At 74.7% G+C, this 42,815-nt stretch carries 38 protein-coding genes; 16 read left to right on the top strand and 22 right to left on the bottom strand.

The genetic code is table 11. The features are described from left to right. Positions 1-204: 204 nt before the first annotated feature. From ACLFMI_RS25830 to ACLFMI_RS25795, 8 genes are all read right to left on the bottom strand, one after another. Positions 205-1,281, bottom strand: coding sequence for a uroporphyrinogen decarboxylase/cobalamine-independent methonine synthase family protein (locus tag ACLFMI_RS25830; protein ID WP_410950566.1), 1,077 nt, complete (start codon positions 1,279-1,281; stop codon positions 205-207). Positions 1,282-1,399: 118 nt separating this feature from the next. Beyond that, positions 1,400-1,867 carry a nitroreductase/quinone reductase family protein gene (locus ACLFMI_RS25825; RefSeq protein ID WP_410950565.1) on the bottom strand — a complete coding sequence of 156 codons (468 nt, stop codon included), beginning with the start codon at positions 1,865-1,867 and terminating at the stop codon, positions 1,400-1,402. Between the two features lie 207 nt (positions 1,868-2,074). Then, positions 2,075-3,163: a tRNA 2-thiouridine(34) synthase MnmA gene (gene mnmA / locus ACLFMI_RS25820; RefSeq protein ID WP_410950563.1), complete on the bottom strand. Its 1,089-nt coding sequence runs from the start codon at positions 3,161-3,163 to the stop codon at positions 2,075-2,077. 3 nt (positions 3,164-3,166) lie between these two features. Then, positions 3,167-4,372: a cysteine desulfurase family protein gene (locus ACLFMI_RS25815; protein ID WP_410950562.1), complete on the bottom strand. Its 1,206-nt coding sequence runs from the start codon at positions 4,370-4,372 to the stop codon at positions 3,167-3,169. A gap of 40 nt (positions 4,373-4,412) precedes the next feature. Next, on the bottom strand, positions 4,413-5,513 hold the full coding sequence (locus ACLFMI_RS25810; protein WP_410950561.1) for a lysophospholipid acyltransferase family protein: 1,101 nt from the start codon (positions 5,511-5,513) through the stop codon (positions 4,413-4,415). Further along, positions 5,510-6,310, bottom strand: a complete 801-nt coding sequence (locus tag ACLFMI_RS25805) for a GNAT family N-acetyltransferase (protein ID WP_410950560.1) — start codon at positions 6,308-6,310, stop codon at positions 5,510-5,512. The genes ACLFMI_RS25810 and ACLFMI_RS25805 overlap by 4 nt, the downstream gene beginning before the upstream one ends. A 196-nt stretch (positions 6,311-6,506) precedes the next feature. Further along, positions 6,507-7,454 carry an electron transfer flavoprotein subunit alpha/FixB family protein gene (locus ACLFMI_RS25800; protein WP_410950559.1) on the bottom strand — a complete coding sequence of 316 codons (948 nt, stop codon included), beginning with the start codon at positions 7,452-7,454 and terminating at the stop codon, positions 6,507-6,509. 51 nt (positions 7,455-7,505) lie between these two features. Next, positions 7,506-8,291, bottom strand: coding sequence for an electron transfer flavoprotein subunit beta/FixA family protein (locus tag ACLFMI_RS25795; protein ID WP_410950558.1), 786 nt, complete (start codon positions 8,289-8,291; stop codon positions 7,506-7,508). Positions 8,292-8,695: 404 nt separating this feature from the next. On the opposite strand from ACLFMI_RS25795, the gene ACLFMI_RS25790 reads away from it, so the two are divergent. Genes ACLFMI_RS25790 through ACLFMI_RS25775 form a run of 4 tightly spaced genes read left to right on the top strand, consistent with a single transcriptional unit; the run spans position 8,696 to position 12,605 of the window. Further along, entirely contained in the window at positions 8,696-8,986 is a 291-nt protein-coding gene (locus ACLFMI_RS25790; RefSeq protein WP_410950557.1) for a hypothetical protein, read from the top strand. Positions 8,987-9,030: 44 nt separating this feature from the next. Then, positions 9,031-9,771 carry a class I SAM-dependent methyltransferase gene (locus ACLFMI_RS25785; protein WP_410950556.1) on the top strand — a complete coding sequence of 247 codons (741 nt, stop codon included), beginning with the start codon at positions 9,031-9,033 and terminating at the stop codon, positions 9,769-9,771. Further along, on the top strand, positions 9,768-11,288 hold the full coding sequence (locus tag ACLFMI_RS25780; RefSeq protein WP_410950555.1) for a 1,4-alpha-glucan branching protein domain-containing protein: 1,521 nt from the start codon (positions 9,768-9,770) through the stop codon (positions 11,286-11,288). Before ACLFMI_RS25785 ends, ACLFMI_RS25780 begins: the two co-directional genes overlap by 4 nt. 57 nt (positions 11,289-11,345) lie before the next feature. Then, entirely contained in the window at positions 11,346-12,605 is a 1,260-nt protein-coding gene (locus ACLFMI_RS25775) for a glycosyltransferase family 4 protein (protein WP_410950554.1), read from the top strand. Positions 12,606-12,660: 55 nt separating this feature from the next. Here the strand turns inward: ACLFMI_RS25775 and ACLFMI_RS25770 are convergent, their stop codons facing one another. Further along, entirely contained in the window at positions 12,661-13,374 is a 714-nt protein-coding gene (locus ACLFMI_RS25770; RefSeq protein ID WP_410950553.1) for an acyltransferase, read from the bottom strand. Positions 13,375-13,488: 114 nt separating this feature from the next. Between ACLFMI_RS25770 and ACLFMI_RS25765 the strand changes: the two genes are divergently transcribed. After that, positions 13,489-13,698 carry a hypothetical protein gene (locus ACLFMI_RS25765; RefSeq protein WP_410950552.1) on the top strand — a complete coding sequence of 70 codons (210 nt, stop codon included), beginning with the start codon at positions 13,489-13,491 and terminating at the stop codon, positions 13,696-13,698. 18 nt (positions 13,699-13,716) lie between these two features. Further along, positions 13,717-14,652 (top strand): nucleoside hydrolase, encoded by a 936-nt coding sequence (locus ACLFMI_RS25760; RefSeq protein ID WP_410950551.1) that lies wholly within the window; start codon positions 13,717-13,719, stop codon positions 14,650-14,652. A 35-nt stretch (positions 14,653-14,687) separates the two neighbouring features. Here ACLFMI_RS25760 and ACLFMI_RS25755 read toward each other — a convergent pair whose 3' ends face one another. The 7 genes from ACLFMI_RS25755 to ACLFMI_RS25725 all read right to left on the bottom strand — a co-directional run bounded on the left by ACLFMI_RS25755 (position 14,688) and on the right by ACLFMI_RS25725 (position 20,616). Next, a complete protein-coding gene (locus ACLFMI_RS25755) occupies positions 14,688-15,311 on the bottom strand; it encodes a response regulator transcription factor (RefSeq protein ID WP_410950550.1) in 624 nt (207 codons plus the stop codon). A gap of 105 nt (positions 15,312-15,416) precedes the next feature. After that, positions 15,417-16,040: a DedA family protein gene (locus ACLFMI_RS25750; protein WP_410950549.1), complete on the bottom strand. Its 624-nt coding sequence runs from the start codon at positions 16,038-16,040 to the stop codon at positions 15,417-15,419. Between the two features lie 92 nt (positions 16,041-16,132). Then, a complete protein-coding gene (locus tag ACLFMI_RS25745) occupies positions 16,133-16,816 on the bottom strand; it encodes a response regulator (RefSeq protein ID WP_410950548.1) in 684 nt (227 codons plus the stop codon). A gap of 21 nt (positions 16,817-16,837) precedes the next feature. Continuing rightward, entirely contained in the window at positions 16,838-18,025 is a 1,188-nt protein-coding gene (macS, locus tag ACLFMI_RS25740) for a MacS family sensor histidine kinase (RefSeq protein WP_410950547.1), read from the bottom strand. Continuing rightward, positions 18,022-18,978 carry a class I SAM-dependent methyltransferase gene (locus ACLFMI_RS25735; RefSeq protein WP_410950546.1) on the bottom strand — a complete coding sequence of 319 codons (957 nt, stop codon included), beginning with the start codon at positions 18,976-18,978 and terminating at the stop codon, positions 18,022-18,024. Before ACLFMI_RS25735 ends, macS begins: the two co-directional genes overlap by 4 nt. Before the next feature lie 70 nt (positions 18,979-19,048). After that, the gene (locus ACLFMI_RS25730; protein WP_410950545.1) at positions 19,049-19,828 is read right to left on the bottom strand and encodes an enoyl-CoA hydratase/isomerase family protein; all 780 of its coding nucleotides are present in this window, start codon (positions 19,826-19,828) and stop codon (positions 19,049-19,051) included. A 20-nt stretch (positions 19,829-19,848) separates the two neighbouring features. Then, on the bottom strand, positions 19,849-20,616 hold the full coding sequence (locus ACLFMI_RS25725; protein ID WP_410950564.1) for an ABC transporter ATP-binding protein: 768 nt from the start codon (positions 20,614-20,616) through the stop codon (positions 19,849-19,851). A gap of 220 nt (positions 20,617-20,836) precedes the next feature. Here ACLFMI_RS25725 and glgX point away from each other — a divergent pair, with 220 nt between their 5' ends. Then, complete coding sequence (gene glgX, locus ACLFMI_RS25720) at positions 20,837-22,846, top strand: glycogen debranching protein GlgX (RefSeq protein WP_410950544.1); 2,010 nt, start codon at positions 20,837-20,839, stop codon at positions 22,844-22,846. A 247-nt stretch (positions 22,847-23,093) separates the two neighbouring features. After that, positions 23,094-23,339, top strand: a complete 246-nt coding sequence (locus ACLFMI_RS25715) for an FmdB family zinc ribbon protein (RefSeq protein ID WP_410950543.1) — start codon at positions 23,094-23,096, stop codon at positions 23,337-23,339. Positions 23,340-23,660: 321 nt separating this feature from the next. Here the strand turns inward: ACLFMI_RS25715 and ACLFMI_RS25710 are convergent, their stop codons facing one another. Next, positions 23,661-24,266 (bottom strand): DedA family protein, encoded by a 606-nt coding sequence (locus tag ACLFMI_RS25710; protein ID WP_410950542.1) that lies wholly within the window; start codon positions 24,264-24,266, stop codon positions 23,661-23,663. A 154-nt stretch (positions 24,267-24,420) separates the two neighbouring features. Then, the gene (gene glgP, locus ACLFMI_RS25705) at positions 24,421-27,018 is read right to left on the bottom strand and encodes an alpha-glucan family phosphorylase (RefSeq protein WP_410950541.1); all 2,598 of its coding nucleotides are present in this window, start codon (positions 27,016-27,018) and stop codon (positions 24,421-24,423) included. 186 nt (positions 27,019-27,204) lie between these two features. Here glgP and ACLFMI_RS25700 point away from each other — a divergent pair, with 186 nt between their 5' ends. Beyond that, positions 27,205-29,196, top strand: coding sequence for an alpha-1,4-glucan--maltose-1-phosphate maltosyltransferase (locus ACLFMI_RS25700; protein ID WP_410950540.1), 1,992 nt, complete (start codon positions 27,205-27,207; stop codon positions 29,194-29,196). 289 nt (positions 29,197-29,485) lie between these two features. On the opposite strand, the gene ACLFMI_RS25695 is transcribed toward ACLFMI_RS25700, so the two are convergent. Further along, the gene (locus tag ACLFMI_RS25695; RefSeq protein ID WP_410950539.1) at positions 29,486-30,112 is read right to left on the bottom strand and encodes a TetR/AcrR family transcriptional regulator; all 627 of its coding nucleotides are present in this window, start codon (positions 30,110-30,112) and stop codon (positions 29,486-29,488) included. Between the two features lie 114 nt (positions 30,113-30,226). On the opposite strand from ACLFMI_RS25695, the gene ACLFMI_RS25690 reads away from it, so the two are divergent. Both ACLFMI_RS25690 and ACLFMI_RS25685 read left to right on the top strand, forming a co-directional pair. Beyond that, positions 30,227-32,611, top strand: coding sequence for a PEP/pyruvate-binding domain-containing protein (locus tag ACLFMI_RS25690; protein WP_410950538.1), 2,385 nt, complete (start codon positions 30,227-30,229; stop codon positions 32,609-32,611). Continuing rightward, positions 32,608-33,942, top strand: coding sequence for an MFS transporter (locus ACLFMI_RS25685; RefSeq protein WP_410950537.1), 1,335 nt, complete (start codon positions 32,608-32,610; stop codon positions 33,940-33,942). Before ACLFMI_RS25690 ends, ACLFMI_RS25685 begins: the two co-directional genes overlap by 4 nt. Positions 33,943-33,959: 17 nt before the next feature. Here the strand turns inward: ACLFMI_RS25685 and treS are convergent, their stop codons facing one another. Continuing rightward, complete coding sequence (gene treS / locus ACLFMI_RS25680) at positions 33,960-36,287, bottom strand: maltose alpha-D-glucosyltransferase (protein WP_410950536.1); 2,328 nt, start codon at positions 36,285-36,287, stop codon at positions 33,960-33,962. 351 nt (positions 36,288-36,638) lie between these two features. Between treS and ACLFMI_RS25675 the strand changes: the two genes are divergently transcribed. The 5 genes from ACLFMI_RS25675 to ACLFMI_RS25655 all read left to right on the top strand — a co-directional run bounded on the left by ACLFMI_RS25675 (position 36,639) and on the right by ACLFMI_RS25655 (position 42,030). Then, positions 36,639-38,048 (top strand): maltokinase N-terminal cap-like domain-containing protein, encoded by a 1,410-nt coding sequence (locus ACLFMI_RS25675; RefSeq protein WP_410950535.1) that lies wholly within the window; start codon positions 36,639-36,641, stop codon positions 38,046-38,048. 130 nt (positions 38,049-38,178) lie between these two features. Next, entirely contained in the window at positions 38,179-38,829 is a 651-nt protein-coding gene (locus ACLFMI_RS25670) for a hypothetical protein (RefSeq protein WP_410950534.1), read from the top strand. Then, entirely contained in the window at positions 38,817-40,064 is a 1,248-nt protein-coding gene (locus ACLFMI_RS25665; protein ID WP_410950533.1) for a glycosyltransferase, read from the top strand. Before ACLFMI_RS25670 ends, ACLFMI_RS25665 begins: the two co-directional genes overlap by 13 nt. Positions 40,065-40,102: 38 nt before the next feature. Next, complete coding sequence (locus ACLFMI_RS25660; RefSeq protein WP_410950532.1) at positions 40,103-40,942, top strand: alpha/beta fold hydrolase; 840 nt, start codon at positions 40,103-40,105, stop codon at positions 40,940-40,942. Next, positions 40,939-42,030, top strand: coding sequence for a glycosyltransferase family 4 protein (locus tag ACLFMI_RS25655; protein ID WP_410950531.1), 1,092 nt, complete (start codon positions 40,939-40,941; stop codon positions 42,028-42,030). Before ACLFMI_RS25660 ends, ACLFMI_RS25655 begins: the two co-directional genes overlap by 4 nt. Before the next feature lies 1 nt (position 42,031). Here the strand turns inward: ACLFMI_RS25655 and ACLFMI_RS25650 are convergent, their stop codons facing one another. Both ACLFMI_RS25650 and ACLFMI_RS25645 read right to left on the bottom strand, forming a co-directional pair. Next, entirely contained in the window at positions 42,032-42,415 is a 384-nt protein-coding gene (locus tag ACLFMI_RS25650) for a DUF86 domain-containing protein (RefSeq protein ID WP_410950530.1), read from the bottom strand. Between the two features lie 63 nt (positions 42,416-42,478). Continuing rightward, a partial coding sequence (locus ACLFMI_RS25645; RefSeq protein ID WP_410950529.1) for a transposase occupies positions 42,479-42,815 on the bottom strand: 337 nt, incomplete at its 5' end.

Raw genomic sequence — 42,815 nt, 5'->3', positions numbered from 1 at the left:
CCGGCCGACGAGAACGCGATCGCGTTCTCCCGGACCCCGGGCCAGGTGCTCAACATCGCCTACCTGAACCCGGCCGCCGTCACCTCCGGCGGGTTCTTCCCCGCCGGCGTGAACGGCGAGGTCAACACCTCGGACGCGAACGGCTGAGGCGCTTCGCGCCCGTGAGTGGTTATCGCGGTCAGGACCGCGATAACCACTCACGGGTCACATGTCGGGGTCGGCGAAGGCGTGGCCCAGGTCGCGGGACAGCCCCAGGGCCCGGCGGGCCCAGGCCGGCGTCGCGCCGGCGAGGCCGCAGGCGGGTGTCGGGACGGCGAGGCGGGCCAGCCGCTGCCGGTCGAACCCGAGCCGGTCGGCCAGCTCGAAGCCGGCCCGGGCCAGCTCGCCGATCTCCGGCTCGGGCCGGGGTTCGGTACCCGGCAGCAGGCCGAGCAGCAGCGGGGTGCCGGCATCCCAGGTCTCGCCGATCGCGTCCAGCGCGGCCGGCTCGGCGCCGCTCGCGAAGCTCGCGGCGCGACCGTCCGGCACCGTGCCGGTGAAGGCGGGCCGGGTCGCGTCGATCCCGACGGCGGCCGCACCGGTACCGGCCAGCAGCCGGATCGGCGGCACGTCCGCGCAGCAGTGCACGACGACCGGCGCCCCGATCCCGTCGATCAGCTCGCGCAGCGCCTCCTGCGCGTCCGGCGCACGGACGGCGCGGACCGTGCCGTAGCCGGACGCGGTCGGCAGCGACCCGGCGATCACGGCCGGCAGCGTGGGCTCGTCGAGCTGCACGACGACCGCCGCACCGGTCCGTGCCGCGACCTCGGCGACATGGGTGCGCAGCCCCTCGCCCAGGCTGGTGGCGAACTCGCGGGCCGCGCCCCGATCGGTGAGCACCCGGTGCCCGGACGCCAGCTCCACCGACGCCGCGAGCGTCCACGGGCCGGTGACCTGCACCTTCACCCAGGACGGACGGGTGCGGTCGCAGGCGTCGCCGAACGCGTCCAGGTCGGCGGCCATCAGGTCGCGGGCGCGCTGCAGGTCCCGGCCGCGCCGTGCGGTGACCCGCCAGCCGGTGGGCACGACCTCGACGGCGAGGTCCACCAGCAGCCCGGTGGCACGCCCGATCATGTCCGCACCGACCCCCCGATCGGGCAGCTCGGGGAACGCGGGCAGCTCCGGGGTCTCCCCCGTGACCAGCGCGGACGCCTCCACCGGGTCGGTCCCGGGCAGCGAGCCGACACCGGTGCCGATCCCCTCCGGCCAGAGCTCGCGAGGTGCCTGCGGCTCGTCGGGCACGCTGTCCACGACCTCGATTCGGGGCTCGGGCGGGCGGGACTCGCCGGGACGCACGTCGCCCAGACCGGCGGCGGCGAGCGCGGCGGCCAGCGGATCGTCGGAACTCACTCCCCGAGTCTCACACCGCAGGACGGAGCACGAACACCGGGTGCCGGTACGCGGCGGCGGCCAGCTCGGCGTCCGGGTCGTCGGCGCCGACACCGTCGAAGAACGCCCCGACCTCCCAGGCCCAGCGCCGCAGGTAGGCACGCAGTACCGGCACCGCCACGGCCGGGTCGGTCACCTCGGCGGCGGCCACGCGCTCGGTGCGCCGGCCGACGCGCAGCTCGGCCTCGCCGGCGACGCGCAGGTTGCGCACCCACTGGGTCTCGCCGCGTGCGGCGACCAGGTAACGGGTGCCCTCGTGTGCGAGCGGGTTCACCGGCACGGTCCGGACCTCGCCGGAGACCCGGCCGCGCACCCCCAGCACCGCCGAGCCGGCCAGCGGGAGTCCTAGCCGGGTCAGCCCGGCGACCAGCGGGTTCATCAGGTGCCGGGTGATCCGGCCGGGAGAATGGTAGGTGGTGTCTGAGCGCTGCTTCGGCATGAGAGCAGTGTTCACGACTCTGGCCTCAAAGGCAAGAGCACTGCTCTCATCCGCGCGAGCCGGAAGGCGCACGCGTCCGAGGGGGAAGGCGCGCCTGACCGGAGAAACGCGCGGGTCCCCCCTCCTCGGAAGCGCGAGTCCTTCTCAGCAGCGCGCGTTCCTCTCGGGAGCGCGATCGGTGGCCGGTCGTGGCCGGTGGGGCGTGGGTCAGGCGGTGGCGGTGATGGTGGCCGAACCGAGGACGACGTCGCCGTCGTCGTCGGGACGGTAGAAGGCGACGGCCTGCCCGGGCGCGACGCCGCGCAGCGGCTCGGCCAGGGCGACGGTGACGCCGTCGGGACCGGGGGTGACCTCGGCGGGGGCGATGCCGCCGTGCGCGCGGACCTGCGCGACACAGCCGAACGGCGCGTCCGGGGCGACGCCGGTGGTCCACAGCGGACCGCGCGCCGTGATCGTCCGGACGTCGAGCGCGGAGTCCGGGCCGACCCGCACGGTGCCGCTGACCGGCTCGATCCCGAGCACGTAGCGGGGGCGCCCGTCCGGGGCCGGCTGGTCCAGGCCGAGGCCCTTGCGCTGGCCGACGGTGAACGAGTGCACGCCCTCGTGCGTCCCGAGCACCGAACCCGCCTCGTCGACGATCTCCCCCGGGTTCGTCCCGAGCCGGTCGGCGAGGAAGCCGCGGGTGTCCCCGGTGGGGATGAAGCAGATGTCGTGGCTGTCCGGCTTGCCGGCGACGCGCAGCCCGAGCCGCTCCGCCTCGGCCCGGATCTCCGGCTTCGGGGTGTCCCCGACCGGGAACATCGCGTGCCGCAGCTGGTCCGCACGCAGCACGGCCAGCACGTAGGACTGGTCCTTGCCGTCGTCGGCCGAACGGCGCAGCTCGGGGCCGGGGCTCGCCGCGGGGTCGAGCCGGGCGTAGTGCCCGGTGCAGACGGCGTCGAAGCCCAGCGCCAGCGCCCGGTCCAGCACCGCCGCGAACTTGATCTTCTCGTTGCAGCGCAGGCAGGGGTTCGGGGTCTCGCCCGCGGCGTAGGCGGCGACGAAGTCGTCCACCACGTCCCGGGTGAACTCCTCGGACAGGTCCCACACGTAGTACGGGATCCCGAGCACGTCGGCGGCCCGGGCGGCGTCCGCCGAGTCCTCCCGGGAGCAGCAGCCCCGGGAGCCCGAACGCATCGCGTCCCGGGTGCGGGACAGTGCCAGGTGCACCCCGACGACGTCGTGCCCGGCGGCGACGGCGCGTGCGGCCGCCACCGCGGAGTCGACGCCGCCGCTCATCGCGGCGAGGACACGCACGGCTCAGCCCGTCACGGCGGCCGGGGTCCGGCCGGCCCGCCGGGCCCGTTCCACCACGGACCCGATCGCGCCGGCCAGGGCGGCCACGTCGTCGGTGGTGCTGGTGTGCCCGAGCGAGAACCGCAGCGAGCCGCGGGCGGTGGCCTCGTCGGCGCCCATCGCGAGCAGCACGTGGCTGGGCTGCGCGACGCCGGCGGTGCATGCCGAGCCCGTCGAGCAGTCGATCCCGTGCGCGTCGAGCAGCATCAGCAGGCTGTCGCCCTCGCAGCCGGGGAACGACAGGTGCGCGTTGCCGGGCAGGCGGCCCGGTCCGTCGTCGAGCACGGAGTGCGTGGTATCGCCGTTGACCGTGGCGTCCGGCACCTCGGCGAGGACCGCGCGCAGCAGTTCGTCGCGCAGCCCGGCGAGCAGCGCGTGGCGGCGCGGCGCCGCGGCGACCGACTCGTCGACCGCGGTCGCCAGCCCGGCCAGCGACGGGACGTCCAGGGTGCCGGACCGGACGTCGCGCTCCTGGCCGCCCCCGTGCAGCAGCGGGGTGCACTCGACATCTCTGCCGAGCAGCAGCGCACCGGCGCCGTAGGGCCCGCCGAGCTTGTGCCCGGTGAGGGTGAGCGCGTCCGCGCCGGACGCGGCGAAGTCCACGTCGAGGATCCCGACCGCCTGCACGGCGTCGGTGTGGAACGGGACGCCGAACTCGTGGCTGACCTCGGCCAGCTCGCGGATCGGGTTGACGGTGCCGACCTCGTTGTTCGCCCACATCACCGAGACGACGGCGTTGGCGTCCGGGTCCTCGGCCAGCGCGGCGCGCAGCGTCTCCGGACGGACCCGGCCGGCGGCGTCCACCTCGAGCAGGCGCAGCCGCGCGCCCTCGTGCGTCGCCAGCCACTCGGCCGCGTCGATCACCGCGTGGTGCTCGACGGCGGAGACCAGCACCCGGGTGCGGCGCGGGTCGGCGGCCCGGCGCGCCCAGAACAGGCCCTTCACGGCGAGGTTGTCGCTCTCGGTGCCGCCGGTGCTGAACACGACCTCGGACGGGCGGGCCCCGACCGCCGCGGCGATCCGCTCGCGCCCCTCCTCGACCTCGCGCCGGGCCCGGCGGCCCGACGAGTGCAGCGACGACGCGTTGCCGGTGCGGCCGAGCGCCTCGCTCATGGCGGCGACGGCCGCGGGCAGCATCGGTGTGGTCGCCGCGTGGTCCAGGTACGTCATCGGCCACCAGGGTAATCCCCGCCCGGGCGGACGGAGACGCTCACCCGTGTCGATGCGCGCCACTCACCGGTGCGGATGCGCGGTCCGCAGGCTCCCCGCGGTACCGGACGCGGTCCCGGGCCGTGCGCGCGAGCGCGCGGCGGTCGTCGTCGCCGGGCTCGATCGGCTCGCCGACGGTCACCGTGCAGACCAGGCCCGGCAACCGCAGTACCCGGACCATGGTGTCGCCCAGCGACTGGTCGCCGACGAACGCGGCCGCCGTGTTCGAGCGCCCGTCCGGAGTGGTGATCGCCAGTGTGACCGGCCGGACCGGGACGCCGGCGTCGATCGCGGCCTGGAACGGGGCCCGGCGGTAGTCGCCGCCGACCGCTCCGCACCAGGTCGTCGCCTCCGGGAAGACGCCGACGACGGCACCGGCACGCAGCGCGGCGGCGGTGGTGGCCACCGTCGCCGGCAACCGGGACAGACCCTCGCGGTGCACGAACAGGGTGCCGGTGCGCGCGGCGAGCGTCCCGATCACCGGCCAGTCCCGCACCTCACGCTTGGCGAGCATGGTGACCGGCCCGATCGCGCCCAGGGCCGGGACGTCGATCCAGGACGTGTGGTCCGCGACGACGAGGGCGCCGCGCCCGTCCGGCGGCGCGAGCGGCCCGCCCCGCACGACCAGCCGCACCCCGGCCCCGCGCAGCACCATCCGATGCAGCGCCCGCAGCAACGGGTCCAGCACCCGGGCCCCGGCGAGCGCCGCGGCCGGGACGGCGAGCGCGGCCACGGCCAGCACGGTCAGCAGGGCCGGGATCCGGCGGGCCAGCCGCAACCCGCCGGTCGTCGCCCGGGCCGGCAGGCACTGCCGCGGGGTGCACGGTGACCAGGTCGCCCACGGCCCGCCGGGCCGCTCCGCCGCCGGTGGGGTCACCGGGTGCGTGGGGTGCCCGACGTCGGCCCCCGCCGGGGTGCACAGGGCCGAACGGGCGGGATGGTGCGCGGGGGTGCGCAGAGCAACGGCGTCGTGCGCGCCGCGGGCCTGTTGCGTGGAGGTGTGCAGAGCAGAGCGGCGCCGGCGGGCGGCCCCGGCCGACGCCCGTGCCGGCGGATGATCATGATCAGCGCGGTCCGGGCCGGGGTCCGCGGTGACGGTCACGGCACCCGCCCCGACTCGTCGGAGGTGGCCGACCCGGCCGCCTCGCCGAGGAAGAACCGCAGGTAGCGCTGGTCGATGTGGTCCATGCCCAGCAGCACCGGGAAGTCGGCGACGTCGAAGTCGGGGTCGTGCGCGGGCAGCCCGCACACCCACGTCCCCAGCCGCAGGTAACCGCGCAGCAGCGGCGGGACGGTGCCGGTCCGGTGCCGCGGCGCTGTCGCCGGGTCCCAGACCCGGTGCGGCACCGTCCGGTAGTCCTCCGGGGCCAGGTGCTTCGCCCGGACCCTGTCCCAGACGCCGGCGGCCCGGAGCCCGCCGTCGCCGAGCGGGACGCTGGCACAGCCGATCAGCCAGCGGTGCCCGGTCAGCAGCATGTAGCGGGCGAGCCCGGCCCACACCAGCCCGACGACGGCGCCTCCCCGGTGGTCGGGATGCACGCAGGAGCGGCCGGTCTCCACCATCGACCCGCGCAGCGGGTCGAGCCGGCTCAGGTCGAACTCGCCGTCGGCGTAGAGACCACCGGCCGCGCGAGCCCGCTGCGGCGGGAGCATCCGGTAGGTCCCGACGATCTCGCCGGTCGCGTCCTCGCGGACCACCAGGTGGTCGCAGAACTCGTCGAAGGGGTCGACGTCGCGCCCGGGCACCGGGCTGTCCATCCGGGCGCCGAACTCGCCGGCGAACACCCGGTACCGCAGCGTCTGCGCCGCGGCCACGTCGTCGGCGTCGGTGGTCAACAGCAGGGAGTACCGCTTCGCGGCGGCCTCCGGAGTCGAGACGATCACCTGTGTCCGGTTCACGGGGGTCTTGGTACCGCCCCGCACCAACACCCGGACTGTTCCGCGACGACACGACGATGGCCCCCGCGTGAACGCCGACCGACACCCGGCTCACGGTGTCCGCGCAGGTGAGCGCAGGTGAACGAGCCCGTGACGGACGACGACGCCCGGGTGCACTCGGCACCCGGGCGTCGTCGTTTCGCTCAGCGCGGCGCGGTCAGCTCTTGCGCTTGGTGACCTCGTCCCGCAGCTGCGGGGCGACCTTGAACAGGTCCCCGACGATGCCGTAGTCGGCGATCTCGAAGATCGGCGCTTCCTCGTCCTTGTTCACCGCGACGATCGTCTTCGAGGTCTGCATCCCGGCCCGGTGCTGGATCGCACCCGAGATCCCCAGCGCGATGTAGAGCTGCGGCGACACCGACTTGCCGGTCTGCCCGACCTGGAACTGCGGCGGGTAGTAACCCGAGTCGACCGCGGCACGCGAGGCACCCACGGCCGCACCCAGGGAGTCGGCCAGGCCCTCGACGACGGTGAAGTCGTCCGCCGAGCCCACGCCGCGGCCACCGGAGACGATCACTGTCGCCTCGGTCAGCTCCGGACGCGACCCGCCCTGCACCGGCTCCTTGCCGGTCACCGTGGCCGCGCGGCCCTGCGACGCCGGCACCTCCACGCTCTCGCGCGCACCGGCACCGGCGCCGGGCGCGATGTCGATCGAACCCGGCCGCACGGTGATCACCGGGTGCTCGGTGGTCGCCTTCGCCTGCGCGGTGTAGGAGCCTCCGAACAGCGAGTGCGAGACCCCGTCGGCGGACACGCCGACGACGTCGCCGAGCAGCCCGGAGTTCGTGCGCACCGCCAGCCGACCCGCGGTCTCCTTGCCGTTGCCGGACGCGGTGATCAGCACCGCCGCCGGCGACACCGAACCGACCAGCGCCTCCAGGACCCCGGTCTCCGGGGCCAGGAAGTCGGTCGAGTCGGTCTCCGCGACGTAGATCTTCTCCGCGCCGTGCTCGGTCAGCCCGTCGGCCAGCTTGTCCGCGGTCCCCGCGGCACCCACCACGACCGCGGACGGCGAACCGAGCGTCCTGGCGGCGGTCAGCAGCTCGTACGTGGTCTTCTTGATGTCCCCGTCGACATGGTCGACCAGAACCAGAACCTCAGCCATGAGTCTTCGAATCTCCTCGGGAAGAAGTGGTGTCTCGATCGCGCCGGGGAATCAGATGAGCTTCTGGCCGACCAGGAACTCGGCGATCTTCGCGCCGCCGTCGCCCTCGTCGGTGACCTTCTCACCGGCCTGCTTCGGCGGCTTCGGCGCCGACGACGTCACCGTGCTCAGCGCGTTCGCCAGGCCGACCTGCGAGGCGTCGATCCCGGCACCGGCCACGTCCAGGGTCTCCACGGGCTTCTTCTTCGCCGCCATGATCCCCTTGAAGCTGGGGTAGCGCGGCTCGTTCGACTTCTCCCCGATCGACACCACCGCCGGCAGCTCCGCACTCAGGTGCGTCACGCCGTCGTCGGTCTCCCGCTTCGCGGTCACCGTCGAACCCGACACGGTCAGCTCGTTGGCATGGGTCAGCGCCGGCACGCCCAGCAGGTCGGCGATCATCGCCGGCACCGCCGCGATCTGCCCGTCCGAGGCCGAGTTGCCCGCCACGACCAGGTCCCAGCCCTCCTGACGCCCGATCAGCGTGGTCAGCGCCTTCGCGGTCTGCACAGCGCACGACCCGTGCAGCGCGGAGTCCGACAGGTGCACCGCCGAGTCCGCGCCCATCGACAGCGCCTTGCGGATCGCGTCGGTGGCGCGGTCCGGGCCCATGCACACCGCGACCACCTCGGAGCCCTCGTTCGCCTCCTTGAGCTGGAGGGCCTGCTCCACGGCACGCTCGTTGATCTCGTCGATCACCGCGTCGGTGCCCTCACGGTCCAGCGTGTGGTCCGTCTCGGACAGCTTCCGCTCGGAGTAGGTGTCCGCAACCTGCTTGATCAGTGCGAGGATCTTCATGGGACCTCTTCGACCTCCCTGCCGCGGCGGCGTGCGAGACCGCATGCCGCGTCGTCCGTTTAGCGCGGTCCGGACCGGCTCGGTTCCGGACCGCCTCGCGTCACCGTGACGGGCCTGCGCCGCTCGCTGCCCCCGGCAGGGGAGGGTCGCGGCGTCGCGCCCGTCGGTCAGGCGACGACTCTGCCAGCCGTCATGCCGTTCCGGCACGTCGGGTCGTTGTGACATTGATTGTTACCAACGAGTAGCCGGGCGGCAAACCAGGAACCGCCGTGACCGTACTCACCCGGGCCGGACGTGCGGGACTCGTCACGCCCGGCGCGCACCACGTCACACTCCGCAGACCGGTCCGGGCCACGCGGTTTCGCTACGGTCGACGGTTCAGGCACCGGCAGGAGGGAGCCGTCGTGCAGGTGACCGGGTTCGACGACCGGCTCGGGACGGGCTACGTCCTGAGCACGGGGACGCACGCGGACGAGGAGGTCCCCGGCAGCCGGACGGTGCAGCACGACGGCCGGACCGTGCGCGCCACCGAGGGTCTCGCCGCCACGCTGGAGGACGCGCTGGCCTACCGGCCGACCACCCGGCTCGGGTGGGGCGGCCCGGAGGTCCCGCTGACCCTGGAGGACGCGACGTTGCTCGCCTGGCTCCAGAACGACGTCGGCGGGGTCGTCACCGTGACCGGCGAACCGGGGTGACCCGCGGGTAACCTGTGGGCCCCGGTCTGACACCGTCGTCGTCCGTGAGCAGCACCCTGCCCCTGACCGGCGAGCGGACCGTGCCGGGCGTCGCGCACGAGAACTACTGGTTCCGCCGGCACGAAGTCGTCTACGCGGCGATCGCCGCCGAGTGCGCCGGTGCCGTCGTGCTGGAGGCGGGCTGCGGCGAGGGGTACGGCGCCGACCTGCTGGCCGGCAACGCGCGTCGGGTGCTGGCCCTGGACTACGACGCCGCCACCGTCACCCACGTCGCCGCCCGCTACCCCCGGGTGACGCCGGGCCGGGCCAACCTGGTGGCGCTGCCGGTGCCCGACGCGGGCGTCGACGTCGTGGTGTCGCTGCAGGTCATCGAGCACCTCTGGGAGCAGGAGCGGTTCCTGCGCGAGTGCAGGCGGGCGCTCCGGCCGGGCGGGCGGCTGCTCGTCTCGACGCCGAACAGGATCACTTTCTCGCCCGGGCGGGACACCCCGCTCAACCCGTTCCACACCCGCGAGCTGGACCCCGGCGAGCTGGCCGGGCTGGTACGCGACGCGGGGTTCGCCGACGTCGTCGTGCAGGGGCTGCACCACGGGCCGCGGCTGCGCGCGATGGATGCCCGGCACGGCGGGCTGATCGAGGCCCAGACCCGGCTGGCCCTCTCCGGTGACGCGTGGCCGGACACGCTCGCCACCGACGTCGCCGCCGTTCGGTCGTCGGACTTCGTGCTGCACACCGGCGACCTGGACGCCTCGCTGGACCTGCTCGTCTCGGCGGTACGCCCGTGACGGAGCGGGTCGGAACGTTCTGCCTGGTCCTGCACTCGCACCTGCCGCTGCTGGCCCGGCACGGGCGCTGGCCGGTCGGCGAGGAGTGGCTCTACCAGTCGTGGGCGCACTCCTACCTGCCGGTGCTGGCGACGCTGCGGGAGCTGGCCGCCGAGGGGCGTGGCCCGCTCGCCACGCTCGGCGTCACCCCGGTGCTGGCCGCACAGCTCGACGACCCGTACTGCCTGCACGGAATGCACGACTGGCTGGGTGACTGGATGCTGCGGGCGCACTCGGCGGCGCTCCGGCTGCCGGACCTGGCCGCGCACGAGCACCGCTTGGCCTCCGCGGCGACCGCCGAGTTCGAGGCGCACTGGCGGCACGGCGGCTCCCCGGCGCTGCGGGCTCTGCGCGACACCGGGGCGGTCGAGCTGCTCGGCGGGCCGGCCGCGCACCCGTTCCAACCGTTGCTCTCCCACCGGGTGCGGGCGTTCTCGCTGCGGGCCGGGCTCGACGACCATGCGCTGCGGCTCGGCGGGCGCCCACAGGGGATCTGGGCACCGGAGTGCGGTTACGCGCCCGGGATGGAGGACGACTACGCGCGCGCCGGTGTCGGCCGGTTCCTGGTCGACGGCCCGGCCCTGCGCGGCGACACCGCGCTGGCCCGGCCGGTCGGCGACTCGGACGTGCTCTGCGTGGGCCGCGACCTGGACGTCACCTACCGGGTGTGGTCGCCGCGCAAGGGCTACCCCGGCTCGGCCGAGTACCGCGACTTCCACACCTGGGACCACCCGTCCGGCCTGAAGCCGGCCCGGGTGACCGGGCGCCGGGTGCCGCCCGAGCGCAAGCGGCCCTACTCCCCCGAGCTCGCGGCGCGGGCCGTGCAGCGCGACGCCGACGACTTCGTCGCCACCGTCGCCGCCCGGCTGCGGGGGCTGCGCGAGCGGCACGGCCGCCCGGCGCTGACGGTGGCCGCGTTCGACACCGAGCTGTTCGGGCACTGGTGGCACGAGGGGCCGGCCTGGCTGGCCGCGGTGCTGCGCAGGCTGCCCGACGCCGGCGTCGCGGTCCGGACGCTCGGCGGCGCGGTCTCCGACGGGCTGGTCGGCGACCCGGTGACGCTGCCCGAGTGCTCGTGGGGGTCCGGCAAGGACTGGCGGGTCTGGGCCGGGCCACAGGTCACCGAGTTCGTGTCCCGGGGCGACGACGTCCAGCGCGACCTTCTGTCCTGCGTGGACACGGTAGGCGCCGGGACCGGGCCGCTGCTGACCCCCGACGTCCGGGACCCGCTGGCCGACCTGCTCGCCGACCAGGCGCTGCACGCGCTGTCCAGCGACTGGGCGTTCATGGTCTCCAAGGACTCCGCCGCCGACTACGCCCGCTCGCGTGCCGAGCTGCACGCCGGGCGGGTCGCCGAGCTGTCGGGGCTGCTGCGCGACGGCCGCCGGCGGGCCGCGCGACGCCGCGCGGAGCGCTGGTCCGACGCTCCCGTCCCGACCTTCGGCCATCTCGACGCCCGGGCCCTCGCCGCCCCCTGACGGCGCGCCGTCGCCCCCGGGCGTTACCGCCGGTCCGCTGTTTGCCAGGATCGGCCGATGCGGGTGCTGATGGTCAGCTGGGAGTTCCCGCCGGTCGTCGTCGGCGGGCTGGGGCGGCACGTGCACGCCCTGTCCCGCGAGCTGGTCGCGGCCGGGCACGAGGTCGTTGTCCTCTCCCGGTCCCCCACCGGCACCGACGCGGGCACCCATCCGACCGTCGAGGAGACGGTGGACGGTGTGCGGGTGCTGCGCGTCGCCGAGGACCCGCCGCACCTGGAGTTCACCACCGACATGGTGGCCTGGACGCTCGCGATGGGCCACGCGCTGCTGCGGCACGCGCTGTCCGCGCTGCTGCCCGGCTGGCGGCCGGACGTCGTGCACGCGCACGACTGGCTGGTCGCGCACCCGTCTATCGCGCTCGCCGACCTGCTCGGCGTCCCGCTGGTCACCACGCTGCACGCCACCGAGGCCGGCCGGCACTCCGGCTGGCTGCCCGGGCCGATGAACCGGCAGGTGCACTCCACCGAGTGGTGGCTGGGCAACCGGGCCGACGAAGTGATCACGTGCTCGTCGGCGATGCGGGCCGAGGTGGCCACCCTCTACGACCTCGACGCCGCGGCGGTGCACGTGGTGCACAACGGGATCGACCCGCGTCGCTGGCGTTCCCGGCGGGCCGCCACGCAGGCCGCCGCGGCGGCCCGGGCCGCCGCGCCCGGGCCCCAGCTCGTCTACTTCGGACGCCTGGAGTACGAGAAGGGCGTACAGGACCTGATCGCCGCGCTGCCCCGGATCCGGCGCCGGCACCCCGGTACCCGGCTGCTGGTCGCCGGCGAGGGCACCCAGCGGGAGATGCTCGACGCCCGGGTCGCCGAGCACCGAGTGCGACGCAGCGTCGAGTTCGTCGGGCACCTCCCGGACGCCGAGCTGACCGCGCTGCTGCGCACCGCCGACGCCGTCGTGCTGCCCAGCCGGTACGAGCCGTTCGGGATCGTCGCGCTGGAGGCCGCCGCGGTCGGTGCGACGCTGGTCGCCTCCACCGCCGGTGGCCTGGGCGAGGTCGTCGTCGACGGCGAGACCGGGCTCGGGTTCACCCCCGGCGACGTCGCGGGGATCGCCGGCGCCGTCGACCGGGCACTGTCGGAACCGCGGGCCGCCGCCCGCCGGGCCCGGGCCGCCAGGGCCCGGCTGCGCACCGACTTCGCCTGGCCGACCATCGCCGCCCGCACCGCCGAGATCTACGCCGCCGCGTGGTCACACGGCCGCACCGACCTCCCCCGCCCGAAGATCCCCACCGGCAACCTTCTCGACCGTCCTTGACCCCACCCGGTTCCCGCGTCGTGGAGCCATGACGGCGTCTGCACCCCGCCCCGGGTCAGGTGCGGTCGAGGCGGGCGCGCAGGGCGCTGTCGGCCTTGCGGGCCATGTCGGCGACGGCGGCGCGCTCGGCGGCGGCGGCCTCGTAGTCGGCGCGCCGGTCCCGGACGACGCGGGCCGGGCTGCCGACGGAGATCGTCTCGGCCGGGAGGTCGCCGCGGGCCACGGCGTGCGCGCCGAGCACCGAACCGGCGCCGATCCGGGTGCCGCGCAGCACCGTCGTCTTCACCCCGAGCCAGCAGCCCTCGCCGATCCGCACCGGCGACTTCACGATCCCCTGGTCCTTGATCGGCCGGTGCAGGTCGGCGGTCCGGTGGTCGAAGTCGGTGACGTAGACCCAGTCCGCGACCAGCGTGGTCGCGCCGATCTCGACGTCGAGGTAGCAGTTCAGGGTGTTGTTCCGGCCGAACACGACCTTGTCGCCGACCCGCATCGAGCCCTCGTGGCAGCGCAGCGCGGTGCCGTCCCCGATGTGCACCCAGCGGCCGATCTCCAGGCGTCCGAACCCTGGCCGGGCCTCCAGCGTCACGTCCTTGCCGAGGAACACCATCCCGCGCAACACGACGTGCGGGTGCCGGATCCGCAGCACCAGCAGCCGCCAGTACCGCCGCAGGTACCACGGGGTGAACGCGCGGTGCCGCAGGATCCAGCGCAGCGAGGTGAGGGTGAACAGCCGCGCCTGCTCGGGATCGCGGTCCGGCCGGGGTCTCACCCGGCCGACCCTAGGGTGTGTCCCGGCCACCGGAGCGGGTACCTCCCACCGACCGCGACCCCGATACGGAGCCGATCCCGACCCCGATCCCGGCCCCGATCTCCAGGAGTGCCCGTGACCCGACCCGAGCAGCACGAACCGGACGACGGGACCGACGTCGGTACCGACGAGGTCACCGCAGGCGGTACCGGCACCGTCCGCGACCGGCTCGACCACACCGGCGGGGCCCGGCCGGCCGGGAGCACCGACGACACCGGCGCCACCGAGGCGGCGGCGCGCGAGCTCGACGCCGAGAACGAGGACGAGCCGACCCGCAGCGAGTAGCCCGTAGGGTCGGCGGCCGTGAGTGCCCGCCCGCTGATCATCGACACCGACCCCGGCGTGGACGACGCCGTCGCCCTGGTCCTGGCCCTGCGCAGCCCGGAGGTCGACGTGCGGGCGGTCGTGGCGGCCTTCGGCAACGTCGGTTCGGAGGACACCCTGCCCAACGCCGGGCGGCTGCTCGCGCTCACCGGGCGCCCGGACGTCCCGCTCGGCGTCGGGGCGGACCGGCCGCTGGTGCACCCCCTGGCCCGCCGGGCCGGGCACGTGCACGGCGAGGACGGGCTCGGCGGTCGTGCCGCGCACCTGCCCGACCCGGTCCCGCCCCGGCCGGGATCCGGCATCGCGCTGATGGCGCAGGTGCTGGCCGGCTCCGCCGAGCCGGTCACGATCGCCTCGATCGGCCCGCTGACCGACACCGCGCTGCTGTTGGCCGCGCATCCCGAGCTCGCCGGGAACATCGAGCGGATCGTCGTGATGGGCGGCGCGCTCGGCGGCGGCAACGTCACCGGCGCGGCCGAGTTCAACGTGCACGCCGACCCGGAGGCCGCGCACCGGGTTCTGACCCAGGACCGGGTCCCGGTGACGCTGGTACCGCTGGAGGTCACGCTGGCCTGCGCGGCGGGCCAGGAATGGGTGGCCGCGCTCGCCGGCGCCGACCCGGTGTGCGCAGAGCTGGCGGCGATGATCGCGCCGTACCACGGCTTCTACCGGGCCCGGTACGGTCGCGATGCCGTCGCGATCCACGACGCGACCGCGCTGCTCGAGTGCGTCGCGCCCGGGTCGCTGCCGGTGCGACCGGTCCCGCTCGCCGTCTCCTGCGAGGTCGGCCCGGCCCGCGGCGCGACCGTCCCGCTGCCCGGCGCCGAGGACACGACGCCGTCGGTGCGGGTGGCACACACCCCGGACGTCCCCGCGATGCTCGAGGCCGTGCTGGCCCGGCTGGTCGGCGGCTGAGCCGACCGTCAGGCTGCTTCAGGCCGGGCCGTGCTTCAGGCCAGGCCGTGCTCGATCGCGTGCCGGACCAGGGCACCCCGCCCGGGCACCTCGCACTTGCGCAGCAGCCGCTGCACGTGGTTCTCCACCGTGCGCGGCGAGAGCACCAGCCGCGCGGCGATCTGCCGGGCGGTGAGCCCCTCGACGATGAGCTGCAGCACCTCCGACTCGCGCGGGCTCAGTACCGGGACCGCGGCCGACGCCGGTACGGCGACCGACTCCAGCACCATCGCGGCCAGCCCCGGGGAGAACGCCGGGCGGCCCGCGACGGCCGCGGCGGCGATGCCGGCCAGCTCGCCGGGATCGACGGTGATCGCGACGCCGCTCGCCCCGGCCCGGACGGCGTCGAGCACCAGCCCGTGCTCGGCGTCCGGGGCGGCGACGGCGAGCACCGGCAGTTCCGGTACCCGCGCGGTGAGCGCCGCGATCGCGGACAGGCCCGGGGTGCGGGCGCCGCCGGCGACCAGGTCCACCAGCACCAGTGACGGCCGGTGCCGGGTCACCGCGGTCTCCACGGCGGTGGGCGGGGTGCGGATCAGCACGCGCAGCCCGGCCGGCACCGGCGGCTCCCCCACGAGGACGGCACCGCGGCCGAGCGGACCCGACTCGTCGTACTCCACGTGCGCGTGCCCCCGTTCGTCCGGACCCGCCGGAGCGTCCAGCTTGCCAGGTCACGCGGCCGACCGGGCCCGCCGGACGGGGAGATGTGCCGGCGTGGACGCCGCTCAGGCGAGGGCCGCGGCAGCGCGGTCCCGGCGCCGGTGCACGGTCCGCAGCACCGCCCGGGCCGACGCCGCGGAGACGCCGACCAGCAGCGCCAGCACGCCCCCGGCCAGCACCGACAGCAACGGGTCGCCGCCGGTCACCGGGCCGACGAGCAGGCCGACACCGGTCATCCAGCCGCTCCACGCCACCGAGGCGAGGATCGTGGCCGGCAGGAACGCGCGCAACGGCAGCCGGAAGCGGCCGGCCGCCGTCACGGCGGCCAGCCGGCCACCGGGCACCAGCCGGGTCGCGACCAGCGCGACGATCGGGCGCCGGTGCAGGTGCCGGCGGACGAACGCAGCCACGGCGCCGTCCTGCCCGCTGCCGCGCACCAGCCGGTGCGACGACCGGCCCGACCCGTAGAGCAGGCCGTCCCCCAGCAGGGAGCCGAGCAGCACGGCCCCGAACAGCGCGACGATCCGCAGCTCGTCACCGGACGCGGAGGCGGTGCCGATCGCGCTGAACAGCACCGGTTCGCTGGGCAGGACCGGCAGCGGCCCGTCCACGATCACCGCCACGACGAGCAGCAGCAGCAACCAGGGGCTGTCGAGCGCGCGCTCGGCGAGCACGGCGAGGTGGGTCACGGAGGCTCCGTCGGGAGGCGGTCGTCGGGGGCAGCTGCGAGTGTGCCGGTCGTCGTGACCGGATCGTGATCCGGGTAGCCCCCGGATCCCGCTCAGTCCGCCAGGCCCTGCTCGATCGCGTACCGGACGAGCTGGCTGCGGTTGTGCAGCTGCAGCTTGCGCAGCGTGTTCTGCACGTGACTCTCCACCGTGCGGTGCGATACGACGAGCTTGGCGGCGATCTGGCGGGCCGTCATCCCCTTCGCGACCAGCCGGAGCACCTCGGTCTCCCGGTCGGTCAGTGCCGGGACGGCCGGCGAGCCGTCCGCCGGCTTCGGCGCATCGGCGAGCCGCCGGTACTCCCCCAGCACCAGCCCGGCCAGCCCCGGGGTGAACACCGCGACGCCGCGGGCGGTGCGCTGCACGGCGTCGATCAGCTCGTCCACGCCGGCCGACTTGACCAGGTAGCCCAGCGCCCCGGCCTTGCACGCCTCCAGCACGTCGGAGTGCTCGCCGGACGCCGAGAGCACCAGCACTCGGCTGTCGGGCGTCCTCTGCGCGATCTCCCCGATCGCCTCGACGCCGGACGTCGTGCCCAGGTTGAGGTCCATCAGGATCACGTCCGGCCGGACCGCGGTGGCGATCCGCACCGCCGCCGGCGCGTCCGGGGCGGTGGCGACGACGTCGCAGCCGCGCTCGGTCAGGTCCCGCGCGACGCCCTCCCGCCAGATCGGATGGTCGTCGACGACCATCACCCGGATCGGCCCGGAAGCTCCGGCATCCCCCCGCTCAGCCATGCGTCCCCCCGTTCGGAGTGCTCATCGGTCGCTGGGCTCCAGCCGGATCACCCATTCGGTACCGAGATCCGGCCCGGTGTCCAGGATCAGGGTGCCACCGATCCCCGACACCCGGCCCCGGATCGAGCGCGACACCCCCAGGCGTCCCTCGGCCTCGGCCTCGGCGAGGCGGCCCTCGGGGATGCCGGGGCCGTCGTCGCGGACGCTGATCTCGACGACACCGGACAGCTGCTCCAGCAGCACCCAGGCCCGCACGCCCGGCCCGGCGTGCACCGCCACGTTCGCCAGCGCGGCCCGCACCGCGGCCTCCACCTCGTCGGCGACCGGACCCGCCAGGGCCACCGGGTGCGCGGGGGCGGACACCGTGACCCGGTCCGAGCCGAGACCGCGCAGCGCCGCGGCCAGGTCCCGGTTCCCGGACGCGTCGGTGCTCCCGGCGCCGCCGGTGAGCAGCGACCGCAGCACCGTCTCCTGCTCGCCGGCCAGCAGGCCGAGCTCCGCGGCACCGCCGCCCAGCTCGGCACCGCGGCGCTGGACGTGTGCGAGCACCTGCAGCACGCCGTCGTGGATGGAGCGGGTGAGCCGCTCGCGCTCGGCGTCGGCGGCCTGCTCGGCGGCCAGCCGGCGCAGCCGGGCGGCGGTGCGCTCCAGCACGTGCGAGGCGTAGCCGATGGTCAGCCCGGCCAGCACCAGCAGCTGGATGTCGCCCAGCTCGAGCACCCCGAACCGCTGCTTGGAACCCACCAGCGCCGCGGAGACCGCGAGGGCCGCGAGGACCCCACCGGTGATCCGGTAGGCGACGGCGCAGGCCAGCACCGCGCCGGAGGTCCAGATCGAGCCCATGCCGGGACCGCCGGCGTCCAGGTGGGCATCGGTGACGATCAGCGGGGTGGTCGCCATCGTCGCCAGCGAGACGCCCAGGTCGACCAGCGCCAGCCGGCCGCGCCGGTCCGGGGTGCCGGGCAGCCCGCCGAGGTAGCCCCAGGACGTCACGGCCGTCCACACCGTCATCACCGCGAGCACGGCCAGTGCGCTCGCCGGGCTCGCGTAGCCGGTGCGCAGGTGCCAGAGCGTCACCCCGGCGACGGTGACCAGGGTCAGCAGCCGGTAGGCGATGATGCCGCGCCAGAACGGCTCCAGCGGGTGCTCCACGTCGTCGAGTGTGACGCCGAGCACCCGCGTCCGGGGCCGTTCCGGCGAGCCGGTCATCGCGGTTTCGTACCGGTGAGCAGGGCGTTGTAGAACCAGCTGCGCGGGACGACCCGGGTCAGCAGGTGCTCGTCCAGCCAGGACAGTCGCTGCCAGCCGTGGTAGGCGAACATCGCCCAGTTCCAGCCCAGCTTCCCGGGCGGGACGGCGGCCTCGAACGTCCGCACCGGCCAGCCCAGCATCGCCGCGGAGAACTCCTCGGTGGCGGCGGCGACGCCCTCGGCGCCCGCGGCGCGCGCGGTGCCTTCCAGGACCGCCGGGTCGAACGTGTGGATGTCCACGACGGACTCCAGCGCCGCCGCCCTGGACGACTCGTCGAGCTCGTGCTGCGGGCGCCGCCAGCCCTGCAGCGGGGGCAGCTTCGTGAGGGTGGTGGTGGCCTTCCAGGTCCACTGACCGAGCTTGCGGGCGTACGCGTCACCGACCGTGGTCGGCTCACCGGCGAAGACGAACCGGCCACCCGGCTCCAGCACCCGCAGCACCTCGCGCAGCGCGGCCTCGACGTCCGGGATGTGGTGCAGCACCGCGTGCCCGACGACGAGGTCGAAGCTGTCGTCCGGGAACGGGATGTGCTCACCGTCGACGACCCGGCCCTCGACGTCGAGACCGAGCCCCTCGGCGTTGCGCTGCGCGGCAGCCACCATGCCCGGCGACAGGTCGGTGACGACCCCACGGTCGGCCACCCCGGCCTGCATCAGGTTGAGCAGGAAGAACCCGGTGCCGCTGCCCAGCTCCAGCGCCCGCAGGTAGGGACGGCCGTCCCACGGGGCGGCGGTGCGGAACCGGCCGACGGCGTAGTCGATGCAGCGCTCGTCGTAGCTGATCGACCACTTCTCGTCATAGGTCCCGGCCTCCCAGTCGTGGTAGAGGACGTTGGCGAGTTTGCGATCGTGCCACGCGGCCTCGACCTGCTCGGGGGTGGCGTGCGGGGTGGGCGCCGGGTCCGAACTCATGACCAGGAGTGTTTCAGAGCCACCACCGCAGCCCGTGAGTGGTTATCGCGGTCAGGACCGCGATAACCACTCACGAGCCGCCGAAGGCGGCCTTCCCCGGGCCGTTCTCCACGAACGACTCCATGCCGATCGTCGCGTCCTCGGAGGCGAACACCCCGGCGAACGCCTCGGACTCGATGTCCAGGCCGGTCCGCAGGTCGGTGTCCAGGCCGCCGTCGATCGCCTTCTTCGCCGCGGCGTAGGCGAGCGCGGGCCCGGCCGTGAACTGCGAGGCCCACTCGACGGCACGGGTGTAGACGTCGTCGGCCGGCACGACCTCGTCCACCAGCCCGATCGCCAGTGCCTCCTCGGCCTTGACCATCCGGCCGGTGTAGATCAGGTCCTTGGTACGGCTCGGCCCGATCAGCCGCGCCGCGCGCTGGGTGCCGCCGCCGCCCGGGAAGATGCCGAGCAGGATCTCCGGGAAGCCGAACTTGGCGTTGTCACCGACGATCCGGCGGTCGGCGCCGAGCGCGACCTCCAGGCCGCCGCCGAGGGCGTAACCGGTCACCGCGGCCACGGTCGGCTTCGGGATCGTCGAGATCGCGCCCAGCCCGGCCGACAGCTTGCGGGCCACCGGGGCCATGTCCGCGTACGACATCGACGCCATCTCCTTGACGTCGGCGCCGGCGGCGAAGGTCTTCTCCCCCCCGTACACGACGACGGCACGCACGTCCGCGCGCGACGCCGCCTCCTCCGACACCTCCAGCAGCTCGCCCTGGATCTGGCGGTTCAGGGCGTTCATCGGCGGCCGGTCGATCCGGATCGTCCCGACGCCGGCGTCCACGGACAGGCTCACGAATTCGGTCACGCGCCGGACCCTAACCCCCTTCAGCCCTTGCGGTAGGCGGTGTAGCGGTTGCGGCGGCGTTGCACGGCCAGCGGGAGGCCGAAGGTCTCGGAGAGGGCCTCGTCGGTCAGGACGTCGTCGAGCAGGCCGGCGGTGACGACGCGGCCCTCGCGCAGCAGCATCGCGTGCGTGTAGCCGGGCGGGATCTCCTCGACGTGGTGGGTGACCAGCACCGACGCCGGGGCCTCCGGGTCGAGTGCGAGCCCCGACAGCCGGGACACCAGGTCCTCGCGCCCACCCAGGTCCAGACCGGCGGCGGGCTCGTCGAGCAGCAGCAGCTCGGGGTCGGTCATCAGCGCGCGGGCGATCAGCGTCCGCTTGCGCTCGCCCTCGGACAGCGTCGCGTACGGCCGCCCGGCCAGCGGGCCCATCCCCAGCTGCTCGAGCAGCTGGCGGGCGCGGGCGGTGTCGTAGCTCTCGTAGTCCTCGTTCCAGCGGCCGAGCACGCCGTACCCGGCCGAGACCACGACGTCGGACACGATCTCGTCGCCCGGGATCCGCACCCCGAGGTTGGCCGAGGTCAGGCCGATCCGGGGGCGCAGCTCGAAGACGTTCACCCGGCCCATCCGCTCGCCGAGGATCTGCACCCGGCCCGCGGTCGGGTGCAGCTCGGCTCCGGCGAGGCGGAGCAGGGTGGTCTTCCCGGCGCCGTTCGGGCCGAGCACGACCCAGCGTTCGTCGAGCTCGACCCGCCAGTCGACGGCATCGAGCAGGGTCGTCCGACCGCGGCGGACGGTCGCGCCGTCCATCCCGATCACCAGGTCCTCGGAGTCGATGCTGCTGCTCGTTCCGCTGGCGCTGCTCTCGGCGCCGACGCTCGTTCCGCTGGCGCTGCTCTCGGCGCCGACGCTCGTTCCGCTGTCGCTGCTCTCGGCGCCGACGCTCGTTCCGCTGGCGCTGCTCTCGGAAGCTGTGACGCCGGGCGTGGGCGAGGTTCCGGGGGTGCTCACACCCCTATCCTGGCCGACCGTGCCTGTCTTCCCGCTCGGTGCCCACCCCGACGACCACGGGACCCGCTTCGCGGTCGCCTCGACCAGCGCGGACATGGTCGAGGTCTGCCTCGTCGACGGCGAGCCCGGCGCGCTCACCGAGCGCCGGGTCGAGCTGCGCGAGCACACGTTCGGCGTCTGGCACGGGCACGTCCCGGGGGTCCGGGCCGGCCAGCGCTACGGGTTCCGCGCGCACGGGCCCTACCGGCCGTTCGACGGGCTGCGGACCAACCCGCACAAGATCCTGGTCGACCCGTACGCCGAGCGGATCACCGGCCGGGTCACCGACGTCGTCGCCGCGCGCGGGTGGGACGGCGACCCGATGTCCGGCCCGGCGAGCACGATCGACTCGCTGGACAGCGTGCCGTTGTCGGTGGTGACCGCCGCCAACCCGATGCCGCGCCCGCCCCGGCCGGACGTGCCGTGGTCCGAGACGGTGATCTCGGAAGTGCACGTCAAGGGCTGGACGAAGCTGCACCCGGAGGTCCCGGAGAGCCACCGCGGCACCTACCTGGGCCTGGCGCACCCGGCCGTGATCGCGCAGCTGCAGCGGACCGGGGTCACCGCCGTCGAGCTGCTGCCGATCCAGGCGATCGCCGAGGAACCGCCGTTGCTGGAACGCGGCGCGGTGAACTACTGGGGCTACTCCACGCTCGGCTTCCTGGCCCCGCACCCGGGCTACGCCGCCGTGCCCGGCAACGAGTGCGCCGAGTTCCGCTACCTGGTCGACACGCTGCACGCGGCCGGGATCGAGGTGATCCTCGACATCGTCCCGAACCACACCTGCGAGGGCGGGGTCGGCGGGACGACGCTGTCGTTCCGCGGGCTGGACGCCCCGGCCTACTACTCCCTCGGCGGGTCCGGGCACGACGCGGACATCACCGGCACCGGCAACACCCTCGACGCCGGGTCGCCGACTGTGATCCGGCTGGTCTGCGACGCGATGCGGCACTGGGTGCACTCCTACGGAGTCGACGGGTTCCGGGTCGACCTCGCCTCGGTGCTCGGCCGGCCGCGGTCCGGCCCGTTCTCCCCGTCCTCCGCGATGCTGACGGCGATCGCCCAGGACCCGACCCTGTCGACCTGCAAGCTGATCGCCGAGCCGTGGGACGCGACCGGCGAGGGTTACCGGGTCGGCGGGTTCGGCGTCGCGTGGTCGGAGTGGAACGGGCGCTACCGGGACGCCGTCCGCGACTTCTGGCGCGGGCACGGCGGGGTCGCCGAGCTCGCGTCCCGGCTGACCGGCAGCTCCGACATCTACCGGCTGTCCGGCAGGCGGCCGTGGGCCTCGGTCAACTTCGTGACCGCGCACGACGGCTTCACCCTGCGCGACCTCGTCTCCTACGAGCGCAAGCACAACGAGGGCAACGGTGAGAACAACCGCGACGGCACGGACGACAACCGGTCGCAGAACCTCGGTGCCGAGGGCGAGACCGACGACGCCGGGATCCGCGCCGCCCGGCTCGCCACCGCCCGGGCGATGATGGCGACCCTGCTGCTGTCCATCGGCACCCCGATGATCACCGGCGGGGACGAGCGCTGGCGCACCCAGGGCGGCAACAACAACCCCTACTGCCGCGACGACGAGACGTCCTGGGTGGACTGGACGGCCACCGACGAGGCCGCGGCGATGGGGGCCTTCACCGCGAAGCTCACCGCCCTGCGCCGGGAGTCGCCGGTGCTGCACCGCGACCAGTTCTACGTCGACGGCGAGGTGCTCTGGTGGGACCCGTCCGGCCGGCCGATGGAACCGCACGACTGGCACGACGACGGCCGTCGCACCCTGGTCGTGCTGCTGGCCGACTACTGGCTGCTGGTGCTGCACTCCGGGGACCGGCCGGTGGACTGCGTGCTTCCGGCCGGGCACGGCTTCGACCCGGTCCTCGACTCGACCGCCGACGACGGCACCCCCGCCGATACGTCCCCGCTCGAGGCCGGGTCGACGATCGTGCTGCCGCCCCGCTCGGTCCGCCTGCTGCGCAGCCGGTGAGCCGGCACGCCGCCGCGTAGGAGCGGCCTGCGCACGGGCCTCTCCTGCACCGGGCGTCCTGAGGCCGTCCCGGCGCGCATCCCCGCCGAGATGTACCTCAGGGGCAATTGTCGATCTCCGGAAGCCCCTGAGCTGCATCTCGGCGGGTGGAGGCGCCGGTCGGAACGGGTGGGTACCGGCAGTAGCGCCGGACCGGTCGCGAGTCCGGGAGCAGCGCCGGGGGATCTCCGCGGCGTAGGCTGCGCGCATGCCGCGATACGAGTTCCGCTGCCGGGAGTGCGCCGCGGGCGGGGCCCCGGGGACGTTCGAGGTGGACCGGTCGATGACGGCCGCCGCGGAGCCCGCGGCCTGCCCGCACGGGCACATGGACACCGTCAAGCTGCTCTCCACGGTGTCGCTGGGCGGGCGCTCGTCCGGCGACCGCGCGCCGCAGCCGGCGGGGGCACCGGCCGGCGGCGGGGGCTGCTGCGGCGGCGGGTGCTGCGGGGGCTGACCCGCCCCACACCGGACGGCGCGTGTACATCGCCACGCGCGCGGGCGCCTGCCCTGCGGACGGCTCTGCGGGCGTTGACCCTCCCGCGCCGGCCACCACTCCGAACGGATGTCGTTCACACCAACGTGTGACGCAGCCGTCACCGGGTCGTCTGGAGCGGGATCTGTGGCAGCCGGGACCAGGCGGTCACCGTCGACGGGCTCGCCCCCGGCAGGCACGAGCTGGTCCTGAGCACCGTGTCCCCGCGCGGGGACACCTACACCGCCCGCACGTCCGCGACCGTCGGGTGACGCCGAGCAGCTGACACCGGCCGGGGCGGTCTCACTCCGTGTCCGCCCAGGCCGGATCGGGCACCGCCCGCCGGACCCGCACCCGCTGCGCGACCTGGTCGGCGAGCGTGCCGAGCAGTGCCCCGGTCACCACACCGACGGCGACCGCGGCCAGCGGGGGCAGCGGCAGCACGGTCCCGGCGCCGACCCCGAGCAGGACGCAGTACCCCGCCCAGACGGGCGAGGCGACGGCGGTCGCGAGCAGGAACCGGCGCCGCGGGTAGCCCGTCGCCCCCGCCGTCATCGTGACGACGACCCGCAGGACCGGCACGTGGCGCGCGGCGAGGATCAGCGCCATGCCGCGGGCCCGCAACGTCGTCCGCACCCGATGGAACCTGCGCTGCCCGTGCGGGCCGCGGAACCACGGCCAGCGCTGCAGTGGCACCCGCGCCCCGAGCCGGTAGGCGATCTGGTCCCCGGCGAACGCGCCCAGCGATCCCACCGCCACCAGGACCGGCACCGGTACCGGGGGGATCGCCGCGGTCGCCGACAGCGTGGCCAGCGCGATCAGCACGGACTCGCTGGGCACCGGCGGCAGGAAGCCGTCGACCGCGCACAACACGAACAGCAGCGGCACCACCCATGGTGAGGCGGCCACCGCCATCACGGTCTCGATCACCGGTACGCCCCCCGTCGTCCGGCACGCCGGAAGGCGGGCCCGGATCGACGCTAGGGCGGCACGACCGGCCCCGGATCGGAGACAACCCCCGGAACGGACCCGGGGTTGCCCCCGGACGGTCGCCGGGGCCGGGTCAGCCGGCCAGCACGATCTTCGCCAGCTCCGCCGACGACGACAGGTGCGGGTGCCGGGGCAGCACCCGGACCGTGTACCCGGTCAGCCCGGCGTGCGGCAGCGGTACCGCGACCTCCCAGCTGTCGTCGCCGCGGTGCTCCATCGCCGCCGTGATCGGCCCGGCCAGCTCGTCAGTGTCGTCCACCCGCCCGACGACGGCCTCCACCGTCACGTCCGAGGGCTCCAGCCCGGCCAGGTCGACGCCCGCGCGGACCGTCATCGGCGACCCGACGACCGGGGTCTCCGGCAGCCCGGAGGCGTCCACCCCGGTGATCCGGACGTGGTTCCAGGCCTTGTTCAGCCGGGCCCGGTACTGCGCGATGTCACGGGCCGCGGCGTAGTCCGACCCGGTGACGTCGGCGGCCGCGCGGGCGGCCGGGACGTACCAGTCCTGCACGTACTCGCGGACCATCCGGGTCGCCTGCACCTTCGGGCGCAGCGTGCTCAGCGTGTGCCGCACCATCTCCACCCAGCGGGTGGGAACGCCGTCGGTGCGGTCGTAGAAGGCAGGCGCGACCTGGGTGGAGATCAGCTCGTAGAGCGCGTTCGCCTCCAGGTCGTCGCGCCGGGTCGGGTCCTCGACGCCGTCCGCGGTCGGGATGGCCCACCCGTTGCCGCCGTCGTAGAACTCGTCCCACCAACCGTCCCGGATGGACAGGTTCAGCCCGCCGTTCAGCGCCGACTTCATGCCCGAGGTCCCGCACGCCTCCAACGGGCGCAGCGGGTTGTTCAACCACACGTCGCAGCCCCAGTAGAGGTAGCGGGCCATCGACATGTCGTAGTCGGGCAGGAACACGATGCGGTGCCGGACGCCGGCGTCGTCGGCGAACCGGACGATCTGCTGGATCAGCGCCTTGCCGCCGTCGTCGGCCGGGTGCGACTTGCCGGCCACGATCAGCTGCACCGGGCGGTGCGGGTCGAGCAGCAGCCCGCGCAGCCGGTCCGGGTCGCGCAGCATCAGGGTCAGCCGCTTGTAGGTCGGCACCCGGCGGGCGAAGCCGACGGTCAGCACGTCGGAGTCGAAGACGTGGTCGGTCCAACCCAGCTCCGGCTCGGACGCGCCACGCTCCAGCCACGCCGCGCGGACCCGCCGGCGCACCTCGTCCACCAGCCGCGAGCGCAGCGTGTTGCGCAGCGCCCACAGGTCGGCGTCGGAGACCTCGGTCGGCGGGTGCGCCGACCGGTCCGGGGGCGGATCGCCGAGCAGCTCGGTGACCTGGGTGGCCTCCCAGGTGTGGCCGTGCACGCCGTTGGTGACCGAGCCGATCGGCACCTCGTCACGGTCGAAGCCCGCCCACATCCCGCCGAACATGTCGCGGGAGACCTGCCCGTGCAGCCGGGACACCCCGTTCGCGCGCTGGGCCAGCCGCAGGCCCATGTGCGCCATGTTGAAGGTCTCCGGGTTCTCCTCCGAGCCCAGCGCCAGCAGCCGGTCGGCGGGCAGGCCCGGAAGCAACCGGTCGGTGAGGTAGTGCCGGACCAGGTCGAGCCCGAACCGGTCGATGCCCGCCGGCACCGGGGTGTGGGTGGTGAACACCGTCCCGGCGCGGATCGCGGCCAGCGCCTCGTCGAAGTCCAGCCCGGACCCGGACGCCGTCACCGGTGAGCTCGACGACGGCCCGGCCCCGTTCGCGGCGACCGCCGAACCGGTGCACAGCTCGCGGATCCGCTCGAGGCCGAGGAAGCCGGCGTGCCCCTCGTTGGTGTGGAAGACCTCCGGCGTCGGGTGCCCGGTGGTGGCGCAGAACGCGCGCACCGCGCGGACGCCGCCGACCCCGATCAGGATCTCCTGCTGGATCCGGTGGTCCTGGTCGCCGCCGTAGAGCCGGTCGGTGACCCCGCGCAGGTCCGGCTCGTTCTCCTCGATGTCGGAGTCGAGCAGCAGCAGCGGAACCCGGCCGACCCGGGCCACCCACACCCGGGCGGCCAGCGTGCGGTCGCCGGGCATCGCGACCTCGACCAGCAGCGGGTCGCCCCCGTGGTCACCGCCGGTGGTGAGCAGCTGCAGCGGCAGCCCCTGCGGATCGATCGCCGGGTAGTGCTCGAGCTGCCAGCCGTCCAGCGACAGCGACTGGCGGAAGTAGCCGGAGCGGTAGAGCAGCCCCACCGCGACCAGCGGGACGCCCAGGTCGGAGGCCGCCTTGAGGTGGTCGCCGGCCAGCACGCCGAGGCCGCCGGAGTAGTTCGGCAGCACCTCGGAGACGCCGAACTCCATCGAGAAGTAGGCGACGGCGTCGGGCAGCGCCGGGTCGTCGCCCGCCTCCTCCTGGTACCAGCGCGGCCCCGCCAGGTAGGCCTCGAGCTCGTCGGCCCGCTCCCGCACGGTCGCCGCGATCGCCTCGTCGGCGGCGAGCTCGTCCAGCCGGGAGGTCGGGATCTCGCCGAGCAACCGGACCGGGTCCTGCCCGCAAGCCGACCAGGCCTGCGGGTCGAGCGAGGCGAACAGCTCCCGGGTGGGCGCGTGCCAGGTCCACCGCAGGTTCGTCGCCAGCGTCTGGAGCAGGGCCAGCGGACCGGGCAGCTGGGCACGGACGGTGAATCGGCGCAGGGCTCTCACGGCGCGTGAGACTAACGCCGTCCCCGTCCGGGCAGGAGACCCGCGCCCCGGGCACGGCCGATGCCGGGGCACGAACGGGCGTGTCCCGTCGCGCGCCGCCCGGGACCGGCTGGGTACGGTTGTCCCGTGCGCCACACAGGTCCCGGCGTGCACGAGATCTCGAGCTGGAACCGGGGGTGACGCCCGATGACGGGGCGGCTCGGAATCGATGACGTGACCCCCTTCGTGCAGAGCGGAGACCCGGCCAAGGCCGTGGTCGGCGAGGTCGTGCCCGTCCGCGCGAACGTGTGGCGGGAGGGTCACGACGCGGTCGCGGCCAACGTCGTGTTCACCCCGCTCCGGGCGGACGGGAGCCCCGGCCAGCCCCGCTACGTCCGGATGCGGCCCGAGGGCGCCGGCACCGACCGGTTCGTCGCGTTCGTGGCACCCGACGCCGAGGGCCGCTGGACGTTCCGGGTGGACGCCTGGAGCGACCCGTGGTCGACCTGGCGCAACGCGGTGGAGAAGAAGGTGGCCGCCGGCCAGACCCCCGACGAGCTCGCCAACGACCTGGAGACCGGGGCCCGGCTGCTGCAGCGGGTCGGCCGCCGCCCGGCCGAGAAGGAGCAGCGCGACCTGCTGCTGGGCGCGGCGAACACGCTGCGGGACACCGCACTGCCGCTGCGCGCGCGGATAGCCCCGGCCCTGTTCGACGCCGTCGTCACGATCATGACCGCGCGCCCGGTCCGGGAACTGATCACCCGCGGGCCGGAACGCGAGATCCACGTCGACCGGCGGCGCGCGCTGTACGGCTCCTGGTACGAGTTCTTCCCCCGCTCCACCGGCGGCCGGGACGAGACCGGCCGCGCGGTGCACGGCACGCTCGCGACGTCGGCCAAGGAGCTGGACCGGGTCGCGCGGATGGGCTTCGACGTCGCCTACCTGCCGCCGATCCACCCGGTCGGCACGGTACACCGCAAGGGCCGCAACAACTCCGTGCACGCCGAGCCCGGCGACGTCGGGTCCCCGTGGGCGATCGGCTCGGCCGCGGGCGGTCACGACGCGATCGACCCCGAGCTGGGCGACTTCGACGACTTCGACGCGTTCGTCGCCAAGGCCGAGGAGCTCGGCATGGAGGTCGCGCTCGACCTGGCGCTGCAGTGCGCGCCGGACCACCCGTGGGTCACCGAGCACCCGGAGTGGTTCACCGTCCGTCCGGACGGGACGATCGCGTACGCGGAGAACCCGCCGAAGCGCTACCAGGACATCTACCCGCTCAACTTCGACCGCGACCCGGACGGCATCTACACCGAGTGCCTGCGCGTGGTGCTGACCTGGGTCGAGCACGGCGTGAAGATCTTCCGGGTGGACAACCCGCACACCAAGCCGCCGAACTTCTGGCACTGGCTGATCTGGGAGGTCAAGCACCGCCATCCCGAGGTGCTGTTCCTGGCGGAGGCGTTCACCCGTCCGGCCCGGCTGTTCGGGCTCGCGCGGCTGGGCTTCACCCAGTCCTACACGTACTTCACATGGCGGACCGGCAAGGAGGAGCTGGCCGACTTCGCCATGATGCACGCCGAGCACGCCGACGAGTGCCGGCCGAACCTGTTCACCAACACCCCGGACATCCTGCACGAGTCGTTGCAGAACGGTGGGCCCGCGATGTTCGCCGTCCGGGCCACCCTGGCCGCGACGATGTCGCCGACCTGGGGTGTCTACTCCGGATTCGAGCTGTACGAGGGCGTCCCGGTGAAGCCGGACAGCGAGGAGTACCTCGACTCGGAGAAGTACGAGCTGCGCCCGCGCGAGTTCGAGACCGCGCTGAATCAGGGCCGGTCGCTGGAGCCCTACCTGACCCAGCTCAACGAGATCCGGCGCGCGCACCCGTCGCTGCAGCAGCTGCGCGAGATCCACTTCCACGACGTGGACAACGAGGAGATCATCGCCTACTCCCGGCTCGACCCGGCCACCGGCGACCAGGTGCTCGTCGTCTGCACGCTGAACTCGTGGGAGGCGCGCCAGGGCACGATCACCCTGGACATGCCGGCGCTGGGCCTGCGATACGAGGACGTCGTGGACGTCCACGACGAGGTCTCCGGGCAAACCTTCCGCTGGGGCGAGCGCAACTTCGTCCGGCTGATCCCGACCGAGAACGTCGCGCACGTGCTGCGGCTGCCCGCGCAGGTACCGGTGCTCTGAGCCCGGACCGATCACGGATCCGGAACGCATCCGGCCACTCGCGGCCGGATCTGCTCCCGATCCGTGATCACACCAGGTAGTCGACCAGGGCCCGGTTCACCTCGACCGGGCGCTCCAGGTAGCCGTAGTGCCCGGCGTCGGGAGGCCCGGGCCGGGCGTGGTGCCGCCGAACGCGATGACGTCCAGCCAGTCCTGCGCGATCCGGTCGTCGTCCAGCGTGGACGGTGAGAGGTTGTGCGCGGCGAGGGGACCCCTCGGGGAACCGGGGAACCGGACGGGCCGTCTGCGGTCAGGCCGGCTCCGGAGCGGGGTCGGTGAGGTAGCGCTGCAGGGTCGGCCCCATCCAGTTCGCGACGGTGTCCGGCGGGGTCGAGGCGAGCGGCTCCATACGGAGCACATAGCGGGCGAGCATCAGGCCCATCAGGTGTGATCCGAGCAGCTCGGCACGCAGGCGCGCCGGCTCCGGGACAGCCGTGGCGATCCGGGTGATGATCTCCCGCTCGATGTACTCGGTGAACATCGCGGCCGAGCGCTCGTCGGTCGGCGCGGACCGCAGCAGCGCGAGCAGCGGCTCGATCGTGGGCGCCTGGTCCCAGACGCCCAGGAAGTGCCGCACGATGCGCTCGCCCAGGCCGTCGAGGCCTTCCGCGAGCTCGGACGCGACCCGCTCCGCCGGGTTCACCGGCATCTCCAGCGCCGCGCTGAACAGCCGCGACTTGGTCTCGAAGAAGTAGTAGACCATCGCCGGGTCGACCTCTGCGGTGGCCGCGATCCGGCGGATGGTGGCGCGGTCGTAGCCGCGTTCGGCGAACGACGCGCGGGCCGCATCGAGGATGCGTCGGCGGCTGCGCTCCCCGGTGCGCCACCGGCCGGGCCTGCCTGCCGCGTCCGGCTCGTCCGACTCGCCCACGGCCATCCGCCCATCTGCTTCTTGCTTTTCATCGCTTGTTGAACATTGCGTTACGACACAGTAGCGTCGAACTCCACCAGACGGTGAAGATTAGCCGAATCCAGGTGCGAGGAGCCCGCCGTGGCCGACTACACACTTCCGCTGCCGCGCGTGGGGCCGCGTGAGATCGAGCTCGTCGGCGGCAAGGGCGCCGGCCTCGGCGCGCTGATCGACGCCGGGTTCCCGGTGCCCGAGGGGTTCGTCGTGACCACCGCGGCGTACCGCGACTTCCTCGATGCCACCGGGCTCACCGGCCGCCCGGCCGCCGAGCTGCACGAGCGGATCCCGCAGGTTCCGATACCCGAGCGGGTGGCCTCGGCGGTGCTGGCCGCCTACGCCGGGATCGGAGGGCCGGTGGCCGTCCGCTCGTCGGGCACCGCGGAGGATCTGGCCGACGCCTCGTTCGCCGGCCAGCACGACACCTACCTCGGCGTCGACGGCGGGCAGGCGGTGCTCGACGCCGTCCGCGACTGCTGGGCCTCGCTCTGGACACCGCGGGCGGTCGCCTACCGCGAACGCCAGGGTTGGGACGAGAGCGAGCTGGCGCTGGCCGTCGTCGTCCAGGAGATGGTGGACGCCGAGTGGGCCGGGGTGCTGTTCACCGCCGACCCGGTGAGCGGGCGGCGCGACCACGTGGTGGTCGAAGCGGTGCGCGGTCTCGGCGAGGACCTGGTCTCGGGCACCGTCAGCGGCGAGCACGCCGTCCTGGACAAGTCCACCGCGCGACGGGTCAGCGGGTCGGTGTCGGTACCGGACATCGGTGAGCTGGTGCGGCTCGGCCGCGAGATCGAGACGGCGTTCGGCTGTCCGCAGGACATCGAGTGGACCCGCGCGGCGGGTCGTCTGCAGCTCGTGCAGGCCCGGCCGCTGACCGCCCTGCCCACCGAACCGCCCGCCGAGCCCGAGGCGGCCCCGCGGGAGGCCCCGCGAGCGCGCCGCGACTACGGGATGGCCGCCGACCACATGCCGTTCCCCCCGTTCCCGATGGACGTCTCGCTGTTCCTCCGGCCGGCGATCCGCGCGATGATCGGCGCCGCCCGGGCGGCGGGTCTGGCCACGCCGACGCTCGACGAGGCGATCGTCGAGATCGGCGACGGAGTGGTCCAGATCGTCCCGCCGCAGCAGGTCCGGTTCACCCGCCGCGCCCTCACCGGCGCGCCACGAGCCGTGCCCTCGCTCGCCCGGTTGGTGAGCACCTCGACCAGCGGCTGGCGCGCACGGTCGGAGGGCACCCTGGTGGCGCTGTGCCGGCGGGCCGATGCGGCCGACCTCGGTGCGCTCTCCGACGCCGAGCTGCTCGGGCAGGTCGATGCCCTGATGGGCACGTTGGGCTCGCTCATGCCGTCCCGGTTCGGGGCGATGCCCCGCGGGCTCCTGGCCGGGGCCGCCGTCGAGCGGCTGATCGCCGCCGTCGTCGGCCGGGAGCGGGCCGACGGGCTGCACGCCGGGCTGATGTCCGCGGTGCCGTGCGTGACGACCGAGGCCAATGCCACGATCGACCGGCTCGCCGCGGCCGTCCGGGCGGACCCGGAGCTGCTGCGGATCTACCGCGAGCAGCCGGCCGCAGACGTGGCCGAACGGCTGCGCGAGACGGCGGCGGGCCGGGCGCTGCTCGCCGACGTCGAGGCCTACCTGCGCGAGTTCGGGTTCCGCGAGATGTCCATCTTCACGGTCGGGCTGCCGCCGCTGCGGGAGACCCCGGAGGTGGCGCACGGGCTCATCAAGAGCCTCGCGCAGGGTCCACCCGCCGACAGCGACGGTGCGGCCCGGCTCGCGCGCAGCCGCGCCGAGCTCCGCCGCGCGCGTGGCCTGCGGGCCCGGCTGCTCACGCCGGTGATCCGGCGGATCGTCGAGGTGGAGCGCCGGACCGCCGGGTTCCGGGAGGACAGCCACTACCAGCTGGTGATGACGCTGGCCGTCGCCCGTCGGCTCCTGCTGGAGCTGGGGCGCCGGTTCGTCGAGCGCGACGTGCTCGACGCGGCGGAGGACATCGCCTACCTGGAGCGCAGCGAGGTGACGAGCCTGGCGCCCGGTGCCGTCCGGGAGGTCGTCGCCGCGCGCAGGGCCGCCCGCAGGGCCGCCCTGCCCGGGTACACGTTCGTTCCGGCGACGCTGCAGGCCCAGCCCGAGGACGCGAGCCGGGTACGGGGCACCCCGGCAAGCCGGGGCGCCGCCACCGGCCCGGTCCGGGTCGTGCGCGACGAGTCGGAGTTCGCGAACCTGCAGGACGGCGAGGTCCTGGTCTGCCCCTACACCAACCCGACGTGGACCCCGCTGTTCGCGCTGGCCGCCGCCGTCGTCGTCGACGCGGGTGGCGCGGCATCGCACGCCGCGATCGTGGCCCGCGAGCACGGGATCCCCGCGGTCATGGGTACCGTCAACGCCACCCGGGTGCTGTCCGACGGGCAGCAGGTCGTGGTGGACGGCGGCGCCGGCACGGTCGAGCTCGCCGGCACCCTCCGGTGACCACCACCCGTCCCGTCCGGGCCGGCGCGGTCACCGCCGTCGTCCTGTGCGGCGCCGTGCTCGGCCCGCTGAACTCCACCATGATCGCGGTCGCGCTGCCGCCGATGGCACTCGACCTCGGCGTCGACGCGAGCGCGATGAGCTGGCTGGTCACCGCCTACCTGATCGCGATGGCCGCGCTGCAGCCGGTCGCCGGCAAGCTCGGCGACCGGCTCGGGCCGCGGCCGGTCCTGCTCACCGGGTACGCGCTGTTCTTCGTCGCCTCCGCGCTGGCGCCGTTCGTGCACAGCTTGGCGCTGCTCGTCGCGTGCCGGGTCACCCAGGCCGTCGCGGCCGCGCTGATGACACCGACCGGCTTCGCCCTGCTGCGCCAGGCCGCCCCGTCCGACCGGCTGGGCCGGGCGTTCGGCGTGATCGGCGCCGTGCTGCCGCTGGCGGCCGCGGTCGGTCCGGTGCTCGGCGGCGTCCTGGTCGAGGTCGGCGGCTGGCAGGCGATCTTCCTGGTGAACCTCCCGGTGACCCTGTTCGCCCTGGTGCTGGGCTGGTGGGTGGTGCCCCGCGCCGCGCGCGCGGAGGACCCCGGCGGGTTCGACATCGTGGGAGCGGGCTGGCTGTGCGCACTGCTCGTCGGTCTGACCCTGACCCTGGACACCGCCCCCGGCGGGGCCGTCCTCGTCGTCGCCTGTGTGGTGCTGGTCGTGGCGACGTGGGCGTTCGTCCGCCACCAGCGGCGCCATCCGGACGCGGTGCTCCCGCCGCGGCTGTTCACCCGGCGCAGCTTCGTCGCGGCGGCGGCCGGCATCGGGCTGGCCAACCTCGCCTTCTACGTCACGCTGCTCGCCGTGCCGCAGCTGCTGCACACCCGCGGGATCGACGGCGCGCAGGCAGGCCTCGTCCTGGGGGCCCTGACGCTCGCGTCCTCGCCGCTGGCGCTGCTCGGCGGGCGGCTCGCGGACCGGGCCGGGCTGCGGCTGCCCGCCGTCGCCGGGCTGGCGCTCCTGCTGCTCGGCCTGATACCGCTGCTGCTCGACCCGACCGGGCTCCCGCTCCCGCTACTGGTCGTCGCCCTGGGCGTGGTCGGCGCCGGCGTCGGCCTGTCGATGCCGGCCTTCCAGCTGGGTGCCCTGCACGGCGTCGAGCAGCGCGACACCGGGATGGCGACGGGGGTGTTCTTCACCAGCCGCTACCTGGGCAGCATCCTCGGCACGAGCCTGCTCGCCGGCCCGCTGGCCCTCACCTCGCCCGGCGCGGACACCGTGCTGTTCGCCGTGCTCGCGGGCACCGCCGCGATCGGGGTCGCCGTCGCGGCCACGCTGCCCCGGCGCGGGTGACCTCGCGCCGGCACCGCTCAGGCCGGGGCGGGGGCCTCGTCGTCGGCCGCGCTCACCGGCGGCTCCAGGACGAGCGCGGTGGCCCGGAACGGGGTCATCTCGAGCCGGAAGCCCTGCAGGTCGTCGACGGTGCCGACGTCCTCTCCGGAGAACAGGTCGCGCACCGTGGCACCGGGCTCCAGGTGCTCGGACCGCACCGCCGCATCGACGTGCTCGTCAGCGAAGTTGAGCACCGTGACCTCGATCCGGCCGTCATCGAGCCGGTGCACCATCACCAGCAGCCCGCGGTGCGCGACGTCCGGGACGTCGATCTGCTCGGCCGTGGACACCCCGCAGTGCTTGCGCACCGCCAGGATCGCCTGCATCTGCCGCACGAAGCTCGTCTCGTCGGCCAGCTGCTCGGGCAGCGGGCCGTAGAGGCTGCGCCCGCGGGGCATCCCGGACGACGACGCCTCGGCGTCCGGGCGGTGTCCCATCAGGTCGTGCGCGGGCCGCGAGACCCACCGGGTGTCGCCGCCGGAGAGCAGGTCGAAGACCCGCTCCGGGGGCAGGGTCAGCATGCCGAGCAGGTCCCAGCCCGACAGTGCGAACACGCCGGGCTGGAAGGCGTTGAACATCACCAGCAGCAGGTGCACCTGCCGGATCCGCGCGACGTCGCCGGGCCCGATGTCGTCCAGAGCGGAGATGCCGAGCGAGGCCGCGATCACGGTCGCGGTGGTGCAGGCGATCCCGTTCGTCGTGAAGATCAGGTTGTACGGGGCGTCCGGGCCGGTCAGCTTCTCGCAGAGGTCGCGGCGGATCGTGTCGGCCAGCTCGCCACCGGTGATCTCCTCGCCGCGGAACGCGAACACGGCGTCGGCATGCCCAGCGGTCCAGTGCACCAGCTCGTAGGTCAGCTCGTCGTGGTTCTGCAGGGCGTGCACCAGCGACGCCGGGTCCACCCCGACCTCGTGCGCGGTGCGCAGGGTCAGGCGCAGGAACTCGGTGTCCGCGGTGGCCAGCGCGTGGTGGTAGGCGGGGCGGTTGACGAAGTCGTAGGACAGGTCCGCACCGGCTTCGGAGGCCGCCCGGATGTCGTCGACGGTCAGGTTCAGCTCCTGGAAGGTGAACCCGCCGACCTTGCGCACCATCGAGGCGATCAGGTGGTTGGCCGCCTCGGACAGCGGGTGCCCCTCGGACCAGCCGGGGGTGCCCGCGGCCGACTTCTCGACGCCGAGGAAGCCGTTGGCGTCCAGCCGCAGCGCGCCGGTGCCGAGGTCGGCGAGCGAGTGCAGGGCGTCGCCGATCACCATCCGCATCCCGGCGAACGTCGGGTCCAGCCAGTTCACCGACGGCTGCCCGTCCTTGAAGTAGTGCAGGTAGACCCACCGCCGGGCGACGCCGTCGACACCGGTGACCTCCGCCGTCGCCGACCAGTTGGTCTCCTTGACGCCCTCCCGGAAGAAGATCACCCGCTGCAGCCGGCCGACGATGTAGCCGGCCTTCTCCAGCTGTTCCTCGGTGGCCGCGTCCAGGTTCGCCGAGTCCTGGCCGGGAGGCACCTCGGGCAGCAGGCTCCAGTCCGCCGGCTCGATCTCGACCATGTGGTAGATGCCCGGGTAGTCCCCGTAGCCGAGCTCGGCGAGCCGGAAGTCGGCGCCCTTGCCGGTGTGGCCGGGCACGATGTCGTCGATGATCGTGCCGCCGTGCCAGGTCGCGGTGCCGCACATGGCGCGGAACTCGTCCTCGGTGCCGAACGCCGGGTCGAGCTCGTTGGAGATCCGGTCGAAGTGGCCGTCCACGCTCGGGGTCGGCTGCCAGCCGGAGATACCGCCGGCCTTCTTCACCGGCCCGGTGTGCACCGCCTCGATGCCGATCGTCTCGAACGCCTGCCAGAGGTCGGTGTCACCGAGCGTGCCGAGGAACGAGGTGCCGGCCGGGGTGATCAGCGAGATCGGGTAGGCGGTGAACCACACCGACGCCGTCTCCACCGCGTGCCGGGGGCCGGGGCTGGCGAACGGGTTCTGCCACATCGAGCCCTGCCCGGAGAACTGCCGGGCCAGCTCGTCGGCGTGCGAGAGCATCGACTGGGCCAGCAGCCAGGACACGTAGACCGGGTTGTCGCCGGACGCCGGGCCGTCCTGGGCGACCGAGCGCCGGCGCACCGTGGACCGGGCCCGGGCGCGGTGCCGCAGGGTGCGCGGGCGCGCCGGGTGGAAGTACTCGGCGTAGTTGACCTCGGTCGGGTCGGGCTGGTGTGCCTGCTCGGCCGGCACCGTTTCGAACACCGCCGTCGGCTCCGCCGGGGCGACCCGGTCCTCGTGCTCCGCTGCGGGGGTCTCGGCCATCGGCTCTCGCTCGGTCACGCCGCCGGTCCTCCGGGTCGCTGTCGGGGGTCCTCCGACACCCGTGCTGCACCGGCCGCACGCGGGCGTGCGGCACCGACGCGGGCGCGCGGGCGCCGGGATCAGTATGGGTTGCCGGGCGCCGGGACGCCCGGAGACGGCGGGCGCGGTGGGAGACCTCCGCGGGTGGTGACCGCCCGTGACCAACGGTCGCCGTTCCGGCACGGACCGTACCACCGGCCGTGCCGTGCACCCGGGCCCGCACCGTGGCTGCCGGTTAGGGTTCGCCCGGCGCGCGGTACCCGCGCGCCGGCACCGCCACGGCGGCGAGAGGCATGGCCGGGCGCCGGCCCGGCGGGAAGGGGACGACGCGTGGGCCCGACCGGAGCACCCGACCACCTCACGGCGCTCCCCGCCCTGCTCCGCGACTGGCTGCCGGCCCGCCGCTGGTTCGCCGAGAAGGGCCGCCCGTTGCAGGCGGTCCGGGTCGCCGAGCGGGCAGAGCTGCCCGCACCCGGCCCGCTGCGCGGCCTGGAGGTGCTGGTGCTCGCCGCCGACTTCGCCGACGGCCCGTCCCGGTATTACCAGCTGCACCTGGCCCGGCGCGCCGGGTCCGACGACGCGAGCCCGGCCGCCGTGATCGGGACCGTGCACGGCGAGGTGCTCTACGACGGCCTGCACGACCCGGCCGTCACCGGCTGGCTGCTCGCCGCGATCCGGGACGGTCGGCGCGCCGGCGGCCTGGACTTCGTGCCCGAGCCGGGCGCGACGCTGCCGGTCACCGAGACCGGCCGGGTGGTCGACGCCGAACAGTCGAACACCTCGGTCCGCTGGGGCGAGCGGTCCATCCTCAAGATCTACCGTCGGCTCTCCGCGGGGGTGAACCCGGACCTGGAGCTGCACCGGGCGCTGCGCGCTGCCGGGTCCACCTCGGTGGCCGCGCTGCAGGGCGCCGTCGAGGGCACCCTGGGCGGCGAGCCCGCCACCTACGGCCTGCTGCAGGAGTTCGCGGCCGGCTCGCAGGACGGCTGGGAGCGCGCCACCGCGGCCGTCCGGGGCGGGCACCCGTTCACCGCCGACGCGCGGGCGCTGGGCGAGGCACTGGCCGACGTGCACGTCGCGCTCCGCGACGAGCTCGGCACCACCGAGGCCGATCCGGCCGCGATGGCCGGGTACTGGACGTCGCGGCTGGAGCACGTAGCCGGGCAGGTCCCGGTGCTCGCCCCGCACGTGCCCGCCATTCGCGCCGTCTACGACGAGGTGGCCGCCCTCGGCCGCCCGGTGACCGTGCAGCGGGTGCACGGCGACCTGCACCTGGGTCAGACCCTGCGCACCCCGGAGAGCGGGTGGCTGCTCATCGACTTCGAGGGCGAGCCGGCCGCGACCGCGCGGGAGCGGCGCGCGCCGGACGCGGCGGTGCGCGACGTCGTCGGCATGTTGTTCTCGTTCGAGTACGCGGCGTTCCACCACCTGTTGCAGCAGCAGGGCGAGCTGGGCGGGGCCGGGAGCGTGGCGGGCCGCGACACGCCCGGCGGAGATCTCGGTTCGGACACCGACGCGGGCCGATCCGCGCACGCCTGGTCCGCGTCCAACCGGGACGCCTTCTGCGCCGGTTACGCCGCCCGCGCGGGCGCCGACCCCCGCGAGCAGGCCGCGCTGCTGCGTGCCTACGAGATCGACAAGGCTGTCTACCAGGTGCTCTACGAGACCCGCAGCCGTCCGACGTGGCTGCCGATCCCGCTCACCGCGATCGCGCGTACCACGTTCCGGCCGTCGACGTAACCGGGCGGCCACCGCAACTTCGCGAACCCGACGCCCGGGCAACTACCGACGCCCCGGGCGAGCGCCGGCGGGATCGTGGAATCCTCGATCACGGGAGGACCACGATGACACGACCACGCCGGGTGCCCCGATGAGCCCGGCCGCCACCGTCGTTCCCGCGCTGGCGGGTGCGGAAATGCTGGGGCTGGGGCTCGCGCCGTCCGCGGGCGCGGTCGGCGCGACGCTGGCCCTGATCGCCCTCGGCGTGCTGGTCGAGGGCCCGATCGTCACGGTCATGGCGGGCTCGCTGGCCGGTGCCGGGCTGCTCGACTGGTGGGCGGTGTTGCTGGTGGCCGTGCTCGCCGACGTCGTCGCGGACACCGCCTTCTTCGTGCTCGGCCGGGCCGGGCGCCGCCCGCGGGTGGCCCCGGTCCTGAGCCGGCTCGGACTCACCGGGGACCGGTGGGAGACACTGCGCGCGACGGTGACCGAGAACCTGCCCCGGGTCGTGCTCGGGGCGAAGCTGGTCGACGTCGGCGCGATCCCCGCGTTCCTGGCCACCGGCCTGGCGGGGGTGCGTCTCGAGCGGTTCCTGGCCTGGGTGCTCCCGGCCACCGCGGTGCGTGCCACCGTGCTGGTCGGGATCGGGTCCCTGGTCGGTGGCCGGCTCGCCGAGGAGCTGGCCGACCGGCCCTGGATCCTGGTGGCGGTGGGGCTGGGCGTCGGCCTCGTGCTCGTAACCGGGCGCGCGCTGTGGGTGCGCGCCGCGGCTTCGCGGAAGGAGAACGCGTGCGTGTCCTGATCGGTGCCGACACCTACGCACCGGACGTCAACGGGGCCAGCTATGCGGCCCGCCGGCTGGCCGCCGGGCTCGTCGAGCGCGGACACGAGGTGCACGTCGCGGCACCCGCGCGCGGGTTCCGCAGCCGGCCGCCGCGGCGGGTCGGGGCGATCACCGAGCACCGGGTTCGGTCGATGCCGGTGCCCAAGCCGGCCGGGTTCCGGATCTGCCCGCCACCGGGCCTGCGGCAGACCGCGCGGGCGATCCTGCGCCGGGCCCGGCCGGACATCGTGCACGTGCAGAGCCACATGATCCTGGGCCGGATGCTGCTGACCGCGGCCGCGGACCTGGGCATCCCGGCGGTCGCGACCACGCACATGATCCCGGACAACATCATCCCGTCGATCAGCTTCCTGCACCTGCCCGAGCCGCAGCTCAAGAAGCTGTTCTGGTGGGACACGGTGCGGGTGCTGCGCCGGGCCGGGACGGTCACCGCCCCGACCCCGCACGCGGCGAGCCTGGCCGAGCGGCACGGCGTCCCCGGACCGGTGCTGCCGGTGTCGAACGGGCTGGACATGTCCCGGTTCCGGCCCGACACCTCGGGTCGCGGTGCCGCCTTCCGGGCCCGGCACCGGCTCCCGGAGGGCCCGCTGGCCGGCTACGTCGGCCGGCTGGACCGGGAGAAGCACGTCGACGAGGTCATCCGGGCGCTGGCCCGGGTGCGGGACACGCTGCCGGGCGCCCGGCTGCTCGTCGTCGGCGAGGGTGACGAGCGCGGGCGGCTGCTCGCGGCGGCCCGCGCGGCCGGCGTCGAGCACGCGGTGACGTTCACCGGCCGGCTCGACGACGACGAGATCCCGGACGTCTACGCGGCGGTGGACGTGTTCGTCAACGCCGGCACCGCGGAGCTGCAGAGCCTGGTCACGCTGGAGGCGATGGCCACCGGCAAGCCGGTCGTCGCGGTGGACGCGGGCGCGCTGCCGCACCTGGTCCGGCACGGCGAGAACGGCTACCGCTGGCCGCACGGCGACGTCGGCGCGCTGGCCGACCGGCTGCTCGCCGTGCTCGGCGACCCGGCGGCCGCGGCCACGATGGGCGCGGCCGGCCTGGAGATCGTCGCCGAGCACACGATGCCGACCACCCTGGACGCGTTCGAGGAGCTGTACCGGTCCCGGGCCCGCCCGGTCGTCCCGGTGCGGGCGACCCGGCGGGGGCCCCGCAGCGGCGCCCGCCGGCGGGTCGGCAGCGACCGGTGACGGTGACGCCGGCCCCCGGCGCCGTCCGGTCGGGCACCGTGACCGTGGACGGCGCGCCGACAGCGCTGCACGAGTTCGGCGACCCGGCGGCGCCCCCGCTGCTGGCGCTGCACGGGTTGCGCGGCAGCCATCACGGGCTGGCCCCGCTGGCGTCGCGGATCACCGGGGCCCGGGTGCTCGTGCCCGACCTGCCCGGCTTCGGGGCGTCGGCGCCGTTCACCGACCGGGCGCACGACGTGGCCGGCTACACCCGCTGGGCCGCCGCGCTGCTGGCGGATCTCGGCCGGGACACCGCCCTGCTCGGGCACTCGTTCGGCTCGGTCGTCGCCACCGCGGTCGCCGCACGCGCCCGCCCGCGCGCCCTGGTCCTGGTCAACCCGATCGCCGAGGCCGCCGACGCGGCCGGCGGGATCACCGGCCTCGGCACCCGGCTCACCGCATGGGTGCACGAGGCCGCCGCCGCCCGGTCCTGGGACGGGGTGCTGCGGCACCGGCTGCTGGCCGACGCCGCGACCGTCTCGATGGCCACCACTCGCGACGCCCGGCTGCGCCGGTGGATCGCCGCCGAGCACCGCACGCACTTCGGCGGCTACGCGACGACGGACTCGCTGCTGGAGGCGTTCCGCGCGGCCGGGGCAGGGTCGGCCCTGCCGTGGGCCCGCGTGGTCGGCGCGCCCGCGCTGCTGCTCGCCGGGGCCCGGGACCGGGTCGCCCCGCTCGCCGGGCAGCACCGGCTCGCCGCCGCGCTCGGCGACGCCCGGCTCGCGGTGCTGCCGCGCACCGGGCACCTGGTGCACTACGAGGCCCCGGCGTGGGCGGCACGCGAGATCGGTGCATTCCTGGAGGCCCGGGCCCGACCGGAGGCCCGATCCGGGTGAGAGTGCTCGTCGACTGCCGCTACATCCGGCCCGGGAAGCCGGACGGGATCGGCCGCTACACCACCGGGCTGGTGCGCGCGCTGGACCGGCTGCACCCGGTGGAGCTGCTGGTGTCCGACCCCCGCCAGCGCGACGGGCTCCCCGACCGGCCCGCGCACGTCCTGCCCGCACCGACCGGGGCCGGCGAACCGTTCGTGGCGCGGCGGGTGAACCGGCTGGTCGGCGACGACCCGGACGCGGTCGTGTTCTCGCCGATGCAGACGATGGGCACGCGGGGCCGCCGCTACGCCGTCGTGCTCACCGTGCACGACCTCATCTACTACCGGCACCGCACCCCGCCGCCGTGGCTGGCCGCCCCGGTGCGGGCACTGTGGCGGGCCTACCACCTGTCCTGGTGGCCGCAGCGGCTGCTGCTGGGCGGCGCCGACGTCGTCGCCGTCGTCTCCCGGGCGACCGGGGACCTCGTGCGGGGGCATCGGCTCACCCCTCGCCCGGTCACCGTCGTCCCGGACGCCACCGACTTCCACCTGCCCGCGGGGTCCCCGCCCCGGACCCGGCCGGAGGGCGACCGGATCGTCTACGCCGGGTCGTTCATGCCGTACAAGAACGTCGCGACCCTGGCCCTGGCCGCCGCGCGGCTGCCCGGCCACGAGCTGCACCTGGTCTCCCCCGTCCCGGCCGGGGTGCGGGAGGAGATCGAGCGGCTGGCCGCGCCGGCCCGGCCGGTGTTCCACGACGGCGTCGACGACGCCGGCTACCGCGCGCTGCTCGACGGGGCGACCGCGCTGGTGTCGGCTTCCCGGGACGAGGGCTTCGGGCTGCCGGTGCTGGAGGCGATGGCCCGCGGCTGCCCGGTCGTCGTCTCCGACATCCCGGCCTTCCGCGAGGTCGCCGGGGACGCCGGGCTGTTCGCCGACCCGGACGACCCGGCCGGGTTCGCCGAGGCCGTCCGGTCTCTCGACGCCGGGGATGACTGGACCGCGCGCTCGGAGCGGGTGCGGGAACGGGCGGCCGCGCAGACCTGGGACGGGGCGGCCGAGGCGCTGCTGCAGGTGCTGAGGCAGGCGGTCGCGCGGCGTCGGGGGTGAGTCAGGACGACCGGGCGCGCACCCAGCGGGCGACCTGCTCCACGTACCGGCCGTACTGCTCGACGGCGGCCGGCACCGCCGCCGTCATCCGCCCGACATCGAGATCGACGTCAGCGTGGACGATCACGTCGCGCAGACCGACCGACGGCGCGATCGCGGCCGCAAGTTCGGGGTCGATCAGACCCACCTCGGCCGCCATCCGGAACGAGCCGGTCATGTCGTGCGGCGCCTCCCGACGCGAGGTGACGACGACGTGAGTGTTGATCGCGACGGCGAGGTCGACCAAGGCCGACAGGATGCGTTCGAGCTGGAGCCGACGGCCGAACTCGTCGCCGGGGACGTCTCCGTCGCGAAGCCGCCCGAGCTGCTCCAACAGGCGACGCATCGTCCGGAGGCGGTTCACCACCGTCTCGACGTCGAGCTCACGGGGGGTGTCTCTATGTGGTTGTCAAGCCGCAGCGAGCTCCGGATCAGGCTTGGTGACTATCGGTGGGGCGTAGGGCGTGCGGTCGCGAAGCATGGCGAACAGGACGTCGGTGCGGCGGCGGGCGAGGCAGATCAGGGCGGCGTTGTGCCGCTTGCCCTGGGCTCGCTTGCGGTCGTAGTAGGCGCGGCTGACGGGGTCGGCGAGGCTGGCGAAGGCGGACAGGAACAACGTGGACTTCAGCGCGTGGTTTCCGCGCTGGGAGCGGGTCTCGCCCTTGATCGAGGTCCCGGACCGGCGCGTCACGGGCGCGAGTCCAGCGTAGGCGGCCAGGTGCCCGGCGGTGGGGAACGCGGATCCG

The sequence above is a fragment of the Pseudonocardia nantongensis genome, assembly GCF_046546495.1.
Lineage (GTDB): Bacteria > Actinomycetota > Actinomycetes > Mycobacteriales > Pseudonocardiaceae > Pseudonocardia > Pseudonocardia nantongensis.
This window is presented reverse-complemented; position numbering and strand designations above follow the sequence as displayed.

Excerpts from the sequence above, each read along its gene's own strand:
- ACLFMI_RS25825 (WP_410950565.1), bottom strand. The coding sequence starts at position 1,867 with ATGCCGAAGCAGCGCTCAGACACCACCTACCATTCTCCCGGCCGGATC.
- ACLFMI_RS25815 (WP_410950562.1), bottom strand. The coding sequence starts at position 4,372 with ATGACGTACCTGGACCACGCGGCGACCACACCGATGCTGCCCGCGGCC.
- ACLFMI_RS25800 (WP_410950559.1), bottom strand. The coding sequence starts at position 7,454 with ATGGCTGAGGTTCTGGTTCTGGTCGACCATGTCGACGGGGACATCAAG.
- ACLFMI_RS25795 (WP_410950558.1), bottom strand. The coding sequence starts at position 8,291 with ATGAAGATCCTCGCACTGATCAAGCAGGTTGCGGACACCTACTCCGAG.
- ACLFMI_RS25775 (WP_410950554.1), top strand. The coding sequence starts at position 11,346 with ATGCGGGTGCTGATGGTCAGCTGGGAGTTCCCGCCGGTCGTCGTCGGC.
- ACLFMI_RS25745 (WP_410950548.1), bottom strand. The coding sequence starts at position 16,816 with ATGGCTGAGCGGGGGGATGCCGGAGCTTCCGGGCCGATCCGGGTGATG.
- macS (WP_410950547.1), bottom strand. The coding sequence starts at position 18,025 with ATGACCGGCTCGCCGGAACGGCCCCGGACGCGGGTGCTCGGCGTCACA.
- ACLFMI_RS25735 (WP_410950546.1), bottom strand. The coding sequence starts at position 18,978 with ATGAGTTCGGACCCGGCGCCCACCCCGCACGCCACCCCCGAGCAGGTC.
- ACLFMI_RS25725 (WP_410950564.1), bottom strand. The coding sequence starts at position 20,616 with ATGGACGGCGCGACCGTCCGCCGCGGTCGGACGACCCTGCTCGATGCC.
- ACLFMI_RS25715 (WP_410950543.1), top strand. The coding sequence starts at position 23,094 with ATGCCGCGATACGAGTTCCGCTGCCGGGAGTGCGCCGCGGGCGGGGCC.
- ACLFMI_RS25700 (WP_410950540.1), top strand. The coding sequence starts at position 27,205 with ATGACGGGGCGGCTCGGAATCGATGACGTGACCCCCTTCGTGCAGAGC.
- ACLFMI_RS25695 (WP_410950539.1), bottom strand. The coding sequence starts at position 30,112 with ATGGCCGTGGGCGAGTCGGACGAGCCGGACGCGGCAGGCAGGCCCGGC.
- ACLFMI_RS25670 (WP_410950534.1), top strand. The coding sequence starts at position 38,179 with ATGAGCCCGGCCGCCACCGTCGTTCCCGCGCTGGCGGGTGCGGAAATG.
- ACLFMI_RS25650 (WP_410950530.1), bottom strand. The coding sequence starts at position 42,415 with ATGCGTCGCCTGTTGGAGCAGCTCGGGCGGCTTCGCGACGGAGACGTC.